The following is a 54,853-nucleotide window of genomic DNA, read 5'->3' on the forward strand; positions in this document are numbered from 1 at the left end:
ACCTTGATCGCTCCCCCGGCGGCCGACCCAGCCGAGCGGCGGGGGCGCGCCCCCCCCCCCCCCCCCCCCCCCCCCCCCCCCCCCCCCCCCCCCCCCCCCCCCCCCCCCCCCCCCCCCCAGCACGATCAGCTGACCCGATCGTGCTCACGCGGCGACGGCGGCCTCGGCGCGGCGGCGCTGCACCATCCGCGCCCCGACGACGAACGCGGGGACGGCGCCGACCAGCGCGAAGCCGGCGTACAGCAGCGGGGTGAAGGTGAGCGCCGCCGACGCGACCAGGCAGGCCACGGCCGGGACCAGCAGCCACCAGCTGATCACGCCGGCCCGCGCGAGGCCGGCGTAGCCGACCAGCGGGCCGAGCAGGCCGAACAGCGTCACGGTGCCGACGACGCCCACGGCCGCCTGACCCTGCACCGACTCGAACAGCGCGAGCGCGGTGTCGGCGGGCAGCTCCTGGCCGATGCCGCCGGTCCAGAAGTCGTAGAGCACCATGCCCGTCACGGTGACCAGGCCGATCGCGGACAGCAGGGCGCCGACGATCGTCGGGATCCGGCCGCGGCGGCCGCGGACCAGCGCCGGGGCGGCCAGCCAGGCCAGTGCGAGGGCCATGTTGCCGTAGTGCAGCAGCAGCGCCGACAGCGCCGTCTGCCCCTCGTCGGCGGCCAGGGAGGCGATGTAGTCGGCGTCGGCCGGGGAGGCCTGCGGCGGGGAGGTGGCCAGGCCGGCGACGTAGAGCAGCGAGCCGCCGACCAGGGCGGCGCCGGCGATCGGCAGCATCAGCGAGCCGGCGCTGCGGGCCGGGCGCGCCTCGGAGGCGGTGGGGGTGCGGGTGGGGAGCGCGGAGGTGGTCATCGGTCCTCGTCGGTCGGGGCACCGCTCGCTGCGGTGCGTCGGCGAGGACTCTCCGGCCGGGCGACCCTCCGGCACGTCCGTCCCGGCGGACCGACCGTCCTCCGCCGCGCGGGGGAGGGGCGGCGGCTGTCCATCGGCCGCGCGGGGGATCCCGGGCACCCCCGCGGGCCCCTACCGTGCTCGCCGTGCCCCGCTGGTCCGCCTCCCCGTCCCTCCGCCGCCTGGTCTGGCCGGCCCTCGGGCTGCTGCTCGCGGTGCTGGCGGTCGTGGAGACGGCGATCGACGAGACCCACCGCTTCCCGCTGGTCACCGCGGTGCCCGGCGTCGTCGTCGGCGCGGTGGTGGCCCTGGGCACCCGGTGGCCCGAGGCGGCCGCGGTGGCCGGCGGGCTCAGCGTGCTCGGCAACTACGCGCTCGGGACGCCCGGTCCCGGCGGCGCCCAGCTGATCGCCATGGCGGTGCTCGTCGGGCACGCCGCCGCGGTGCTGCCGGTGCGGCGGGGGCTGCGCGCGGCCGCCGTCGCGACGCTGGTCGTGGTGGTCAGCGGGATCGTGTTCGGCCCGTCGACCTGGGAGAGCGTCTTCTACCTCGTCGTCACCGGGACCGCCTGGGGGGTGGGCGTGCTGGTGCGCCAGTCGCGCGAGCGGGCCAGCGAGCTGCAGGTCCTCGCCGCGCGGCTGGCCGAGCAGCAGGAGGCGGTGGCCGGCGCCGCGGTGGTCGCCGAGCGGGCGCGCATCGCCCGCGAGGTGCACGACTCGGTGGCGCACGCGGTGAGCGTGATGGTGCTGCAGATGGGCGGCCTGCGCCGGCTGCTGCCCGACCACCCCGAGGCGCAGGAGGTGCTGCTCGGCCTCGAGCGGCTCGGCCGCGAGTCGGTCGACGAGATGCGCCGGGTGGTCGGCATCCTCCGCGAGTCCGGCAGCGGGGACCCGGCGACGCAGCCGTCGCTGTCCCGGCTCGACGCCGTGCTCGCCGAGCTGCGCGCCGGCGGGATGCCGGTGCAGCACGTCGTCACCGGTGAGCCGGCCGAGCTGCCGCCGCTGGTCGACGTCGCGGCCGTCCGCGTGGTCCAGGAGGCGCTGTCCAACGTCGTCCGGCACGCCGGTGCCGCGGCCACGCGGGTCGAGGTCGCCTGGACGCCGGGCCGGGTCACCGTGACCGTCACCGACGACGGCCGGCCGCGGGTCCCCGTGCCGCCGCCGGCCCCCGGCACCGGCGGCCACGGCCAGGTGCACATGCGCGAGCGGGTGGCCGTGGCCGGCGGCGACCTCTCGGTGGGGCCGGTCCGCGGCGGCTACCGGGTCCGGGCCGGCTTCCCGGTGCCCGCACCGGCGAGCGCGCCCGCGGCGGTGGGCGCGTGACGATCCGGGTGGTGCTGGTCGACGACCAGTCGATGATCCGCACCGGCCTGCGGATGGTCCTCGCCGCCGAGCCCGACATCGAGGTGGTCGGGGAGGCCGGCGACGGCGCCGGCGGCGTCCGGGTGGTCACCGAGCTCGCGCCCGACGTGGTGCTGCTCGACGTCCGGATGCCCGGCATGGACGGGCTGGAGGCCGCGCGGCGGATCGCCGAGGCCGGCCTGCCCACGCGCGTCGTCGTCCTCACCACCTTCGACGAGGACGAGTACGTGGCCGCCGCGCTGCGCGCCGGGGTCAGCGGGTTCCTGCTCAAGGTGGCCCCGCCCGAGGACCTGGTCGCCGCGGTGCGCACCGTGGCCGCCGGGCAGGGGCTGCTCGACCCGGCGGTGACGCTGCGGGTGATCCGGTCCTTCGCCGCCGCGCCCGCGCCCGACCCCGGCCGCGCCGCCGAGCTCGCCCGGCTGACCGAGCGGGAGACCGACGTCCTGGCGCTGGTCGCGGCCGGGCTGTCCAACGCCGAGATCGCCGCGCGGCTGTACCTCGGCGAGGCGACGGTGAAGACGCACGTCAGCCGGGTGCTGCTGAAGCTGGGCCTGCGCGACCGGGTGCAGGCGGTGGCCTTCGCCTACGAGTCGGGGCTGGTGACGCCGGGTAGGTGACCCGGTCCTCCCCGCCGTCGGTTTCCCGGCGCGGGAGCGGCGGTACCCCCACGAGGGGGCGACGCCGCCGCACCGCCGTCGTCGCGTGCTCCCCTCCGCCGCCGACCCGGGAGCCCCGTGATCGCACTGCTGCTCGCGCACCTGGTGGCCGCCCTGGCGGCGCCGGTGCTGGTGCGGTGGTGGGGACGCAACGCCTTCCTCGCCCTCGCGCTGGTGCCCGCGGCCGGGCTGGCCTGGACGCTCGCGCAGCTGTCGGCGGTCGCGTCCGGCGGCGACGTCCGCGAGACCGTGCCCTGGGTGCCGGAGCTCGACCTGTCGGTCGCGCTGCGGCTGGACCCGCTCGCCCTCGTGTTCGCCGGGCTGGTCACCGGCGTCGGGGCGCTGGTGCTCCTCTACTGCAGCCGCTACGTGGAGCCGGACGACGAGGGCACCGGTCGGCTGGCCGGCTGCCTGACCGCCTTCGCCGGCTCCATGCTGGCGCTGGTCCTCGCCGACGACGTCTACCTGCTGTACGGCGCCTGGGAGCTGACGACGGTCTTCTCCTTCCTGCTCATCGGCGGGTCGGGGAGGTCGCTGGCGGCGCGGCGGGCGGCCAGCCAGGCGCTGGTGCTCACCACCGCCGGCGGCCTGGCGATGCTGGCCGGGCTGGTCGTGCTGGCGCACGCCGCGGGCACGTCGCGGCTGTCGGCGATCGTCGCCGACCCCGGCAGCGGGCCGGCCGTCGTCGCCGGGGTGCTGCTCGTGCTGGCCGGCGCGGTGACCAAGTCCGCGCTGGTGCCGTTCCACTTCTGGCTGCCGGCGGCCATGGAGGCGCCGACGCCGGTGAGCGCCTACCTGCACGCGGCGGCCATGGTGAAGGCCGGCGTCTACCTGGTCGCGCGCCTGGCGCCCGGCGTCGCGGACCTGCCCGGCTGGCGGCCGCTGGTGCTCGGCCTGGGTGTGGCCACGATGCTGGTCGGCGGCTACCGGGCGCTGCGCCAGTCCGACCTCAAGCTGCTGCTCGCCTTCGGCACGGTCAGCCAGCTCGGGTTCCTCACCACGCTGGTCGGCGCCGGCAGCGCTGAGCTCGCCCGCGCCGGGCTGGCCATGGTGCTCGCCCACGGGCTGTTCAAGTCCACGCTGTTCCTCACCGTCGGCGTCGTCGACCACGCCACCGGCACCCGCGACCTGCGGGAGTTGTCCGGCCTCGGCCGCCGGATGCCGGTGGTCGCCGCCGTCGCCGGCCTGGCCGCGGCGTCGATGGCCGGGCTGCCGCCGCTGCTCGGCTTCGTCGGCAAGGAGGCGGCGTTCACCGCGCTGCTCGACGGCGGCCTGCCCGGCCGCACCGCCGCGCTGCTGGTCCTCGCCGGTCTGGTGCTCGGGTCGGTGCTCACCGTCGGCTACACGCTGCGCTTCCTGTGGGGCGCGTTCGCGGCGAAGCCCGGCCGCCCGGCCACCGAGGTGGCGCACCCGCCGGGGCCGCTGTTCCTCGCCGCCCCGGTCGTCCTCGCCGTCCTCGGCCTCGCGGGTGGCGTCCTCGCCAAGGGCCTCGAGCCGGTCGTCGGCCGCTACGCCGACGAGCTGTCCACCTACGCCCCGGAGGTGGAGGAGCTCGCGCTGTGGCACGGGCTCCAGCCGGCCCTGGCCCTGTCGGCGCTCACCCTGCTCGGCGGTGCGGCGCTGTTCGTGGGGCGCGCGGCGGTGGCCCGGGTGCAGCGGCGGCTCACGGTCCGGGCGTCGGCCGACGAGGGTTACTGGAACGTGCTGCAGGGCGTCGACCGGCTCGCCGTCCTCGTCACCGGGACGACGCAGCGCGGGTCGCTGCCGGCCTACCTCGGCACCATCCTCACCGCGGTCGTCCTGCTGCCGGGCGCGTTGCTCACCACCGTCGCGGAGCGGCCGGCGCAGTGGCGGGCCTGGGACACCCCCGTCCAGGTGCTGGTCGGCGTCGTCGTGCTGCTCGCCGCGGCGATGGCGGTGCGGGTGCGCCAGCGGCTCTCGGCGGCGCTGGTCGTCGGCGTCACCGGCTACGGGCTGGCGGTGTTCTTCGTGATCGCCGGTGCGCCGGACCTCGCGCTCACCCAGTTCCTCGTCGAGACGGTCACGATCGTGGTGTTCGTCCTGGTGCTGCGGAAGCTGCCCAAGGACGTGTCCGAGCGGCACCGCCGCCGGGAGCGCACCGGCCGCGGCCTGCTCGCCGTCGGCGTCGGCCTGCTGATGGGCGCGGTCTCCGCCGTGGCGCTGGCCGCCCGCGACGCGCCGCCGGTGTCCGACGAGTACGCCCGGCTCGCCGAGGAGGCGGAGGGGGACAACGTCGTCAACGTGACCCTGGTCGACATCCGCGCCTGGGACACCTTCGGGGAGATCTCGGTGCTCATCGTCGCCGCCACCGGCGTGGCCAGCCTGGTCTTCCTGCGGCGGCGCAGCGGGGCGATCGAGCGGGCCGAGCGCGAGGACCAGGCCGCCGGGCCGTCCCGGCGGGCGCCGGTCGGGGAGTGGCTGGCCGCCGGCGCCACGCTCGACCCGCGGCGCCGGTCGGTGGTGCTCGAGGTCGTCGTCCGGATGCTGTTCCACACCGTCCTGGTCTTCTCGCTGTACCTGCTGTTCGCCGGCCACAACCAGCCCGGCGGAGGGTTCGCCGGCGGCCTGGTCGCGGGGCTCGCGCTGGTGCTGCGCTACCTGGCCGGCGGCCGCTACGAGCTCGGCGAGGCGGCTCCCCTGGACCCCGGCCGGCTGCTCGGCGCGGGCCTGCTGCTGGCCGGCGGCACCGGCGTCGCCGCGCTCCTGCTGGGCGGGCAGGAGCTGGAGTCCACCTACTGGGAGTGGACGCTGCCCGTCCTCGGCGACGTCAAGCTCGTCTCGCCCCTGTTCTTCGACGTCGGCGTCTACCTGGTCGTCGTCGGCCTGGTGCTCGACGTGCTGCGCAGCCTCGGCGCCGAGCTCGACCGCCAGGAGGACGAGGACGACCCGGTCGAGATCGCGCCGGGGGAGGTGGTGGCGCGGTGACGCCGACCGTCGTCCTGCCCGTGGTCATCGGCGGCCTGTACGCCGCCGGGGTCTTCCTGCTGCTCGACCGCAGCCTCACCCGGGTGCTGCTCGGCTTCCTGCTGCTGGGCAACGCCACCAACCTGCTGCTGATCAGCGCCGCGGGCCCGGCCGGGAGCGCGCCGCTGCTCGGCCGCGGCGACGGCGACACCGCCGACCCGCTGCCGCAGGCGTTCGTGCTCACCTCGATCGTCATCACCTTCGGCGTCTCGGCGTTCCTGCTCGCGGTGATCCACCGCTCGTGGCGGCTGGCCCGCCAGGAGGCGGTGGAGGCCGACGAGGAGGACCGCCGGCTGGCCACCCGCGAGGGCCGTCGCTCCGGCCGCGAGGACCCCGACGAGATGGACCCGGACCGGCTCGCCGCCGAGGACCGGCGGCCCTTCCACGCCGAGCCGCCCCGGCGCCGCGTGCAGCCGCCGCCGGGCACCCCCGCGGACGACGTCGACCTGCCCCCGGCGCGACGGCGGTCGCGGTGATCCGGGTCCTCGCGCCGCTGCCGGTGGTCCTGCCGCTGCTGGGCGCCGCCGTCTCGCTGCTGCTCAGCCGCCACACGCGGACCCAGCGGACGCTCAGCGTCGCGGTGCTCGCCGCGGTCCTGGGCGTGTCCGCGACCCTGCTGGTCCTCGCCGACCGGTCGGGGGCGGTCGCGGTGGCGGTCGGCGACTGGCCGGTGCCGCAGGCGATCTCTCTGGTCGTCGACCGGCTGTCGGCGCTGATGCTGGTGGTGGCGCACACCGTGGGCCTCGGGGTGCTGCTGTTCGCCGTCGGCCAGGGCGCCGCCGACGGCGGGGAGCAGGCGCCGGTGTCGATCTTCCACCCGACGTTCCTGGTGCTCATGGCCGGCGTCGGGTTCGCGTTCCTCTCCGGCGACCTGTTCAACCTCTACGTCGGCTTCGAGGTGCTGCTGACCGCCAGCTACGTGCTCATCACCCTCGGCGGGTCCGCGCCGCGGGTGCGCGGCGGGATCACCTACGTCGTGGTCAGCCTGGTCGGGTCGCTGCTGTTCCTCGCCGCGATCGGCCTGGTGTACGCGGCCACCGGCACCGTGGACATGGCCGACCTGTCGGTGCGGCTGGCCGAGGTCCCCGAGGGCACCCGCACGCTGCTGCACGCGCTGCTGCTCATCGCCTTCGGCATCAAGGCCGCCGTCTTCCCGCTCTCGGCGTGGCTGCCCGACAGCTACCCGACCGCTCCGGCGCCGGTGACCGCGGTGTTCGCCGGGCTGCTCACCAAGGTCGGCGTCTACGCGATCATCCGCACGCAGACGCTGCTGTTCCCCGACGGCGCGCTGGACACCCTGCTGATGGCGGCGGCGCTGGCCACGCTGGTCGTCGGCATCCTCGGTGCGGTCGCGCAGACCGACCTGCGCCGGATCCTGTCCTTCACGCTGGTCAGCCACATCGGCTACCTGGTGTTCGGCATCGCGCTGGGCAGCGTCGCCGGGCTGACCGCCGCGGTCTTCTACGTCGTCCACCACATCGTCGTCCAGACCACGCTGTTCCTCGTCGCCGGGCTGGTCGAGCGCACCGGCGGGTCGACGTCGATCCGCCGGCTCGGCGGCCTGGCCGCCGCCTCCCCGCTGCTCGCGGTGCTGTACCTGCTGCCGGCGCTGAACCTGGCCGGCATCCCGCCGCTGTCGGGGTTCCTCGGCAAGCTGGGGCTGGTGCAGGCGGGGGTCGCCGACGGCCGCCCCCTGGCGCTGGTGCTGGTCGGCGCCGGGCTGGTGACCAGCCTGCTCACCCTGCTGGCGGTGGCCCGGGTGTGGACCCGCGCCTTCTGGCGGCCGCGGGCGCAGGAGCCCGGCGCCGACACCGCGACCGCCGCGGCGGCGGACGCGGGGCCGCGCCCGGCCGGGGCCCGCCCCTCGGGGAACGGCGTCGCCCGGCCGTCGTCGGCATGGCAGCGCCAGGTGGCCGTGGCGACGGCGTCCGAGGGGCCCGAGGAGCCCGACGAGCACCCGGGCGAGCCCGCGGAGCGGCTGCCGCGCCTGCTGGTCGGCGCGACGACGGCGCTGGTGGCGCTGACCGTCGCCCTCACCGTGCTGGCCGGCCCGCTCTACGGCCTGGCCGACCGCGCCGCCACCGACCTGCTCGACCGCGGGCCCTACCGCTCGGCCGTCGAGGGGGAGCGGTGACCGACCGCGCCCGCCACCTGCTGCGCCAGCTGCCCGCGCTGGTCTGGCTGGTCCTGGTCTGGGTGCTGTTGTGGGGCACCTGGTCGTGGGCGAACGTGCTGGGCGGCGTGCTGGTCGCCGTCCTGGTCACCCGGGTGGTGCCGCTGCCGGCGGTGGTGGAGAACGTCCGGATCCGTCCGCTCGCGCTGCTGCGCTTCCTCGCGGTGTTCGCCGTCGACCTCGCCGTCTCCAGCGCGCAGGTGGCCTGGCGCGCGCTGCGGCCGGGCCCGCCGCTGCGCAGTGCCGTCATCCGGGTGCAGCTGCGCACCGACTCCGACCTGCTGCTCGCGGTCACCAGCGAGGCGCTCAGCCTGGTGCCCGGGTCGGTGGTGCTCGACCTGGACCGCGAGCACCGGGTGCTCGCCGTCCACCTGCTCGAGGTCCGCGACCGCGACGACCTCGAGCGCCAGCGCGCGGGCGTGCTGGCCATGGAGGACCGGGTGGTGCGGGCGTTCGGCCGGTCCCGCGAGCGCGCCGCGCTGGACGCGGAGCCTGCGGAGGTGGCGCGGTGAGCGGGGTGGCCGTCGTGGCGTTCGCCTTCCTCGGGGCGGGGGCGCTGCTCGCGCTGGTGCGGCTGGTCCGCGGCCCGTCGCTGCTGGACCGGGTCGTGGCCGGCGACGCGATGCTGGTGATCGTGGCCGGCGGGCTCGGCGTGCACGTGGCGCTGTCCCGCGACGCGTCGGCGGTGCCGGTGCTCGTCGTCGTGGCGCTGCTGGGCTACATCGGCGCGATCGCGGTGGTCCGCTACGTCGGCGGCATGGTGCTCGACCGACCCCCGGGCGAGGACCCGGTGGGGGAGGAGCGGCCGTGAACGCCGTCCTCGACGTCGTCGCGACCGTCTGCCTGCTGCTCGGGTCGTTCCTCGCCTTCACCGCGGGACTCGGGCTGCTGCACTTCCCGGACGTGCTGACCCGCCTGCACGCGGCCACGAAGCCGCAGGTCACCGGGTTACTGCTGGTGCTGGTCGGCGGGGCGATCAGGCTGGCCGGGACGCCCGCGATGTCGGCCCTGCTGCTGGTGGCGATGCTGCAGGTGCTGACCGCGCCGCTGTCGGCGCACATGGTCAGCCGGATCGCCTACCGCCGCCGGCACGTGCGCCGGGACCTGCTGGTGGTCGACGAGGTGGCCGAGCACGCCGGCCGGGACGCGGACCCGGGGCTCCGCGGCGACTGACGCCACGGAGCCCCGGGGTCCTCAGCGCAGGGCCCGGTTGACCGCCGAGACGACGGCACGCAGCGAGGCGCTGACGATGTTCGGGTCGATGCCCACGCCCCACAGCACGCGCTCGCCGACGGCGCACTCGACGTAGGCGGCGGCGCGGGCGTCGCCACCGGCGGACAGCGCGTGCTCGGCGTAGTCCAGGACCCGGACGTCGACGTCGAGGGTCTTCAGCGCGTCGACGAACGCGGCGATCGGACCGTTGCCGCGGCCCTGCACGGTGACCGGTACGCCGTCGGCGGTCAGCTCGACCACCATCTCGTCGAGCTGCTCGCCGTGGGCGGTGTGCCGGTGGCCGGTGAGGGCGAACCGGCCCCACGGGGCGTCGGGGTCGGGCAGGTACTCGCTGGTGAACGCGGCCCACATCTGCTGGGCGGTGACCTCCCCGCCCTCGTCGTCCGTGTGCCGCTGGACGACGCCGCTGAACTCGATCTGCAGCCGCCGGGGCAGGTCGAGGTGGTTCTCGGTCTTCATGACGTAGGCCACGCCGCCCTTGCCGGACTGGCTGTTGACCCGGATGACCGCCTCGTAGCTGCGGCCGACGTCCTTGGGGTCGATCGGCAGGTACGGCACCGCCCACGGCATCTGCTCGACCGGCGTCCCGGCGGCGGCCGCGTCGGCCTCGAGGGCCTTGAAGCCCTTGTTGATGGCGTCCTGGTGGGAGCCGGAGAAGGCGGTGTAGACCAGGTCGCCGCCGTAGGGGTGCCGCTCGTGCACGCCGAGCTGGTTGCAGTACTCGACGGTGCGGCGGATGTCGTCGATGTCGGAGAAGTCGATCTGCGGGTCGATGCCCTGGCTGAACAGGTTCAGGCCCAGGGTGACCAGGTCGACGTTGCCGGTGCGCTCGCCGTTGCCGAACAGGCAGCCCTCGATGCGGTCGGCGCCGGCGCGGTAGCCCAGCTCGGCGGCGGCGACGGCGGTCCCGCGGTCGTTGTGCGGGTGCAGGCTCAGCACGACGGCGTCGCGGCGGCCCAGGTTGCGGTGCATCCACTCGACCTGGTCGGCGTAGACGGTCGGCTCGGCCATCTCGACGGTCGCCGGGAGGTTGAGGATGGTCGGCCGGTCGGGGGTCGGCTCCCAGACGTCGGTGACGGCGTTGCAGATCTCGACGGCGAAGTCCAGCTCGGTGCCGGTGAAGGACTCGGGGCTGTACTCGAACCGGATCTCGGTGTCGCCGGCCTGCTCGGCCAGCTTGCGCACCAGCTGGGCGCCGTGGACGGCGATGTCGACGATGCCGGCGCGGTCGCTGTCGAAGACGACGCGGCGCTGCAGCGTGCTGGTCGAGTTGTAGAGGTGGACGATCGCCTGCTCGGCGCCGCGCAGCGACTCGAAGGTGCGCTCGATCAGCTCGTCCCGGGCCTGCGTGAGGACCTGGATCGTGACGTCGTCGGGTACCAGGTCGTCCTCGACGAGCTGGCGGACGAAGTCGTAGTCGGTCTGGCTGGCCGCCGGGAAGCCGACCTCGATCTCCTTGTAGCCCATCCGCACCAGCAACTCGAACATCCGGCGCTTGCGGTCGGGGCTCATCGGGTCGATCAGGGCCTGGTTGCCGTCACGCAGGTCGACGGCGCACCAGCGCGGGGCCACCGTGGTGACCTTCTCCGGCCAGGTGCGGTCGGGCAGGTCGACCGGCTGGAACGGGGCGTAGCGGGAGATCGGCATCCCCGAGGGGCGCTGGGGGTTGCGGGCGTGCGGGTGCTGCGGGCTGGTCACGGTGGGATGACTCCTCTGGCGCGGGCTGGACTGTCGCTCCTGGGGGGCGGTCAGCGGGCACCGGGACGTCATCGACCACGGCAGGATCTCCGCGGCGAGGGAGCCGACCTAGGAGGAGGCCTCGCCGCGGCGGGTAAGCAGGAGGCTGCCGCGCACGGAGCCCACGGTAGCAGCGGGTCAGCCGAGGTCGCAGCCACACGCGCAGTCCGGCGCGTGCGGTGCAGGCGGCGCCGGCCGTCCCGGTGCCGGCGGGAGCTCGTCGAGCAGCAGGTCGTCGCAGGCCGGAGGGCAGACGCAGCGGAACTCCGGCGGGGGCGGCGGGAGCAGCCCGGCGGCCCGCCGGCGTTCCAGGTCCTCCGCGCGGGCCCTCTCCGCGGCCGCCCGCCGGGCTGCGGCCCGGTCGGCCAGGCCGTCCCCGGGCCGGGGGAGCTGGTGGTCCTCCGGCGTCCCGCATCTCCGGCGGCGTTCGTCCCTGCTCCACCGGTCGCGGGTGAACGTGTAGGTGACCGGCGTGCGGTCGTACCGGTGCGGCCCGTGCCACCAGCCGTCGTCGCCGTGCCGGGTGTCGAGGTGCGCCGGGAAGTGCCGGTCGCCCTCGTCCCGGACCGCCGCGCCGTCCATCGGCGCCACCTCCCGCCCCTCGGCGTCCAGCAGCGCCAGCCGCAGCCCCGCGACGGCCGCCAGCCGGGCCAGCACGCGGGCGTCGAGCCCGCGCGTCCCGGCCTCGATCGCCGCGATGGTCGACTTGGACAGCCCGACCGTCCCCGCCAGCTCACGCTGCGACAGGTCCGCGGTCCTGCGGATGCGTCGCAGGACGCCGGTGAGGTCGAAGTCGGCCACGCGCCGAGCTTGGGCCCGTGCGTCAGACGCGGGGGTCGGCAGGTGCACCTGGGGAAGCTCGTGCCCTGCCCACAGACGCGGGGCAGAGCACGAGCTCCTGTGGTGTACACGTGCCCGTCTCCCTTCGCGCTCTGCCCCGTGTGCGGGGGCAGAGCACGAGCTCGCTCGGGAGGAGGTGCTGCCCGGGTCGGCACGGGCGAGTGGGGTGCGCCGGGGAGCGGCCGGTCGGACTCGTGGGGCAGGGCGTGCCGGGACCGGGCGGCTGGGCCGCTGGGGCGTCCGCGTGCTCAGGACCCGGGTGCTCAGAACTCGCGGCGGCGGCGGAGGCGGAGCGGGCGGCCGTCGGGGTCGTCGACGAGGCGGTACAGCGGCGTCGCCCACAGCCGGGTGGTCAGCGAGAGCCGCTCGGGGCGGTGGTGGCGCAGCCGGCCGCGCGGGCGGGGGCCGTGGCGGCCGCCGTCGTACCAGGCGTCGAGCGCGTCGGCCGAGGCGTCGAGGGTCGCGACGCACGAGGCCGGGTCGAGCAGGTCGGCGTCCTCGCTGCCGTCCTCGGCCCGGTCGGTGTGCTCGCGGGCGAGCACCAGCCGCAGGTCGCGGGCGAAGGTCCGGGCGCCGTCGCCGGTGCCGGCCGGGTCGCGCGGCTCGCGGGGGTCGAGCGTGGTGTCGAGGACGGCCGAGGACAGCTCGCTGTCGTGGGTCCAGGAGCGGCGGTTGAAGTTGTCGCTGCCCACGCTGGCCCACACGTCGTCGACCACGCAGACCTTCGCGTGCACGTAGACCGGCGTCCCCTCGTGGTTCTCGACGTCGTACACGTGCACCCGGTCCCGGCCGGCCCGGCGGCACATCTCGATCGCCTGCCAGCGGCCCACGTACTGCGGCCGCTGGGCGATCGCGCCGTCCTGGTCGGGCACCCGCGGCACGACGACGACCAGGTGCAGGTCGGAGTGCTGGCGCAACGCGTCGGCGAACAGCTCGGCCACCTCGGCCGACCACATGTACTGGTCCTCGAGGTAGATCAGCCGCCGCGCCCGCCGGATCGCCTTGGAGTAGCCGCGGGCGACCGACCGCTCGCCGTCGGGGGCGAAGTCGTAACGCGGCCGGATCGCCGGGTAGGTCCGCAGGTTCTGCACCAGGTGCGGTCCCGTCGGCGGCGGGGCCGGCAGCTGTGGCGGCAGCGGGTCGGCGAACATGCGGCCCCGGCGGAACCGGTCGACGACGTGCGCGATCGGGTTGCCCTCGTCGGGGTCGGTGGGGTCGTCCCACCGCTCGCGGAACACCGTGTCCAGGGCCGCGACCGCCGGACCCCGGACCATCAGCTGCACGTCGTGCCAGGGCGGGGTGGGGCCGTACGCCGCGGCCATCGGCAGCGTCTGCGGGTCGCCGCGGTGGTCGGCGTCGTCGCGGCGGCTGTGGCACAGGTCGATCCCGCCGACGAAGGCGGTGTCCTTGGTCGGGTCCTGGTCGTGCCGGCAGACGACGAGCTTCTGGTGGTGGCTGCCCCCGCGGCGCACCCGCTGGTCGAGCACCACCAGGCCGCCGCCGTCCTCGACCTCGCGGTCCAGGGCCCGGTTCTCGCGGGCGCTGAACGACAGCCAGTCCACGTGCGAGCGCCAGACCAGACCGCGCACGGTCACCCCGCGGCGCACCGCCTCGGTGAACAGCTGGGCGACGGTCGGCCCACCGGGGCGCAGCTCCTCGTCGGGGTCGCCGCGCCAGTCGGTGAAGAACAGGTGGTCGCCCTCGTCGAGCCCCTCGACGCACTCGACCAGCCGGTCGAAGTAGGTGGCGCCGTGCACCAGCGGCACGGCGAGGTTGCCCTCGGTCCAGGCCGGTAGCTCCGTGGCCGTGTTACCTCGCTCCTCGGCGCTGAGCAGCCAGTCCTCGGGAGCGGTCACCCGGTGATCACATCGCCCGCGGCGGCGGGACGCAACGGGACCGCGCCGGGCTGATTCACGGGGGAGGAGGCCGGCATCGGTAGCCTGTGGACCCGTGGCCCTCGTCGTGCAGAAGTACGGTGGCTCCTCCGTGGCCTCCGCCGCCCACATCAAGCGCGTCGCGGAGCGCATCGTCGCGGAGAAGAAGGCCGGCAACGACGTCGTCGTCGTGGTCTCGGCGATGGGCGACACCACCGACGAGCTGCTCGACCAGGCCGCGCAGATCACCGACGAACCGCCCGGCCGCGAGCTGGACATGCTGCTCACCGCGGGCGAGCGCATCTCCATGGCGCTGCTGGCCATCGCGATCAGCACGCACGGCTACGAGGCCCGCTCGTTCACCGGCTCGCAGGCCGGGGTGATCACGACCTCCAGCCACGGCAAGGCGCGGATCATCGACGTCACGCCCGGCCGGCTGCGCTCCGCGCTCGACGAGGGCTCGGTCGTCATCGTCGCCGGCTTCCAGGGCGTCAGCCAGGACACCAAGGACGTCACCACGCTCGGCCGCGGCGGGTCGGACACCACCGCCGTCGCCGTCGCCGCGGCCCTGCAGGCCGACGTCTGCGAGATCTACACCGACGTCGACGGCGTGTTCACCGCCGACCCGCGGATCGTCCCCAACGCCCGCCGGCTGGAGACGGTCACCTACGAGGAGATGCTCGAGCTGGCGGCCTCCGGCGCGAAGGTGCTCATGCTCCGCTGCGTCGAGTACGCCCGCCGCTACGGCATCCCGGTGCACGTCCGCAGCTCCTACTCACAGCTCCCCGGCACCGTGGTGACCGGCTCGATGGAGGACCTCAGCGTGGAACAGGCGATCATCACCGGCGTCGCGCACGACCGCAGCGAGGGCAAGATCACCGTCTACGGCGTGCCGGACCGGCCGGGCGAGGCCGCGCAGATCTTCCGCGTGCTCGCCGACGCCGAGATCAACATCGACATGATCGTGCAGAACGTGTCGGCCGAGGCCAGCAAGCTCGCCGACATCTCCTTCACGCTGCCCAAGAGCGACGGCCCGGCCGCGATCGCCGCGCTGGAGAAGGTCAAGCACACCGTCGGCTACAGCGACGTCCGCTTCGACCAGCACATCGGCAAGGTCAGCCTGGTCGGCGCCGGCATGCGCAGCCACCCCGGCGTCTCGGCCCGCTTCTTCGGCGCCCTGGCCGACGCCGGCGTCAACCTCGAGCTCATCAGCACCTCGGAGATCCGCATCTCCGTGGTCTGCCGCGACAGCGACGTCGACCTCGCCGTCCGCGCGGTGCACGACGCCTTCGACCTCGGCTCCGACGAGGAGGAGGCCGTGGTCTACGGAGGGACCGGACGATGAGCACCTTCAAGCGCGACGGCCTGCGCGTCGGGATCGTCGGCGCCACCGGCCAGGTCGGCGCCGTCATGCGCCGGATCCTCGCCGAGCGGCAGTTCCCGCTCGCCGAGCTGCGGTACTTCGCGAGTGCCCGCAGCGCCGGCAGCACCCTGCCCTGGGGCGACGGCGAGATCACCGTCGAGGACGCCGCCACCGCCGACCCCACCGGGCTCGACGTCGCCCTGTTCTCCGCGGGCGCGAGCACCTCGCGGGCGCAGGCGCCGCGGTTCGCCGAGGCCGGCGTGACCGTCGTCGACAACAGCTCCGCGTGGCGCCGGGACCCCGACGTGCCGCTCGTCGTCGCCGAGGTCAACCCGCACGCGCTGGCCGAGATCCCCAAGGGGATCGTCGCCAACCCGAACTGCACCACGATGGCCGCGATGCCGGTGCTCAAGCCGCTGCACGACGAGGCGCAGCTGGTCCGGCTGGTCGCGAGCACCTACCAGGCGGTCTCCGGCAGCGGCCTGGCCGGCGTCGAGGAGCTCGACGGGCAGGTGCGGGCGGTCGCCGACAAGGCCGCCGAGCTCACCCACGACGGCGCGGCGGTGGCCTTCCCCGAGCCGCAGAAGTACGTGCGCCCGATCGCGTTCAACGTGCTGCCGCTGGCGGGGAGCGTCGTCGACGACGGCTCGCTGGAGACCGACGAGGAGCAGAAGCTCCGCAACGAGAGCCGCAAGATCCTCGGCATCCCCGACCTGCGGGTCTCGGGCACCTGCGTGCGCGTGCCGGTCTTCACCGGGCACTCGCTGTCGCTCAACGTCGAGTTCGCCCGGCCGCTGCCGGTCGCCCGCGCCACCGAGCTGCTCACCGGGGCGCCCGGCGTGCAGCTCACCGACGTGCCGACGCCGCTGCAGGCCGCCGGGCAGGACCCCAGCTACGTCGGGCGCATCCGGCAGGACCGGAGCGTCGACGACGACCGCGGTCTGGTGCTGTTCGTCAGCAACGACAACCTGCGCAAGGGCGCGGCGCTCAACACCGTCCAGATCGCCGAGCTGCTGCTCCGGCGCTGAGCGGGCCGCGCTGAGGGACGTGGCACCCGTCGGCCGTCCGGGGGCCGGGTGGCGGGTCGCCGCGCAGGTCGCCGTCGTCCTCGCGCTGGCGGTGCTGGCCGGGCTGGCCTCGGCGCTGGGTCCCAACGACCCCTGGCACAACTGGTTCGACCTGCGGGTCTACGACGGCGCGGTCGAGTGGTGGCGCTCGGGCCGGCCGCTCTACGACTACGCGTTCGGCCGCACCGACTACGGCTTCACCTACCCGCCGTTCGCGGCGCTGGCGGTGCTGCCGATGACGCTGCTGTCGATCGAGGCGGTCGCGGCGGTGCACGCCGGGCTCAACCTGCTGGTGCTGGCCGGGATCACCGCGTGGCTGGTCGCACCCCTGGCCCGCCGGCACGGGTGGCCGGTCGCGTTCACCGTCGCCGCCGCCCTGCCGGTGGTGTTCGTGCTCGAACCGGTGCGGGAGACGATCGGCTTCGGCCAGGTCAACCTGCTGCTGCTCGCGCTGGTGCTGGCCGACGTCACCGCGCTGCGCCGCGGGTGGCGGTGGGCCGGCGTCGGCATCGGGCTGGCCGCGGCCTTCAAGATCACGCCCGGGCTGTTCGTCGTGTACCTGCTGCTGACGCGGCGCTGGCGCGCGGCGGCGGTCGCGACCGGCACCGCGGCCGTCGCGACCGGCCTGGCGTTCGCCCTCGCCCCGGCGACCTCGTGGCGGTTCTTCACCGAGACGCTGTGGCAGACCGAGCGGGTCGGCCGGCTGGACAAGACGTCCAACCAGTCGCTGCTCGGCGCGCTGGCGCGGCTCACCGACCCGGCGCAGCCGCCGCGGCTGCTGTGGCTGGTGCTCGCGGTCGCCGTCCTCGCGCTGGTGCTCACCCGCGCGGTGCGGGCCGCCCGCGCCGGTGACGACCTGGCCGGCGTCGCCCTCACCGGCCTGGCCGCCTGCCTGGTCAGCCCGATCGCCTGGTCGCACCACTTCGTCTGGCTGGTGCCGGCGCTGCTCGTCCTCGTGGACGTCGCCGCGGGCCGCCCGGCGGCCCCGGAACAGCTGACCGGGCGCCGGGCGGCCGCGGTGCTCGCCGTCGTCACCGGGCTGGTGCTGGCGTCGTCGTCGATCTGGTTCGCGGAGGCCGACCCGGGCCACCACCACGACCTCGGCGTCCCGGGGATCCTGGTCGAGGACCTCTACCTGCTGACGACCCTCGCCGTCGTCGCCCTGCTCCCGGCCAGGGCGACGACACCGTCGGCCTACCGGCCGACACCGCGGCCACGTGCCGTCCCCGACCGCCGTTGAGCCGCTCCGTGGTCCCGGTCGGGGAGCCTCCGGCCCCCGCTCCCGAGACCACACGTCACGGTGTGACGTGCCTGAGGGCGAACGACAGCGCCGTCTCGACCTGCCGGATCGTCTCCTCGATGACCAGCGAGCCGTGCCCGGCGTCGAAGCGGTACACCTCGTGCGGGCGGCCCAGCCGGTCCAGCTCGGCGAGGTAGTTCTCGATCTGCCGGATCGGGCAGCGCGGGTCGTTGGCCCCGGCGACGACGAGCACCGGCGCCCGCACCTGCTCGACGTAGGTGATCGGCGAGGACCGCACGTACCGCTCGTGCACCTCGTCGGGGGAGCCGCCGAACAGCGCCCGGTCGTAGGCCCGCAGGCCCTCCATCTCGTCCTCGTAGGCGGCCAGGTAGTCGGCCACCGGGACCTCGGCGATGCCGGCGGCCCAGCGCTCGGGCTGCGTGCCCAGGCCCAGCAGGGTGAGGAAGCCGCCCCACGAGCCGCCGGTCAGCACCGCGCGCGCCGGGTCGAGGAAGCCCTCGGCGACCAGCGCGTCGTAGACGGCGGCGACGTCCTCGAGCTCGGTGAGCCCGGGCCGGCCGGTGAGCGCGTCCCGCCAGGCGCTGCCGTAGCCGGTGGAGCCGCGGTAGTTGACGTGCACGACCGCGTAGCCGGCGTCGACGTAGGCGGCGCGGCGGGCGCGGTAGGAGTCGTCGTCGGCGGACTCGGGGCCGCCGTGCACCAGGAACGCGGTCGCGTACGGCGGCTCCCCGGCCGGCCGGACGACGAGCGCGTGCACGTCCCCGCCCGGGCCGGGCACCCAGCGGTCCTCGACCGGGTGCGCCGCCGGCGGTTCCTCGCCGGGGGCGGCGAGCACCACCGGCCCGTCGGCGCGGCGGATCACCGGCGGGCGCTCCGAGGACGACCAGGCCAGCTCTACGGTGCCGTCCGGGCGCGCGGTGGCCCCGCGGACGACGCCGGACGGGGTGTCCAGCCGCTCCAGCGCGCCCGTGGCCAGGTCGTAGCGGTACAGCTCGCTGCGGGCGGCGTGGTCGTGGCCGACCAGCAGCGCCGACCCGTCCGCGTACCAGCCGGCGGTCACGTCGCCGGGCAGGTCGAGCACGATCTCGGTCTCGGTGTCGGCCACGACGTCCCAGACCAGCAGCTCCTCCCGGCCGCGCCGCTCGTGGCCGACCAGCAGCCGCCGGTCGCCGGGCAGCGGGGCGAACTCCAGCGCGTGCAGGCCGCGGCCCTCGCCGTCCCACTTCTCGGCCACGACGGAGTCGTCGGCGGTCCGCAGCACCCGCAGCGCGGGGTAGCGCGGGTCGCCGTGCTCGGAGTGCGAGATGACCAGCAGCTCGTCGTCGAGGGTGAGGGCGTCGACCGAGGCGGGGTCCTCGTGCCGGTAGACCACCCGCGGCGTCCCGCCGGCGGGCGCCAGCCACAGCTCGCTGCCGTCGTCGGTGGAGCGGCCGATCGCCACGAGCGAGGAGCCGATCTCCAGGCCGGCGGGGTAGGCCGGCCCGACCTCCGGGACGGCGACCCGGTCCTCGCCGCCCGCGAACGGCTGCACCATCCAGACGCCGAACTCGTCGCCGTCGGTGTCGGCGAACCACCAGATCGTCTCGCCGTCGGGGGACAGCGTGCCGATCAGCGTGCCGTTGGGCCGGTCGGTGGCCTGGCGGTGCGCGTCGGTGGTGCGATCCCAGGCGTACTGCTCGACGACGCCGCTGACGTCCGAGGCGTACAGGCAGCGCTGCGGCGCGCGCAGCGCCCAGTCGGGCAGGCTGACGCGGGGCGCGCGGAAGCGGGCCTGCCAGCGGGCGGTGACCTCCGGGGACAGGACGGGGGCGCTCACCCGCTCATCTTCCCCCGGCGCCCGCCCCGGCCCACCGGCCGCCCCGGGCGGCGATCGCCCGGGCCTGTTCGGCCGCGGCGTCGGCGGCGGCGTCGCGGACGTCGCCGATGAGCAGCTCGAGCACGTCCTCCAGCGCCACCAGGCCGACGGTGCGCCGCTCCGCGCCGCGGGTGTCCACCACGCCGCCGAGGTGGGCGCCCTGCGCGCGCATCTCCGACAGCACCTCGGGCAGCCCCGTGCCGGGCGCGATCGGCACCAGCCGGTTGACGTGCTCCTCCGGGATCGGCCGGTCCCGGCCCTCGGCCCCGATGCCCAGCACGTCCTTGACGTGCACGAAGCCGGTCAGCGACCCGTCCTCGTCCTGCAGCGGGTAGCGGCTGAAGCCGTGCTCGGCGACGACGGCCTCCAGCTGCCGGGGCGTCGTCCCGCGCGGCACCGTGACGACGGTGTCCATCGGCAGCAGCACGTCCTCGACGGTGTGCTGCTCGAAGGTGAGCGCGCCCGCCGCCAGCTCGCTGACCTCGGTGCCCAGCAGCCCCTCGCGGCGCGACTGGGTGATCATCGAGCGGATCTCGGTCTCGTCGAAGCTGGCCGCCACCTCGTCGGTGGGCGTGGCGCCGAACGCCCGCACGAACGCGTTGGCCGTGGTGTTGAAGAACCAGATGACCGGCTTGAGCAGCCGGGTGAAGGTGGCCAGCGGCGGGCCGAGCACGATCGCCGCGCGGTCCGGCCCGGCGATGGTGATGTTCTTGGGCACCATCTCGCCGAGCACCATGTGCAGCACGGTCACCAGTGCCAGCGCGATGACCAGGGCGATCGGGTGCAGCAGCCCGTCGGGGACGCCGACGGCGTGCAGCGGCGCCTCGATGAGGTGGGCGACGGCGGGCTCGCCCACGGCGCCCAGGCCCAGCGAGCACAGCGTGATCCCCAGCTGGGCGCCCGCCATGTTCTGCGACACGTTGCGCATCGCGGCCAGCGTCCTGGCCGCCCGCGCGGAGCCCTCCGCGACACGCGGCTCGATCTGGTCGACCCGCGCGGACACCAGCGCGAACTCGGCGGCCACGAAGAAGGCGTTGCCCAGCAGCAGGGCGACCAGGACCAGCAGGCTGACGACGTCGCTCACGCCGCCGCCTCCTGCCGCGCCCGTGCCCGCGAGGCCGTGGCGCCCGGCGGCAGCACCACCGTCCGCTCGGCCAGGATCCGCGCGACCCGGCGGCCGTCGAGGCCCTGCACGGTCAGCCGCGCGCCGTCGAACTCGACGCAGTCGCCGACCTCGGGCAGCCGCTGCAGCCGCTCGGCGAGGAACCCGGCCAGCGTCTCGTACCGCCCCTCGGGCACCGCGATGCCGGTCCGCTCCAGCACCTCGTCGGGGCGCAGCAGCCCGGACAGCGCCCAGCGCACGTCGTCGACCCGGCGCATGGTGCGCAGCGGCCGGTCGGTCTCGTCGGTGATCTCCCCGACCAGCTCCTCCACGATGTCCTCCAGCGTCACCACGCCGTGCGTGGCGCCCTACTCGTCGACCACCAGCGCGATCTGCAGGCCCTGCTCGCGCAGCAGGTCCAGCAGCCGCTCCAGCCGCAGGGACGAGGGGACGGCGAGCACCGGGTCGGCCAGCTCGCCGGCGGTGCGGCGGCCCCGCTCGGCCTCCGGGACGGCGACCGCGCGCTTGACGTGCACGACCCCGGTGACCTCGTCGAGGTCGGAGCCGTAGACGGGGAAGCGGGAGTTGCCCGACTCGGTGGCCGCGGTGATGACGTCGGCGGCGGTGGCGCTGGCCCGCAGCGTCCACAGCCGGGTCCGCGGCGTCATGACGTCGGTGGCGTACTTGGCGCGCAGGCCCAGCGAGCGCTCGAGCAGGCGGGCGGCGACGGGGGAGAGGTCGCCCTCGGCCGCCGACCGGCGGGCCACCGCGGCCAGTTCCTCGGCGCCGCGGGCGGAGTCCAGCTCCTCGCGGGGCTCGAAGCCCAGCCGGCGCACGATCGCGTTGGCCAGCCGCTGCAGCGCGTTGACGACGACGCCCGCGACCGCGGTGAACGCGCGCATCCCCGGCGCGACGACCTTCGCGATGCCCAGCGGGTCGGCGATGGCCAGGTTCTTCGGCCCGAGCTCGCCGAGGAGCATCTGCAGCGTCGTCGCCAGGGCCAGCGCGAGGCCGTAGGAGACGCCCGTGGCCACGGCCCGGGACAGGCCGAGCGCCTCGAGCGGGCCGTGCAGCAGCTGGCCGATCGCGGGCTCGGCCAGGTAGCCGACCACCAGCGTCGTCAGCGTGATCCCGAGCTGGGCCGCCGACAGCTGGGTCGACAGGGTCCGCAGCGCGGTCACCACGCCGCCGGCCCGGGAGTCCCCGGCGCGGGCGGCCTCCTCGACGCGGCCGCGGTCGACCGTGGTGAGGGAGAACTCGGCCGCGACGAAGAAGCCGGTCAGTGCCGTGAGCAGCACGGCGGCGAGGAGGAGCAGCCACTCGGTCATCGGGTCCCCGGTGCCCGCATCGGCGCCCGGCCAACCCCCGGGAACGACTCAGGGGCCGCCCGCAGGCGGCCCCTGAGCTGGAGTCGGGGTGACAGGATTTGAACCTGCGGCCTCGTCGTCCCGAACGACGCGCGCTACCAAGCTGCGCCACACCCCGGTGCCTCGACCACTGTAGCCGAGCGGTGCCAGCCGCCCGGCGGCGGGTCAGGCGGGCCGCGCCGTCAGCGTGAGCAGCGTCGCCTCGGGCGGGCAGGCGAACCGGACGGGCGCGTAGGGGCTGGTGCCCAGGCCTGCCGAGACGTGCAGCCAGGTGCCGTTCGGCCGCCCCGGCGCGGGCTCGGCCCAGCGGTGCAGCCAGCGGACCCGGTCCCGGTCGATGCCGCAGTTGGTGACCAGCGCGCCGTAGAACGGCACCCGCAGCTGCCCGCCGTGGGTGTGGCCGCACAGCAGGAGGTCGTAGCCGTCGGCGGCGAAGCGGTCGAGCACCCGCGGCTCGGGGGAGTGGACGACGCCGATGCGCAGGTCCGCCGTCGGGTCGGCCGGGCCGGCGACGGCGTCGTGGTCGTCCCGGCCGATGTGCGGGTCGTCGCACCCGGCGAACACGATCCGCCGGCCGGCGACGGTCAGTTCCCCGCGGGCGTTGGTGAGGTCCAGCCAGCCGCGGCCGGTCAGCCCGTCGCGCAGGTCGCGCCAGGGCAGCTCGGTGCCGTGCACCCGCTTGTCGGGCCGGGTGAGGTAGCTGAACGGGTTCTTCGGCCGCGGCGCGAAGTAGTCGTTGGACGAGGTGACGAAGGCCCCGGGCCGGTCCAGCAGCGGGTCCAGCGCCTGCAGCACCGTCGGGACGGCGTCGGTCCCGGCCAGGTTGTCCCCGGTGTCGACGACGAGGTCGGGCTCGAGGCCGTCCAGCGCCGCCACCCAGTCGCGCTTGGACCGCTGCCCGGCGGTCATGTGCAGATCCGACAGGTGCAGCACGGTCAGCGGCGCCGAGCCGGGGGCCAGCACGGGGACGTCGAAGCGGCGCAGCGTCCAGCGGTTGCGCTCGTACAGCGACGCGTAGGCGACGGTGGAGGCGCCCGCGGCGACGGTGGCCGTGGGCAGGGCGGTGTACCAGCGCACGGGCCCGAGCGTACGGGCCGCCCCCGGACCCGGGACGAGCCGACGGGGACCCTCCGCCGGCGTCGTGCCAGGCTGGACGGCGTGTCTGACCTCAAGGACCGGCTGCGCGCCGACCTCACCACCGCCATGAAGGCCCGCGACGAGCTGCGCACCGCGACGCTGCGGATGGTGCTCGCGGCGGTCAGCGCGGAGGAGGTCGCCGGCAAGGAGGCCCGGGAGCTGTCCGACGACGAGGTGCTCGCCGTGCTGCGGCGCGAGGCCAAGCGGCGCCGGGAGGCGGCCGAGGCGTTCGACACCGCCGGCCGCGCCGAGCAGGCCGGCCGCGAGCGCGCGGAGGGCGAGGTGGTGGCCGCCTACCTGCCCGCCCAGCTCGACGACGCCGACCTCGCCGCGATCGTGGCCGACGCGATCACCCGCACCGGCGCGAGCGGCATGAAGGACATGGGCCGGGTCATGGGCGCCGCCAACGCGGCCGTCGCCGGCCGGGCCGAGGGCGCCCGGGTGGCCGCGGAGGTCCGCCGCCAGCTGGGCTGACCGGGGCCGGGGCCGGGTCAGTTGTCGCCCCGGCCCCCGTCGCCGCCGCCCCAGTTCCCGTTGCCGGGCCGGCCGTTCGCGTCGCCCTGGCCGGCGTCGCCCTGGCCGGCGCCGCCCTGGTCCGGCGTCGCGGTCCCCTGGTCCGGCGTGGGCACGGGGGCGCTCGGCGCCGGCGGGGCGGGCTGCCCCTGCAGCAGGACCGGGTCGGCCGGCGGGAACGCCGAGGTGGGCTTGTCGGCGAGGAAGGGGGCGAAGGCGTTGTGCCAGATGGTGGCCGGCATGTTGCCGCCGTAGCCGCCGACGTCCTGCTGCTCCTTGGGGTTGAACACCATGACGCTGGCCGCGTACTCGGGCATGACCCCGACGAAGGCCACCGAGTCCCGGCCCTGCGCGGTACCGGTCTTGCCGGCGATCGCGTGACCCGGGATGGCGGCCCGGGTGCCCGTGCCCTCGGGGAGGGCGGTGTCGCCGACCAGGATGTTGGCCAGCGTGTTGGCGATGTTCGGCGGGATCGCGTTCGGGGTGCACTGGTTGCCGCGGGCCACGGGCTGCCCGTCGTCGCCGGTGAGCGGCCGGCCGTCGCGGTCCAGCACCTGGGTGACCGGGATCGGGTCGCACTGGGTGCCCTGGGCGCCGAGCGTGGCGTACGCGTTGGCCAGGTCCAGCGGGCTGGTGGCCTCGGCGCCGAGCGTGAACGAGCCGAAGTTGCCGTCGATGATCTCGTCGGCGGAGTTCTGGGTGGGCTGGTCGAAGCCCATGCCCATCCGCTCGGCCATCCGCACCGGGCCCTCGACGCTGCCCAGCCGGTCCTCCAGCGCGAGGAAGTAGGTGTTCGACGAGCGGACCAGCGCGCCGACCATGTCGAGGGTGTCGGGGTAGTTGCCGGCGTTCTCGACGCAGTACATGCCGGTCGACTGGGACCGGTCGCCGCCGCAGGAGGGGCCGCGGAACACCCGCGAGGTGTACTGGTTGCCCGGCGTGCTGATCACGGTGCTGGCCGGGATGCCCGCCTCCAGCGCCGCGGCGGCGGTGAACACCTTGTAGGTCGAGCCGGAGCCCTTGCTGGCCGCCGTGTGCAGGACGACGGACTCGCACTGCGGGTCGGCGCAGCCGTACTGCCGGTTGACGCTCATCGCCAGGACGGCGCCGGTGCCCGGCTGCACGGCGGTGAACATGCCGGCGAGCCGGTCGCCCATCGGCAGGGTGGTGAGGACGGCCTGGTCGCCGAGGGTCTGCAGCTGCGGGTTCAGCGTCGTCTGGATGGTCAGGCCGCCGTTGTCCAGCAGTTCCTGGCTGATGCCGAGGGTCTGGGTCAGGTACTGCTGCATGAAGGCGCAGAAGAACCCGCCGACGGCGGCGTCGATGCAGCCGTTGGGCGGGCTGATGCCCGGCGCCACCTGCACCGGCTCGGCCATGAGCGCGGCGAGCTGCTCCTCGGTCGTCCCCTCGAGGTGGCCGAGGTCGAACATCCGCTGCAGCACCTGGTTGCGGCGGGTCTGGCCGTTCCCCGGCTGGGTGATCGGGTCGTCGTTGGTCGGGCTCTGCACCAGCCCGGCGAGCATCGCCGCCTGCGGGAGGGTGAGGTCGGCGGCGTTGACGCTGAAGTACTTCTGGGCGGCGGCCTGGATGCCGTAGGCGCCCTGCCCGAAGTACACGATGTTGAGGTAGCGGGTGAGGATCTCGTCCTTGGAGTAGGTCTCCTCCAGCGCCAGGGCCAGCCGGGCCTCGCGCAGCTTGCGGGACAGGCCCTCGACGCCGTCCTGCTCGATGGCCTCCTGCCGCTCCTCGGCGCTGTCGGCGGTCTCCAGCAGGGTCTGCTTGACCAGCTGCTGGGTGATCGTCGAGCCGCCCTCCTGCACCGAGCCCGCGGCCACGTTGGTCACCGCGGCGCGCAGCGTGCCCTGCACGTCCAGGCCGTTGTGCTCGTAGAAGCGCGAGTCCTCGATGTCGACCAGCGCCTGCTTCATCACGTCGGCGATCTGGTCGGACGCCACCACCGTGCGGTTGTGGGAGTAGAAGTTCGTGATCAGCGAGCCGTCGGCGGCGAGCACGCGGGAGTTGCCCGCGGGCGTGGCGTCGGTGAGCTCGACCGGCAGCGCGTCGAGCAGGGACGCCGAGTTGCGCGCCACCAGCCCGCTCCCGCCGACGAGGGGGAAGAGCATGCCGGCGACGAGCGCGCCGGCCACGACGATCATCGCGAGGAGCTTGCCCAGGACTCGGGCGCGGGAGGCAGCAGACATCACCGCCAATGTACGGGGCCGGGGTGGCCCGGACGGGTGATCAGGCGCGGCGCGCGGGCAGCACCCGGGTGCGCGGCACGCCCGTCGGCGTGTCGGCGTCGGGACCGGTCAGCGCGTCGGCCATGGTGCGCAGCCCGTCGAGGTCGTGGACGTCGCCGGCGGCCGCCGGGACCGTCCGCATCGCCACCTCCGGGTGGGCGCTGGTGAACCGGTCGGCCAGCCGCTGCTCGCGGGCGGCCACGGTCATCCGCTCGGCGTGCACCCGCAGGGCGCCGGCGGCCAGCGCCGCGGCGGGGTCGCCGTCCCCGTTCTCGGCGGCGGCCTCGGCGGCCGCCTCGGCGCGGGTGGCCGACAGCCGGGTGCTCGCCGGCGGGTGGGTGCGGTTGAGCACCAGCCCGGCCAGCGGCATGCCCTCGGCCGAGAGCCGGTCGACGAAGTAGGAGGCCTCGCGCAGCGCGTCCGGCTCCGGCGTCGCGACGACGACGAACCAGGTGCCCGGGCGCCGCAGCAGCTCGTAGGTGGCGGTGGCCCGCTCGCGGAAGCCGCCGAACATCGTGTCCAGCGCGGTGACGAACGCGGAGATGTCGCGCAGCAGCTGGCCGCCGAGGACCTTGCTGATGATCCGGCTGAAGAACATCAGCCCCGCGCCGGCGACGCGCAACCCGGCCCGGCCGCCGGCGCGGGCCGGCGCGGTGAGCAGCCGGATCATCGTGCCGTCGAGGAACCGGCTCATCCTGTTGGGCGCGTCGAGGAAGTCCAGCGCCGACCGGGACGGGGGCGTGTCGACGACGATCAGGTCCCAGGTGTCGGCCGCCCGCAGCTGGCTCAGCTTCTCCATCGCCATGTACTCCTGCGTCCCGGAGAACGACGAGGACAGGGTCTGGTAGAAGGGGTTGGCCAGGATCTGCTCGGCGCGCTCGGGCGTCGAGTGAGCGGACACGATGTCGTCGAACGTCCGCTTCATGTCCAGCATCATCGCGTGGAGCTCGCCCGCCGCCCCCGGGACGTCGACCCGCCGCGGCTCGTTGTCCAGCTCCCGCAGGCCCAGCGACTGCGCCAGCCGGCGGGCCGGGTCGATGGTCAGCACGACGACGCGGCGGCCGGCCTCCGCGGCGGCGAGGGCGAGCGCGGCCGACGTCGTCGTCTTGCCGACCCCGCCCGAGCCGCAGCAGACGACGATCCGGGTGCCGCGGTCCTCGATCAGGGAGGCGAGGTCCATCGGCGGGGCGTGCCGGTCGGCCGCCGGGGAGGCGGCGCGGGCCGCGCTCACGCCGGCACCTCCGCGCCGAGGTGCTCCTCGAGCCGGTCGGCCAGCTCGAACAGGCAGCCGAGGTCCACGGGGCCGGGCAGCAGCGGCAGCTCCACCGTCGGCCGGTCGAAGGACTCCACCCGGGCGCGCAGCGCGTCCTGCGCCGCCCACCGCTGCGCGTGCTCGACCGCCTCCGCGGCCAGCGCGTCGGCCAGCGCCGGGTCGGCCGGCAGGCCCGCGGCGGTCAGCCCGGGCACGAGGTCGGCCCCGGTCACCTCGCCCTCGGCGGCCCGCACCAGCGCCGGCTCGGGCAGCACCGGCTCGGTGGCCATGTTCACGATCACCGAGCCGACGGGCAGCTTGGCCTCGGTGAGCTCGGCGATGGCGTCGGCGGTCTCCTGCACCGGCATGTCCTCGAGGAGGGTGACCAGGTGCACCGCCGTCTGGGGGGAGCGCAGCACCGCCATCACGCCGTCGCTCTGCGTCTTGATCGGGCCGGAGCGTGCCAGGCCGGCCATCTCGCTGGTGACGTTGAGGAACCTGGTGATCCGCCCGGTCGGCGGGGCGTCGACGACGACCGCGTCGTAGACCCGGTGGCCGTCCTTGCGCCGGGTCACCGCCTCCTTGATCTTCCCGGTGATCAGGACGTCGCGCAGGCCCGGGGCGATCGTCGTCGCGAAGTCGACGGCGCCCATCCTGCGCAGCGCCCGGCCGGCGCGGCGGAGGTTGTAGAACATCTCGAGGTACTCGAGCAGGGCCTCCTCGACGTCGATCGCCAGCGCCCGCACCTCCCCGCCGTGGCGGGTGACCGCGACCCGGCGCTCCTCGTAGGGCAGCGGCGGGGTGTCGAAGAGCTGGGCGATGCCCTGCCGGCCCTCGCACTCGACGAGCAGGACGGTGCGGCCCTCCGACGCCAGGGCCAGGGCCAGGGCGGCGGCGACCGTGGTCTTGCCGGTCCCGCCCTTCCCGGTGACGACGTGGCAGCGCACGGGGAAGTCGGGGCTCACCCTGACCAGCCTAGGAGCACTCCGGGGACCACGGCCCGTCGCGGCCGCAGCGCACCCCCGGCTGGGCTCCCGGCGCTGCGCTAGCGTCGTCCCCCATGAGCGATCCGGCCCGCCGCAGGTGGGAGTACGCCACCATCCCGCTGCTGATCCACAACACCAAGGCGATCCTCGACTCGTGGGGGACCGACGGGTGGGAGCTGGTGACGGTGCTGCCCGGCCCGACCGGCCCCGAGCAGCCGGTCGCCTACCTCAAGCGCCCGCTGGACTGAGGCGGCGGCGATGACGCAGGGGATGCAGGCCCCGAGCTGGCACGCGCGGCTGGCCGAACTCGGCATCCGGCTGCCCCCGGTGGCCGCGCCGGTCGCCTCCTACGTGCCGGCCGTGCGCACCGGGACCTTGGTGTTCACCTCCGGCCAGCTGCCGTTCGTCGACGGCGGGCTGCGGCGCACCGGCAAGGTGGGCGGCTCCGTCGACCCCGAGGACGCCGCCGCCGACGCCAAGCTGTGCGCCCTCAACGCGCTGGCCGCCGTGGACGACCTGGTCGGCCTGGACCAGGTGGCCCGGATCGTGCGCGTCGTCGGCTACGTGGCCAGCGCGGAGGGCTTCAGCGGCCAGCCGCGGGTGGTCAACGGCGCCAGCGAGCTGCTCGGCAAGGTCTTCGGCGACGCCGGCCGGCACGCCCGCAGCGCGATCGGCGTGGCCGAGCTGCCGCTGGGCGCGCCGGTGGAGATCGAGCTCACCGTCGAACTGCGCGCATGACGGAGATCCGCCCGGCGGCGACGGTCCTGCTGCTCCGCGACGGCGCGGGAGGGCTGGAGGTGCACCTGCTGCGCCGCACGCGCGGCATGCCCTTCGCCGGGGGGATGACCGCCTACCCCGGCGGCGGGGTGGACCCGCGCGACGGGGACACCGCGGTCGCCTGGGCCGGGCCGCCGCCCGCCGAGTGGGCGCAGGCGCTGGGCTGCGACGAGCGGGTGGCCCGGGAGCTGGTGTGCGCCGCCGTCCGCGAGACCTTCGAGGAGGCCGGCGTCCTGCTGGCCGGCTCGCCCGACGGCGGCGACGTCGTGCCGGACGTGTCCGGGGACGACTGGGAGGCGCAGCGGCAGGCGCTGCTCACCCGCGAGCTGTCGCTGGCCGAGCTGCTGGCCGCCCGCGGCCTGGCGCTGCGGGCGGACCTGCTGCGGCCGTTTGCGCACTGGATCACGCCGCCGCAGGAGACCCGCCGCTACGACACCCGCTTCTTCGTCGCGGCGCTGCCGGTGGGGCAGGAGGCCCGCGACGTCTCCGGGGAGGCCGACGAGGCCAGCTGGCTGACGCCGGAGGCCGCGCTGACCGAGATGTCGGCCGGCGCCCGGCCGATGCTGCCGCCCACGATCCACACGCTGCGCCAGCTGTCGGCCTTCCCCGACGCGGCGGCCGCGCTGGCGGGATCCCCGCCGGAGCCGCTGCACCCGATCGTGCCGGAGCTGCGGACCACGCCCGAGGGACGCTTCGCCGAGCTCCCCGACGGCACCCGCATCGGCCTCGTGGTGCCCCTTCCTTCCTGAGGGGGTGGACACGAGAGGCCCAGGACCCGGCGGGTCCTGGGCCTCTCGTGTTCAGACGATCAGCGCGCGCGGCGGCGGAGGCGGTCCTCGTCGAGGACGACGACCGACTTGCCCTGCAGCTGGATCCAGCCGCGGTGCACGAAGTCGGCCAGCGCCTTGTTGACCGTCTCGCGGGAGGCGCCGACCAGCTGGGCCAGCTCCTCCTGCGTGAGGTCGTGCTTGACCCGCAGGCCGTCGGCCTCGCGGCTGCCGAACCGGTCGGCCATCTGCAGCAGCGCCTTGGCCACCCGGCCGGGGACGTCGGTGAAGATCAGGTCGGCCACCGAGTCGTTGGTGCGCCGCAGCCGGCGGGCGAGCACGTGCAGCAGCCGCTCGCCGACCTCGGGGTGCGCCTCGATCCACGGGCGCAGCACCGACTGCGGCATCTTGGCCAGCTTGACGTCGGTGACCGCGGTGGCCGTGGCCGTGCGCGGGCCGGGGTCGAACACCGACAGCTCACCGAACTGGTCGGAGGGGCCCATGACGGCCAGCACGTTCTCGCGGCCGTCGGGGGAGCGCCGCGACAGCTTGATCTTGCCGCTCAGCACGATGTAGAGGCTGTCGCCCGGCTCGCCCTCGTTGAACACGACCCGACCGCGGGGCAGGGTGATCGTCTCCAGACGGCTGGCGACCGGGTCGACGGCGTCCTCCGAGAGTCCCTGGAAGAGCCCCGACTGGGCCAGCACCTCGTCCACCACGATTTCTCTCCACCCCACCGTTCCGCGTTCGACCTGCGGGGCGTCGGCCCCGCATCCAGACGGGAGTCTAGGCGGCTGTGCGCACGGTCACCCGTTCGGAGACACGGGGGGTGACCCGCGGGGGTGAGGACCGGCCCCCGGGGAGCGACGCGGTGTGAGGGACTAGACCAGCGGTTCGGCGCCCTGGCGGACCCGCGACCGGCGACGGCGGCGCCAGCGGGCCATCGCCCGGCGGATGCCCGAGGCGGCGAGGGTGTCCACGTCGCCCGGGGTCGCCGACTCGAGGAACTCGGCCACCTCGCGCGGCGACGTCGGACGGCGCAGGGGCTCCTCGACGCGCTCCATGACCAGCAGGAACGCGATGACCATCGGGGGGAAGAGGATGACGATGAGCGCGACCACGTCACCTCCATGGTCCGGTCGCTGCTGAGCGGGCCTGTACCGCCATGGTGGCACGGCCCGGAGGGTGTCGCCGGTGACGCCTACCCTCGACCGCGTGTCCACGCCGGCCTACGCGCGCCCCGCTGCGCGCCGTGCTCCCGACCGCCGTCCGGCCGCCGTGCCCTTCGACCCGGACGAGACGCCGCTGGCCCGCACCCGCCGCGCCCGCCGGATGGCCCGTGAGCTGGCCGTCATCCACCCCGACGCGCACTGCGAGCTCGACTTCACCGACGCCTTCGAGCTCCTCGTGGCCACCGTGCTCTCGGCGCAGACCACCGACAAGACGGTGAACAAGGTCACGCCGGCGCTGTTCGCGAGGTACCCCGACCCGGTGGCGCTCGCCGGGGCCGACCGGGCCGACCTCGAGGAGATCCTCAAGCCCACCGGCTTCTTCCGCGCCAAGGCCACCTCGGTGCTGGGCCTGGCGCAGGCGCTGGTCGAGCGCTTCGACGGCGAGGTGCCGGGCCGGATGGCCGACCTGGTCACGCTGCCCGGGGTCGGCCGCAAGACGGCGAACGTCGTGCTCGGCAACGCCTTCGGCGTCCCGGGGCTGACCGTCGACACCCACTTCGGCCGGCTGGTCCGCCGCTTCGGCTGGACCGCCGAGGAGGACCCGGTCAAGGTCGAGGCCGAGGTCGCCGGGCTGGTCCCCAAGCGCGACTGGACCATGTTCAGCCACCGCGTGATCTTCCACGGCCGCCGCGTCTGCCACGCCAAGAAGGCGGCCTGCGGGGCGTGCGGGCTGGCCCGCTGGTGCCCGTCCTACGGCATCGGGCCCACCGACCCCGAGGCCGCCACGAAGCTGGTCAAGACGCCCGCGGCGTCGGACACCGAGTGAGCGCCCGGCGCGCGGCGGCGCTGCTGCTCGGCCTCGGGCTGCTGGTGTCGTCCTGCACCGCCGAGGCCGACGAGCCCGAGGCGCCCGAGCGGGCCACCGTCGCCTCCACCCGGACGGACCTGGCGGCCTGTCCGGAGCAGCCGGACGCGCCGGCCGCCGGCAGCGACCTGTCGGGCGTCGCGCCGATCGAGTGCTTCAGCGGCGGCACGCTCGACCTCGGCCGCGCCCCGGGCGTGCCCACCGTGCTCAACCTGTGGGCCAGCTGGTGCGGCCCGTGCCGCGAGGAGCTGCCGCTGGTGCAGCAGCTCGCCGACGCCGCCGGCGACCGGGTCCGCGTCGTGGGCGTGATCAGCCAGGACGGCGTCCCGCAGGCGGCGTCCTTCGCGGCGGACGCCGGGGTGACGGTCCCCGGCGCGTTCGACGGGCACGGCGACGTCGCCGCGGCGCTGGGGCTGCGCGGCCTCCCGCACACGGTCCTCCTGGCCGCCGACGGCTCGGTGGCCTTCGTGCGGACCGGCGCGGTCGAGTCGCTCGACGAGCTGCGCGCCCTGGTCGCCGAGCACCTCGGGGTGCAGCTGTGACCGGGCTCCTGCCCGGCGCCGACACCACCGGCCTGCCGGGCTACCTGCTGCGGCTGGTGGCCGCCGCAGCCGACCTCCCGCTGCGGCACCGGGTGCAGGCGGCCACCGACACCGCACGCCGCTCGGCGGTGCTCGTCCTCTTCGGTGAGGGTCCGCGCGGCGCCGACGTCCTGCTCATCGAGAAGTCCGCGCGGCTGCGCACGCACGCCGGGCAGCCGGCCTTCCCCGGCGGCGGCGCCGACCCGGGGGAGGACTACCCGGTGGGCACCGCGCTGCGCGAGGCGCAGGAGGAGGCCGGCGTCGACCCGGCGGGGGTCCGGGTGCTGGCCACGCTGCCCGAGCTGTTCCTCGGGCCGTCGGACAACCTCGTCGTCCCGGTGGTGGCCTGGTGGGACGACCCGGGCGACGTCGCGGTCGGCGACCCGGCGGAGGTGGCGCGGGTGGCCCGGGTGCCGCTGGCCGACCTCACCGACCCGGTCAACCGGTTCCGCGTGCGCCACCCGGCGGGGTACGTCGGGCCGGCGTTCGGCGTCGCCGGGATGGTCGTGTGGGGCTTCACCGCGGCGCTGCTCGACGCCGTCCTCGAGGCCGCGGGCCTGGCGCGGCCCTGGGACGCCCGGGACGTGCGCCCGCTGGCGCCGGTGCGGCCCGCGACCGCCCCGGGTTCGCTGGGGGAGGGCGGCACCGAGGACGCCGCCGCGCCGACGGTGGCCGACGGCGCGACCGGGGACGCCGCGGCCAGTACGGTTCCGCGGCGATGAGCGGGATCTGGACGCGCCGCCTCCCCGCGGCGCTGGCCGGCGCGGTGCTGGCGGCCGGGGTGCTGGCCGGTTGTGGCTCCGGCGGCGACGACGGCGGTACCGCGGCGCAGCCGAGCGCCGGTGCGGCGCCCGGCACGGTCACCACGGCCGAGGACGGCGTCCAGGAGGTCACCATCCAGACGCCGGACGACTACGTGTTCGTCCCCGACACCTTCACCGTGGCGCCCGGCCGGGTCCGGCTGACCGTGCAGAGCACCGCCACGCAGGCCACCCACAACTTCCGCTTCACGCCCGGCGCCGGCGTGGAGGAGATCCCCGAGGAGATCCCGCTGCTGGCCGCCGGTGCGACGGAGACGATCGAGTTCGAGGTCACCGCGCCCGGGGACCACCCGTTCGAGTGCAGCTTCCACGTCCAGCTCGGCCAGACCGGCGTCATGACGGTGCGCGGCTGACCCATGTCGCTGGTCGACCTCGTCCTCATCGCGCTGGCCCTGGGCTTCGCCTTCTCCGGCTTCCGGCAGGGGCTGGTGGTGTCGGCGACCTCGTTCCTCGGCTTCCTCGGCGGCGCGGTGCTCGGCGCCCAGCTGTCCGGGCCCGTCGCCGACCGGCTCGACGGCTCCCCGGTCACCCGGGTGTTCGCCGCGCTCGTCGTCGTCCTGGCGGGGGCGCTGCTCGGGCAGCTGCTGGCCGGCGCGATCGGGCGGGCGGTGCGTCGCCGGGTCACCTGGGAGCCGGCCGAGGTGCTCGACTCGGTCGCCGGCGCCGTGGTGTCGGCGATCGCGGTGCTGCTCGTGGCGTGGATGGTCGCCACCCCGCTGGCCACCGCGCCGTTCCCCGGGCTCGCCGGGCAGGTGCGCACGTCGGCGCTGGTGCAGGCGGTGGACCGGGCCGTGCCCGACAGCGTCCGGGCGGTGTACGACTCGCTGCGCGAGGCGATCGACCGGCGCGGGCTGCCCGACGTCCTGGACCCGCTCACGCCCACCCAGGCCCGCGAGGTCGAGGCGCCGGACGCGGCGCTGGCCGCCAGCCCGGTCGTCGGGCAGGTGCAGGGGTCGGTCGTGAAGATCAGCGGCATCGCGCCGTCGTGCTCGCGGCAGATCGACGGCTCCGGGTTCGTCTACGCGCCCGGCCGGGTCATGACCAACGCGCACGTGCTCGCCGGCGTGGACGACCCGGTCGTGGAGGCCGAGGGCGGGGAGTACGAGGCGACGCCGGTGTACGTCGACGAGGAGGTCGACGTCGCGGTGCTCGCCGTCCCGGACCTCCCGCAGGTGCCGCTGGCCTTCGCCCCCGAGGTCGCCGGCACCGGCGACGACGCGATCATCATGGGCTACCCCGGCGGCGGCGGGCTGTTCATCGGCCCGGCCCGCGTCCGCGACGAGGGCCCGATCAGCGGGCCGGACTTCCGCAACACCCGCACCGTCCAGCGCGACGTCTACGCGCTCTACGGCGAGGTGCGGGCCGGCAACTCCGGCGGGCCGCTGTTCGACCCGGCCGGGCAGGTCCTCGGCGTCGTGTTCGCCTCGGCGATCGACGACCCCACCACCGGCTACGCGCTCACCGCCCAGCAGGTCGCGCCCGCCGCCCAGGCCGGCGCCACCGCCACCGCCGAGGTCGACACCGGCCCGTGTGAGTAGAAGGACCCCCTTGCCCCCCACGGCTCGCAGGCTCGCCGCGGGACCCTGCAAGGGGGCCGTTCCAGCACGTCACCTATCCCGCGGCCCAGTCGGCGACGGCGCTGCCGACCGCGGCGGCGGCCTCCTCGGGCGGGAAGTGGCCGATGCCGGGGAGCTCGCGCCACTCGTAGGCGCCGGCCACGTAGCGGCCCGAGCCGCGGGCGGTCCGCGGCAGCACCAGCGGGTCGCCGTCGCCGTGCAGCTGCAGGGTCGGCGCGGTGACCGGCGCGGCCATCCGGCGGGCGTAGCGCAGCCCGTCGGGCCGCAGCTGGGAGCGCCCGGCCCAGCGGAAGTACTCCATCGAGCCGTAGGCCGCCTGCGGGATCCGCGCGGCGGACCGGTAGCGCTCGACGGCCTCGGCGAAGTCGGCGGTGTGCGTCCAGTCCCGCCCCGCCCAGTTGCGCAGGAACTCCGCGACCGGGTCGTCGTCGGTGCGGGTCAGCCGCCGCTCGGGCAGCCGGGGGACCTGGAAGCCCAGGACGTGCCGCAGCGCCCGCCGCTGCGCGGGGTCGCGCAGACCGGCGCGCAGCAGCCGCGGGTGGGCCATCGAGACGACGACCAGGCGGCGCACGCTGCGCGGGTGCAGCGCGGCCATCGTCCAGGCGACCAGCCCGCCCCAGTCGTGCCCGACGACGACGGCGTCCCGCTCGCCGAGGGCGCGGACCAGCGCCGCGACGTCGCCGGCCGCCGTCGGCAGGTCGTAGCCGCGCGGGGGCTTGTCGCTGGCGCCGTAGCCTCGCAGGTCCGGCGCGACCGCCCGGAAGCCGGCCGCGGCGAGCACCGGCAGCTGGGCGCGCCAGGTCCACCAGAACTGGGGGAAGCCGTGCAGCAGGAGCACCAGCGGGCCCTCGCCGGCCTCGGCCAGGTGCAGCCGGACGCCGTTGGCCGAGGCGTCGCGGTGGATCCAGGGACCGGGCAGCAGGACGCTGGTGGCGTCGGGGCGCTCGTCGGCGGGGGCGCCCCCGGTCTTCGCGGCGCTCAGACCAGGTAGCTGTCGGGGGAGCGCCGCTCGACGCGCCCGTTGCTCACCGTCGGCAGCGCGCGGCGCCGCTGGCCCGGCTGCTCGCGGTGCATGACCTCGGGCAGCTCGCGCAGCGACTCCAGGGTCCGCTCCGGCTTGTCGATCCGCTTGATCATGCGCACGCCCACCAGCGCGGCGAGGCCGGCGATCAGCAGCAGGCCCGCGGTGACGATGAGGTAGGAGACCCAGCGGGGCAGGCCCAGCCAGGTGAAGAGCTCGGCGAGCATGATGAACAGGAAGATGCCGGCGAAGGCCACGAGCACGCCGGCGGCGGCGAACAGCCCGCCGCTGATGCCGGCCTTCTTCGCCGAGCGGCCGATCTCGGACTTGGCCAGCTCGATCTCCCCGCGGATCAGCGTGGAGACGTCGGCCATGGCGCTCTGCACCAGCACGCCCACGGAGGGGTCGGCGCTGACGGCATGCCGCCCGGCGGGCTGGGTGGTCGACGCGCTGTGGGCCACGGGGGCTCCTCCCTGGTCGGACTGCTCGGACGGCCGCGGACGGCCTGGGGAGGATCTTGCCCCGTGACCGCCCGGATCACGCACCCGGAACCCGATCGGGCGGCCGGCGCAGGCACAGGAGGCTCTCCGCACGTCCCGGGCGTCAGGACGTGCGGAGAGCCTCCAGTACCTCAGTCCTCGGAGCCGCTGCTGGCGGGCAGCTTGTCCTTGATCAGGTTCATGACCGAGGAGTCGGTCAGCGTGGTGACGTCGCCGAGCTCGCGGTTCTCGGCCACGTCGCGCAGCAGCCGCCGCATGATCTTGCCCGAGCGGGTCTTGGGCAGCTCCTGGACGACCATGATCTGGCGCGGCTTGGCGATCGGGCCGATGTCCTTGGACACGTGGGCGCGCAGCTGCTGCACGAGGTCCTCGCCGGAGTCCTCGGCCGACCCGCGCAGGATCACGAACGCGACGATGCCCTGGCCGGTGGTCGGGTCCGACGCGCCGACGACCGCGGCCTCGGCGACGGCGGGGTGGGCGACCAGCGAGGACTCGACCTCGGTGGTCGAGATCCGGTGGCCCGACACGTTCATGACGTCGTCGACCCGGCCCAGCAGCCAGATGTCGCCGTCGGCGTCCTTCTTGGCCCCGTCGCCGGCGAAGTAGACCTCCTTGCCGAACCGCGACCAGTAGGTGTCGACGTAGCGGTCGTCGTCGCCCCAGATGGTGCGCAGCATCGACGGCCAGGGCTGCGTGAGGACCAGCAGGCCGGTGGTGTCGTCGCCGAGCTCGTTGCCCTCGTCGTCGACGACCTTGGCCGAAATGCCGGGGAACGGCGTCTGCGCCGAGCCGGGCTTCAGGTCGGTGACGCCGGGCAGCGGCGTGATCATGTGCGCGCCGGTCTCGGTCTGCCACCAGGTGTCGACGATCGGGCACCGGCCGCCGCCGATGTTCTGGTGGTACCAGAGCCACGCCTCGGGGTTGATCGGCTCGCCGACCGAGCCGAGCACCCGCAGCGAGGTGAGGTCGAAGCCGGCGGGGATGTCCTCGCCCCACTTCATGAACGTCCGGATCACCGTCGGGGCGGTGTAGAGGATCGAGACGCGGTACTTCTCGATCAGCTCGAACCAGCGGCCGCGGTGCGGGGTCTCCGGGGTGCCCTCGTACACCACCGACGTCGCCCGGTTGGCCAGCGGCCCGTAGACGATGTAGCTGTGGCCGGTGACCCAGCCGACGTCGGCGGCGGTCCAGTAGACGTCGGTGTCCGGCTTGAGGTCGAACGTCGCCCAGTGCGTGTAGGCGACCTGGGTGAGGTAGCCGCCGGAGGTGTGCAGGATCCCCTTCGGCTTCGCCGTCGTCCCGGACGTGTACATGATGTAGAGCGGGTGCTCGGCGTCGAAGGCCTCGGGCGTGTGCTCGGGCGACTGCCGGTCGACGACGTCGTGCCACCACAGGTCGCGGCCCTCGGTCCACTCGACGTCCTGCTCGGTCCGCTTCACCACCAGCACGTTGCGGACGCCCTCGGTGCGGCTCACGGCGTCGTCGACGGCGGGCTTGAGCGCGCTGGGCGCCCCCCGCCGGTAGCCGCCGTCGGCGGTGATCACCAGGACGGCGCCGGCGTCGGTGATCCGGCTGGCCAGCGCGTCGGCGGAGAAGCCGCCGAAGACGACCATGTGGACCGCGCCGATGCGGGCGCAGGCGAGCATCGCGACGATCGTCTCGGGGATCATCGGCATGTAGATCGCGACCCGGTCGCCGGCCTGCACGCCGAGCTCGAGCAGCGCGTTGGCCGCGCGGCAGACGTCCTCGGTGAGCTGGGCGTAGGTGATCGTGCGGGTGTCGCCCGGCTCGCCCTCCCAGTGGTAGGCGACCCGGTCGCCGTGGCCGGCCTCGACGTGCCGGTCCAGGCAGTTGTAGGCGACGTTGAGCTTCCCGCCGACGAACCACTTCGCGAACGGTGGGTTCGTCCAGTCGAGGACCTCGTCCCACTCCTGGGCCCAGGTCAGCCGGCGGGCGGCCTCCTCCCAGAACGCCAGCCGGTCGCGCTCGGCCTGCTCGTACACGTCCGGGCCCACGTTGGCGGACGCGGCCAGCTGCTCCGGCGCCGGGAACCGGCGGCCCTCCGACCCGGTCGACTCGCTCACGTGTGCTCCCTCCGTCTCGTCGCTGCGCACGCCGGGCTGGCGGCGTGTCCCAGCACACACCGTAGGGGCCCCGGCGGCCCGCGGGGCCGGGGACCGCAACGTCGTTGCAGCAGACTGGGGCCGTGGACGGCGGGCCGCAGGCGGTCGTGGCGGCCCGGGTGCCCGGGGCCGCCGGCCTCGGCCTGCTCGCCCCGCCGTCGGCGCGCCCGTTCCCGGCCACCCTGCTGGCCGACCCGGACTGGACGGCGGATCGGGTCACCGCGCTGGGCCACCGCTACCGCAGCACCGACCGGCGGGCGCTGGCGACCGTGTGGTGGTACTCGGCCTCGGCGGTGCTGCTGACGCCGGTCGCCGCCGGGCTGGCCGCCGGCCGGCCGCTGTCGGCGCGGCTGGCCGACACCACGCTGTACGAGATCGCCGGCGGCACGGTGCTGGCCGGGGTCTCGCGGGCGCCCGCGGGCCCGGACCCGGTGGGGGAGCTGCGGGAGGCCCTGGGGTCGGCGGTCGCGGCTGTCGCCGCGGCCGGCGGGGTCCGCGAGCGGCCGCTGTGGGCCGTGGCCACCGACTCGCTGGCCGGCCGGCTGCTCGCCGTCGGCCGGGCGCTCGGCGACGTGGGGACGGTCACCGCGCTGGCCGCGCCGCTCGCCGCGGCCGTCGGCGAGCCGATGCCCGTCCCCCGGTACACCGACGTCGGCGGCGTCCGGTTCGTCCGCCGCGCCTCCTGCTGCCTGCTGGTCCGCGTGCCGGGCCAGCCGATGTGCACCGCCTGCCCGGCGCGCCCGCCGGCGGACCGGCAGGTGCTGCTGGAGGCCGCCGCCGGGCTCTGGTGAGGAGCCCGGGTCAGGGGAGGAAGAGCATCGAGTCGCCGAACTCGTGCCACAGGTAGGCGCCGGCCGCGGCCGCCTCGTAGGCGCGCGCGACCAGGTCCCGGCCGGCCACCGCCTCGAGCAGCAGCAGGTGGCTGGCCTCGGGCTCGTGCAGGCCGGTGACCAGCCCGGTCACCGCGCGGGCCGGGCGCTCCGGCCCCAGCACCAGGTCGGTCCAGCCCTCGCCGGGCCGGGTGACGCCGTCCTCGCCGGTCACCGTCTCCAGCGCCCGGGTGACGGTGGTGCCGACCGCGACCACCCGCCGCCCGGCCGCCCGCGTCGCGGTGACCAGCCGCGCGGTGACCTCCGGCACCCGGTAGCGCTCCGGCGCCGGTGGCTCGTGCAGCTCGGGGCTGGAGACGCCGGCGTGCAGCACGAGCGGCACCACCGGGACGCCGCGGGCCATCAGGCGGACCAGCAGGCGGTCGGTGAACGGCCGGCCGGCGCTGGCGTTCTCGGCGCTGCCCGGCTCGGTGGCGTAGACGTTGCGGACGTCGTCGAGGGCGGGCGGCCCGTGCAGGTGGCGGTAGCGGACCGGCTCGCCGTGCCGGGCCAGGTAGGCGGGGACGGCGACGGCCGGCTCGGCGACCGCCCGCCACAGCCGGCCGGGGCGCGCGGGGTCGGGGAAGCCGGCGCGCAGGACCAGCCGCACGCCGCCGGGCAGGGCGAGCGCGGCGCCGGGCTCCAGCCCGGTCTCGGGGCCGTCGTCGGCCGGGCGGCGGACCTCGACCACCCAGGTCCCGTCGTCGAGCGTGGTCGAGACGTGCACCGGCGTGCGGGAGCCGTCGGCCCGGCGGGCGGTCAGGCGGGCCGGCAGCGTCGCCGAGGTGTTGACCACGACGAGGTCGCCGGGCTCCAGCAGGCCGGGCAGGTCGCGGAACCGGGCGTGGGTGAGGCTGCCCGGGCGGACGGCCATCAGCCGCACGCCGTCGCGGGTCAGGCCGCGGTGCTCCGGCGGCTCGGCGGCCTCCGCCCCCATCGGCACGGCGACGGCGGTCACCGGCGCACCGCCGCCGTCAGGTCGGCCACGCGCACCCGCGGGCCGGGCAGGTCGCCCTCGAGCAGCGTCAGCAGCGCCGGGGCGACGTCGGCGGGGTCGGCCAGGTCGGCCGGGTCGGCGCCGGGGTCGGCGGCGGCGTGCATGTCGGTGGCCATGTCGCCGGGGTCGACGGCGACCACGCGCAGCGCCGGGTGCTCGACGGCCAGCACCGCGGTGAGCAGGTCGAGCGCCGCCTTGCCCGCCCCGTAGCCGCCCCAGCCGGGGTAGGGCTCGACGGCGGCGTCGCTGCTGATCGACACGACCGTCCCGCCGGCGCGCCCGAGGGCCGGCAGCACGGCCTGCACCAACGCGAGCGGGGCGACGGCGTTGGTCCGCAGCAGGTCCTCCAGCACCGCCGGCGGGAGGTCGGCCAGCCGGGGCAGCGGGGTGGGGCCGAGCGCGGAGGCGTTGTTGACCAGCAGGTCGAGGCGGTCGCCGGCGGCGGCGGCCAGCGCGGCGCGGTGGGCGGGGTCGGCGACGTCGCCCGGCACGGCGGTGACCAGGTCGGGGCGGGGGAGCCCGGCGACGGCGGCGGCCAGCCGGCCGGCGTCCCGGGCGTCGACGACGAGCCGCCAGCCGCGGCGGGACAGCTCGGTGGCGAGGGCCAGCCCGAGGCCGCGGGAGGCGCCGGTGACCACTGCGGTGGATGTCATGCGGCTACCGTGGGACCTCAAGTCGACTTGAGGTCAAGGGGGCGCCGTGGAGCTGCTCGCGATCGGGGAGGTCGCCGCCCGGTCCGGCCTCGCGCCGTCGGCCCTGCGCCACTACGAGGCCGAGGGGCTCATCGCGGCGAGCCGCACCCCCGGCGGCGCGCGGCGCTACCCCCGCTCGGTGCTGCGCCGGCTGGCGTTCGTCCGCGCGGCGCAGAACGTGGGGCTGTCGCTGCCGGAGATCCGCGAGGCGCTGGCCACGCTGCCCGACGGCCGCACCCCCTCGGCGCGCGACTGGGCGCGGCTGTCCCGCGGCTGGCGCGACCGGCTCGACGCGCAGATCGCCGCGCTCGAGCAGCTGCGCGACGGCCTCACCTCCTGCATCGGCTGCGGGTGCCTGTCGCTGACGGCGTGCGCGCTGTCCAACCCGGGCGACGCCGCGGCGGCCGAGGGGCCCGGCGCCCGGCGGCTGTCCCCGCTGCTGCGCCGGGTGCCGCCGGCCGGCCGCGCGGGCTGAGCGCACCTCGCGGGGCCGGTCGGAGGCGGGCATGATCCGGACGGGACCGGGCCGCCGGACGCCGTCACCCCCGGGGGAGGACAGTCGCATGACCCTCATGCCCGCCGCCTTCATCGGCCACGGCAACCCGCTGAACGCGCTGGAGCGCAACCGCTACACCGACGCCTGGCGCGCCTTCGGCCGCGCGGTGCCCCGGCCGCGGGCGATCCTCGTCGTCTCCGCGCACTGGTACGTGCACGCCACCGCGGTGACGGCGATGCCGCGCCCGCGCACCATCCACGACTTCTTCGGTTTCCCCGACCAGCTGTTCGACGTCTCCTACGAGGCGCCGGGGCTGCCCGAGCTGCACGAGCAGGTGTCCGACGTCGTGTCCCCGACCTGGGTGGGGGCCGACCTCGACAGCTGGGGGATCGACCACGGCGCCTGGTCGGTGCTGGTGCACGCCTTCCCCGACGCGGACGTCCCGGTGGTGCAGCTGTCGATCAACGCGCTCAAGGGCCCGGACTACCACCTGCAGATGGGCGCGGCCCTGGCGCCGCTGCGCGAGGACGGCGTCCTGGTGATCGGCAGCGGCAACGTGGTGCACAACCTCGGCGGGGTCAGCCGCGCGATGCCCGACGCCGGCTTCGACTGGGCGCAGCGCTTCGACCAGGCCGCGCGCGAGGCCATGCTCACCGACCCCGGCGCGGTGGGCCGCCTCGACGGGCACCGGGACTTCGACCTCGCCGTCCCCACGCCCGACCACTTCCTGCCGCTGCTGTACGTCGCCGGCATGGCCGGGGCCACCGGGACGACGGCGGAGGTGCTGGTCGACGGCTACGCCTACGGGTCGCTGTCGATGACCTCCTACACGGTCGGCATGCCCGCGCCCGGCAACGAGGGCGGCGGCTTCGCCGCCCCGCTGCCCGAGGGACCCCCACCGGACGGCGCCAACATCTAGCCGCTGCCGCAATGGTGACCGGTCCACTCCGGAGCGTGACGGCGGGCCGCCCGGGCGGAGGGGTCCGTCACCGATCACTGTCACGGTCGTTCCCCCCGGACAGTGACGCAGCTCGCGTCCTGACATCCCCGGGGGGTCCCGTTGTCGTCCGCTCGCCGTTCCCCGTCCCGCAGGCCACGCGGCCGCCGGGCGCTCCTCGTCGCCGGCCTGGTCGCCGCGGCGGTCGCGACGCCCGGCGTCGCCGCGGCCGCGCCGGGCGACGCCCCCGCCGATCCGCTGGGCGAGGTCGTCACGACGCTCGGGCAGACCGTGACCGGGCAGGGCGACGTCCCCGCCGATCCCCCGGTGCTGCCCGGCACCGATGCGGTCCCGCCACCGGGCGTCGACCAGGAGGGCCCCTCCGAGCCTGCCCCCGCGGAGGAGGGCCCGGTCCCGCCGCTGCCGGAGGCGCTCGTGCAGGGCCTGCAGTCCGCGCTCACCCCGCTCGGCGTGCCGGAGCACTGCGTCCAGGGGGTGGCCGACCGCGTGCAGGACCTGCTCGACGGCGTGCTGGCCCAGGACCCCGCGGCGGCCGTGCAGGAGCTGGCCACCGGGCTGCAGCGGGCACTGACCGGCCTGGCCGCCGGGCAGCCGCCGGCACTGGACCCGGCCGTGCTCGGGGCCGGCGCCGCTGACGTGGCAGCCGACGTCGAGGCGCTGATCGCGGCGTTCCAGGCCTGCCTGCCCGCCCCGCCGGAGGCCCCCGAGCCGCCGGCGCCGGGGCCCGCTCCGGAGGCCCCGCACGCCGCGCCGGCCGCCGCGCCCGCGGCCCAGCAGCCCGTGCAGTACCTCGGCTACGCGCCGACCGGCGGGGACGAGGGCGTCGAGACCGAGGGGCCCGGCGCGGCGGTCCCGCTGGCCGCGCTGGGCGGTGCCCTCCTGGTCGCGGGCGGCGCAGGTGCCGCCGTCTCCCGGGCGCGGTCCCGTGCGGTCGGTCGCTAGGGAGCTGTCGGGCCAGCGCCTGCCGCTGCTGGTCTTCCTCGTCGTCCTCCTCGCCGGGGCCGGCGTGTTCGTCTGGACGGGGCGCCCGGCGGCCGACGCCGCCGCGGCGCCCCCGGCCGCCTCGCTGGTGGCGGTGCCGGCGACCGGGGAGGTGCCCGCCCTGCCGGCCGCCGCCACCCCGGCCGGGGGCCCGGTCGTGCCGGCGCGGATCGCGGTCCCGGCCCTCGGCGTCGACACCGCGGTCGAGTCCCGCGGGACGGTGCGGTACGAGAACCCGTTCACCGGCGAGCCCGTCGACGGCTACGGCGTGCCGCAGTCGATGCGCACGACGTCGTGGTGGTCCGACGGGCCGGCGCCCGGGTCCGGGCAGATGGCCGTCGTGCTCGGCCACGCCGGGGCCGCGGGCGGCGCGGTGTTCGACCGGCTGCCGGAGCTGTCCCCGGGCGACGAGGTGGTCCTGGTCGACGCCGGCGGCGCCTGGCTGCGGCTCGAGGTGCTGGGTGACCCCGTGACCGGGCTGGACAAGGCGACCTCCGCGCTGGCCGACACGCTGAACGGGCACCCGGCCGGCGCCGACCTCGCGCTGGTCACCTGCGGCGGCGAGTTCGACGAGTCCGCCGGCGCCAGCGAGGAGAACACCGTCGTCTTCGCCCGGGTCGTCTAGCCGGCCGCCGCAGGCGGGTCGCCGGGCGCCGGGCGGGCGACGTCGCTGATCCGCGGGAACGGCCGGGTGGAGAAGACCACCTCGACCGGGAGCCCGAAGAACTCCGCGATGCGCAGCGCCAGGTGCAGGCTGGGGTTGTACTCGCCGCGCTCCAGGTAGCCGACCGTCTGGTAGTGGACGCCGAGGGCGTCGGCCAGCTCCCGCCGGGTCACGCCCTGCTCGGCCCGCAGCAGGGCGATCCGGTTGTAGACCGCGTCCTGGCCCCGGTCCGCGGTCACCGCACCCACTGCAGCGAGGCCTCGCGGGCCGCCTCGACCTGCGACCCCGACTGCCGGCGGGCCATCCGGCGCAACACCCGCGGGGTGACCAGCGCCCCGGACACCGCCCAGGCGGCGAGCACCAGCACCGTCGTGCCGGTGCGCCAGGAGTCGCCCACCTCGAGGGTCACCGCGGCGTCGGGCAGGAAGGCCGACCGGAGGCCGAGGCCGATCCAGTACACGGGGAACACCTGGGCGACCCCCTGCACCCAGCCCCACAGCGACTGCAGCGGGAAGAAGATCCCCGAGATCGCGGTGAGGACGAGGACGGGCAGCATCCCCCAGGTGCCCACCTTCTGGGTGCTGGGGACGACCGAGCCCAGCAGCATCCCGAGCGGCAGCGTCGCCAGCAGGCCGAGGACGACGACCCAGGCCACCGTGAGCCAGCCTGCGCCGCCGCCGTGCATGAGCCCGTCGAAGAGCAGGAAGCTCGGCACCAGGATCGTGAGCAGCGACGGCACCAGGTTCAGCGACTGGTAGGTGAGCTGCCCGGTGACGTAGCCCTGCATGCCGTGGGGCAGCGCCTTGTGCCGCAGGAGCGTGCCGTCCTCCCGCTGCATGGCCAGGTCGAACGCGGGGCCGATCACCAGACCGAAGGCCAGCAGCCCGCCGAGGATGCTCGGCAGCGCGTACGTCGGGTACGTCAGCCCGCTGTCCCCGATCTCGTTGTCCCGGTTGAACCACAGCAGGAGCAGCGTGCCCACGGCGGTGAACAGGTAGAACCCCTGGTCCTGCGGGCTGCGCACGCTCTGCAGGAACTCCCGCCAGCCCCGGCGCAGGCCCAGGGCGATCGCGTTCCGGGTCGGGTTCACCGCGCGGCCTCCTCCAGCACCGGCTCGGTCCGGGCGCCGGACTCGAGCCGCTGCACCATCGCCAGGTAGGTGTCCTCGAGGCTCGCCCGCCGGACCTCCAGGTCGGTCAGCTCGTCGCCGTGCTGCTCGAACAGGCGGCGGACGAAGGCGACGACGTCGGTGGTGGGGTGCACGAACCGCTCGGGGCCGCACGCCCAGCGCACCTCCGCGGTGCCGGCGACCTGGCGGCCGAGCTCCTCCGCGCTGCCGTCGGCGACGATCCGGCCGCCGGCCAGGATCAGGATGCGGTCGGCCAGCTTCTCCGCCTCCGCGAGGTCGTGCGTCGTCAGCAGGATGCTGGTGCCCTCGAGGTCGGACAGCCGGTGCACCAGCTCGTGGAAGTCGCGGCGGGCCTGCGGGTCGAACCCGGCGGTCGGCTCGTCGAGGAAGAGCAGCTCGGGACGGCCGATGATGCCGACCGCGACGTCCAGCCGCCGCCGCTGCCCGCCGGAGAGGGTGACGATCTTGCGGTCGGCGTGCTCGGTCAGCCCGACGGTGTCCAGGAGCCGGTCGACGTCGTACGGGCGCGGGCGGTCGGGCGTCGAGTACGGCGCGTAGTAGCCGCCGAGCTGGGTCAGCAGGCGGCGGGGCGTCCACCGGGCGTGGTCGCGCCAGGACTGCAGGACCACGCCCACCCGCGCCCGCCACGCGTCGCCGGCGCGCGCCGGGTCCTCCCCGAGCACCCGGACCTCCCCGGCCGAGCGGACCCGGAAGCCCTCCAGGATCTCGATCGTCGTCGTCTTCCCGGCGCCGTTGGGGCCGAGCAGGCAGACCACCTCGCCGGCCGAGACGGTGAGGTCGACGCCGGTCAGCACCTCGTGGGTGCCGTAGGTCATGCGCAGGCCGCGCACCTCGACGACGGGGTCGGACACCGGAGGGGACACGGGCATCAGGGCCTCCGCGCAGGGGAGCCGGTGGTGTCCCGCGATAGTAGGACTGCTACATCGGCAGCGGAAGTGCTGTGGCGGCCAGCGCCTCGGCCCAGAGTGCGCAGGCCGCGGCGCCCGGGTGGAAGCCGTCCGCGGCGAACAGCCCGGGCCCGTCCAGCGGCGGCGCCGGCGCGTGCCGGACGCCCGGGCGAGCCAGGCGCCCCAGCTCGGCGTCGAGCGCCCGGGCCTGGCGGCCGAGCACCCCGCGCAGCGGCTGCGGCAGGGTGGGGAAGCGGCCGAGGTCCGGCAGCCCGGCCAGCACGACGACGCCGCCGGGCGCGGTCAGCGGCGCCAGGGCGGCGAGCAGCGCGGTCACGTCGCGGCGCCAGGCGCCCGGCGAGCGCAGCCGCAGCGTGTCGTTGACGCCGAACGCGACCAGGACGACGTCGGCGGGCGGGCCGGCCAGCCCGGGGACCAGCAGCCCGAGGGCCCGAGCGACCGTGGTCCCGGTGCGCGCCGCCAGCCGCCAGTGCACCTCCCGGCCGCTGCGCCCGGCCAGCGCGGCGGCGAACCGGGCGGCGAGCCCGTCCTCCTGCGTGGCGACCCCGACGCCCGCGGCCGGCGACTCCCCGACGACCGCCACGGTCAGCGGCGGCCCGCCCCCGGGGACGACGCCGGCGCGCGGCCCGGGCGCCTCCGGCAGCACCGGCGTGCGGCGGCAGACACCCGCGCCCTGGACCAGCAGCACCGGGGCCAGGGCGACCGCGAGCGCGCGCACGGGTTACAGCCGCGTCCCCAGGGCGACGACCTCGCCCACGACCCAGACGGCCGGCGGGCGGATGCCCTCGTCGGCCAGCGTCCCCGCCAGGCCGGCCAGCGTGGTCCGGACCGCGCGCTGGGTGGCCGTGGACCCGTCGGCGACGACGGCGACCGGCGTGTCCGGCGCCCGGCCGTGCTCGACCAGCGCCGCGGCGATCGCCCCGGCGGTGTCCACGCCCATGAGCACGACGACCGTCCCGCGCAGCCGCCCGAGCGCCGCCCAGTCCACCAGCGACTGCGGGTGCCCGGGCGGCACGTGCCCGGAGACGACGACGAACTCGTGGGTCAGCCCGCGGTGGGTGACCGGGATGCCGGCGAGCGCCGGCACCGCGATGGCGCTGGTCACGCCGGGCACCACCTCGACCGGCACGCCCGCGGCGACGCACGCCTCGAGCTCCTCCATGCCGCGGCCGAAGACGAACGGGTCGCCGCCCTTGAGCCGCACCACCCGCCGGCCGGCCAGCGCGTGCTCGACCAGCAGCGCGTTGATCTGCTCCTGCGCCATCGACCGGCCGCGCGGCAGCTTCGAGGCGTCGATGACCTCGACCTCCGGCGGCAGCGAGGCCAGCAGCGACTGCGGTGCCAGGTGGTCGGCCAGCACCACGTCGGCCTGCGCGACCGCCTGCTGCCCGCGCACGGTGATCAGCCCGGGATCGCCCGGCCCGCCGCCGACGAGCACCACGCTGCCGGCCCGGCCGCCCTGCGGCTCGCGGGCGGCGCGGTCGCGGATGCTGCCGTCGGCCAGCCCCGCGACGACGGCGTCGCGCACGCCGACCGCCCGCTGCGGGTCCCCGCCGCCGTGCACGCCGATCACCAGGTCGCCCTGCCGGCCGACGGCGGGGGTCCAGACGGTGGAGGCCGACCGGTCGTCGGCGCGGGCGCAGAACACCCGCAGCCGCTCGGCCTCCTCGGCGACCGCGGCGTTGACGGCGGGGTCGTCGGTGGCGGCCACCGCGTACCAGGCGCCGTCGAGGTCGCCGGGCTGCCAGCCGCGGCGCACCCAGGTCAGCGAGCCGGGCACGACCAGCGCCTCCAGCGCCGGGGTGACCTCCGGGCTGACGACGGTCACCCGCGCGCGGGCCTCGAGCAGCCCGGCCACCCGGCGGTGCGCGACCTGCCCGCCGCCGACCACCACGACGCGGCGGTCGAGCAGGCGCAGGCCGACGGGGTAGACGACCCCGGACCCGGGGTCGACGGGCGTCGCGTTCACGGGACCGGTCCGCGGCCCGCGGACGGGGTCGGGTGGGTGTTCAGCGGTGCTCCTCCGGGACGGCGGCCGGTCGCGACGACGTCGTCGGCGTCGGGGATCTCGGTTCCAAGGATCGCAGCGAGGTCCGCGGCGAACGCACGCGAGGTGGCGGGGTCGCGGACGGCGACGCGGAGGTGGTCGCCGTCCAGCCCGGGGAAGGTGTCGCCGCGGCGCACCGCCCACCCGCGCTCGCGCAGCGCCGCGCGCACCCGCCCACCGCCGGGCACCCGCAGCAGCACGAACGACGACCGCGGCTCCCCGAGGACGGTCACGCCGGCCGGCAGCGCGGCCAGCAGGGCGGCGCGGTGACCGGCCAGCGCGCGGGCGGCGGCGTCGGCCTCGGCCCGGGCGGCCGGCGTGGTGCAGGCGACCGCCGCGGCCAGCGCGGGCGTGGACAGCGGCCAGTGCGGCTGGGCGGCGGCCATCGCGGCGACCAGGTCCGCGGGGCCGAGCGCGTAGCCGACCCGCAACCCGGCCAGCCCCCAGGTCTTGGTCAGGCTGCGCACGACGAGCAGGCCGGGCAGGTCGGGACGGCCGGCCAGGGACGCCGGCTCGCCGGGCACGGTGTCGGCGAAGGCCTCGTCGACCAGCAGCACCCGCCCGGGGCGGGCGAGCGCGGCGACGGCGGCGGCCGGGTGCAGCACCGACGTCGGGTTGGTCGGGTTGCCCAGGACCACGAGGTCGGCGTCGTCGGGCACGTCCCGCAGGCGGTAGGACGGCGGCTCCAGCAGCAGCCGTTCGACCGGGTGCCCGGCCGCGCGCAGCGCCGCCTCCGGCTCGGTGAACGACGGGTGCACCACCACCGCCCGCCGCGGCCGGACCGCGCGGGCGAGCAGCACGAACGCCTCGGCGGCGCCGGCGGTGAGCAGCACCTCGGCGGGGTCGCGGCCGTGCGCGGCGGCCACCGCGGCGCGGGCCGGGCGGGCGTCGGGGTAGGCGGCGACGTCGTCGAGGGCCCGCCGCAGCACCGCCCGCAGCCACGGCGGAGGCGTGCCGGCGCGCACGTTGACCGCGAGGTCGGTGAGGCCGGGGGCCAGCTCGAGGTCGCCGTGGTGGTCCAGGTCGATGCCGTCTGCCGCCCTCCGGGCTCCGACCGCGGCCACCTACCGTCCCCCGGTCGCGTGGAGCCGGTCCGTCTCCGCCGTCCGGAGGGCCTCCGGCCCCCCACCCGGCGAGGACACCGCCACCGCGGCGGTCACGCGGCCGTGCACCGTCTTGCCCACCACCAGCCGGGCGCCGCCGAGCAGGGCCGCGGCCTCGGCCACCGACGCGGTGCCCACCGCCGCGGCCACCCGCGCCGAGGGCGAGGGCACGGCGACCCGGGCGAGCTCCGCGGCGGGGTGGCCGGTGAGCGGCCAGCCACGGGCGGCCGCGGCGGCGACCAGGCCGGGCTCGGCGGCGCGCGCGTCGAGGGTGGCCAGCCGGGCCACCCGGGCGCCCGGCGGCAGGACGGCGTCGACGGCGGCGAGCACCTCGTGCGCGGCCACCCCGGGGACCGCGCCGACGCCGACGGTCACGTCCACCGGGTCACGCCCGGCCGGTCGGGGAGGGCGGCGAGCAGCGCGGCGGCGTCGCGGGGGAGCGGGCCGGCGGGCAGCAGGCCGAGCTCGCGCAGCCGGGCGCCGACGGTGAGCGCCCAGGGCCGGTCGAGGCGGGCGCGGGCGAGCAGGCCGTCGTCGGCGAGGAGCTCCTCGGGCGGGCCCTGCACGACCCGCCGGTCGACGACGACGGCGACCTCGTCGGCCCAGGCCAGCGCGAGGTCGACGTCGTGCGTGCTCATCACGACGGTGGAGCCGGAGGCCTGCAGCCGGTCGAGCGCGGCCAGCGCCTCGACGACGGCGGAGGGGTCGAGGCCGGCGGTGGGCTCGTCGAGCAGCAGCACGCAGGGGCGCATGGCCACCGCGCCGGCGATCGCCACCCGCTTGCGCTCGCCGTAGGACAGCTGGTGGGTGGGCCGCCCGGCCAGGCCGTCGACGGCGAGCAGCGCCAGCGCCTCGGCCACCCGGGTGCGCACCTCGTCCTCGGGCAGGCCGAGGTTGAGCGGGCCGAAGGAGACGTCCTGGGCCACCGAGGCGCTGAACAGCTGGTCGTCGGGGTCCTGCAGGACCAGCTGGACCTCTTGCCGGTGCGCGCGCAGGCCGCGGCGGGTGTGGTGCAGCAGCGCGCCGTCGACGGCCACCCCGCCGGCGTCCGGGCGCAGCGCGCCGGACAGGCAGCGCAGCAGCGTCGTCTTGCCCGAGCCGTTGGCGCCCAGCACCGCCAGCCGGCGCCCGGCCGGGACGGTGAGCGAGGCGCCCTCCAGCACCCGGCGGCCGCGCGCGTAGCCGACGACGAGGCCCTCGGCGGTCAGCGTCCGGTGGCTCACGCCAGCACGCCGACGGCGACGAGCGCGGCGAGCCCCGCGGCGGTGGCGGCGAGGAAGCCGCGGGACGAGGGCCGGGACTCCGGCAGCACCCGCAGCCCGGTCTCCATCCCGCGGCCGGCCAGGCCCTCCTGCAGCCGGCGGGCGCGGTCGAAGGACCGGGTGAGCACCGCGGCCGCCAGCGCACCGGAGGAGCGGTACGAGCGGCGCCAGGTCGAGTGGCCCATCCGCGCGGTCTGCGCCTCGCGGATCGTGCGCAGGCTCTCCAGCAGCACGAACAGCAGCCGGTAGGTCACCCCGGCCACCTCGACGACGGCCGCCGGGACGCGCAGCCGGCGCAGCGCGGCCAGCAGGTCGGTCATCGGCGTGGTGGTGGCCAGCAGCAGCACCGCGGCGCCGCCGGCGACCGAGTGCCCGACCAGCGCGCCGGCCCGCTCCGCGGCGTCCGGCGCCCAGCCGGGGTCGCCGTCGCCCACGGAGACGACGGCGGTCAGCGCACCGACGGCGACGAAGGCCAGCGGCCAGCGCACCGCGCGGCCGAAGGTGCGCGCCGGCACCCGCGCCGGGCCCAGCGCGAGGACCACGGCGGTGGCCGCGACCAGCACGCTGCCCGGCCACACCGGCAGCACCAGCGCGCAGACGACCAGGCCGCCGGTGAGCAGCAGCTTGTCCACCGGCGAGCGGGTCCGCCAGGCGCTGGCCCAGGCGGCGTCGTCGACCGCCAGCCCCGTCACGGCGCCTCGCGGGGCGGGGCGGCCTGCTGCTCCCGCGCCTGCCGCCGGCCGCGCAGCCGGCCCAGCACGTAGCCGAGCACGCCGCCGCCGAGGGCGGCCTGCAGCGCGAACAGCCCCGACTCGACCTCGGCCGACGACGGCGAGAACACCGACTCGAACCACGGCGTGTAGCCGGACTCCTCGATCGCCTCGGTGGCCCGGCTGTCGGAGCCGGCGTAGTCGGAGGCGCCGCCGTGGAGGGCGAGCGGGAGGGCGAACAGGGCCACCACCGCGAGCACCAGCAGGGCGGTGACCAGACGGCGGCGGGTCACCGGACCTCCTCCGCGGCGGCCGGGCGCAGCAGGCCCAGGCGCTCGAGCTCCGGCCGGGCGTTGACGGTGAGCACCCGGAACAGCAGCACGCCCAGCAGGCCCTCGCCGACCGCCAGCGGGACCTGGGTGACCGCGAAGACGCCGAGGAACTTCACCGCCGCGGCGAGGAAGCCGCCGTCGGCGTCGGGGAAGGCCAGCGCGAGCTGCAGCGACGTCGTCACGTAGGTGGCGAGGTCGGCCAGCGCGAGGGCGACGAAGACGCCGGGCAGCAGCCCGGCACCCAGCGCCCGCGCCAGCCGGTAGGCGCCGTACCCGGCCCACGGCCCGACGACGGCGAAGGAGAAGGCGTTGGCGCCGAGCGTGGTGAGCCCGCCGTGGGCCAGCAGCAGCGCCTGGAACAGCAGGACGACCGTGCCGAGCAGCGCCATCACCGGCGGCCGGAACAGCACCGCCCCGGCGCCGGTGCCGGTCGGGTGGCTCGAGCTGCCGGTGACCGAGGGCAGCTTGATCGCGCTGAGCACGAAGGTGAACGCCCCGGCCGCGCCGAGCAGCAGCGTGGACTCGGGGTGCTCGCGCACCTCGCGCACCACCGCCCGGGCCCCGTGTACGACGAACGGCGCGGCGGCGACGGTCCAGCCGAGCGCGTGCGGCACCGGCAGGAAGCCCTCAGCGACGTGCATGGCGCGCCCCCTCCGGGACGGCCGCCGCGCAGGCGGCCACGAACCGTTCGGCCAGGGCCGGCGAGCCGGCCCAGTGCAGGTGCAGGTAGGAGGCGTGCACGGAGCCGGCGACGAACCCCTCGGGCCCGCCCCCGGGCCACCGCCAGGCCGGGGTGGGGCCGGCGCCGGGGAGCGCGTGCGTGCGGTGGAACTCGTGCCCGCGCACCCGGGTGCCGGCCGGCGCCAGGACGCTGTCGGACAGGGCCACCGCGGCGCGGTAGCCGAGGGTCAGCCGCGGCGTCATCGCCGTCGCGACGTCGAGGACGCCGCACATCGGCGCGCCGTCGAGCTCGCGCGAGAGGTAGAGCAGCCCGGCGCACTCGGCGGCCACCGGGCCGCCGCGGGCGGCCAGGGCCGCGATGGCGTCCCGCAGCGGCGTGTTGGCCGACAGCTGGTCGGCGTAGACCTCGGGGAACCCGCCGCCCACGACCAGCCCCGCGGTCCCGGCGGGGAGCGCCTCGTCACGCAGCGGGTCGACGGTCACCACCTCGGCGCCGGCCGCGGCGAGCAGCTCGGCGTTCTCCGCGTAGCCGAAGGTGAACGCCGGCCCGCCCGCGACGGCGATCCGCGGCCGCCCGGCGACGGGGGTGACCTCGGCGGCCGGGTCCCACGGGGTGTCCGCGAGGTCGGGTGCGGACCGGGCCAGCCGCAGGACGGCGTCGAGGTCGACCCCGGCGCCGACCACCTCGCCGAGGCGGCGGACCGTGGCCAGCGCCTCGGCCGAGCGCTCGGCGGCCGGCACCAGCCCGAGGTGCCGGGACGGCGTGCCGAGGGCGTCCAGCCGGCGGACCGCGCCGAGCACCGGCACCCCGGCCGCGTCCAGCGCCTCGCGCAGGATCGCCTCGTGCCGGTCGCTGCCCACGCGGTTGAGCACCACGCCGCCCAGGCGGACCCGCGGGTCGAAGGTGGCGAACCCGTGCACCAGCGCGGCCACGCTCTGCGCCTGTGCGCTCGCGTCGACGACCAGCACCACCGGCGCCCGCAGCAGCCGCGCGACGTGCGCCGTCGAGGCGAAGCCGGGCTCGACGTCGGGGGAGGTGGCGCCGTCGAACAGGCCCATCACGCCCTCGACGACGGCGACGTCGGCTCCGCGCGCGCCGTGCAGGAACAGCGGGACGACGCGCTCCCCGCCCTGCAGCACCGGGTCGAGGTTGCGGCCCGGGCGGCCGGCGGCCAGGCCGGTGTAGCCGGGGTCGATGTAGTCGGGGCCGACCTTGTGCGGGGACACGGCCAGCCCCCGGCCGGTCAGCGCGGCGACCAGCCCGGTGGCGATCGACGTCTTGCCCGCGTTGCTGCTCGGAGCGGCGACCACGAGCCTCGGGACCCGGCCCACCCCGCTCACCACTCGATCCCCCGCTGGCCCTTCTGGCCGGCGTCCATCGGGTGCTTGACCTTGGTCATCTCGACCACCAGGTCGGCGGCGTCGACCAGCGCCTGCGGCGAGTCCCGCCCGGTGACCACCACGTGCTGGGTGCCGGGCCGGTGCGTGAGGGTCCCGACGACGTCGTCGACGTCCACCCAGCCCCACTTCAGCGGGTAGGTGAACTCGTCGAGGACGTAGAAGCGGTGCGCCTCGGCGGCGAGGTCGCGCTTGATCTGCGCCCAGCCCTCGGCGGCGTCGGCGGCGTGGTCGACCTCGGTGCCCTGCCGGCGCGACCAGCTCCAGCCCGAGCCCATCTTGTGCCAGACCACCGGCCCGCCCTCGCCGGTCTGCTCGTGCAGCCGGCCCAGCGCGGTCAGCGCGTTCTCCTCGCCGACCCGCCACTTCGCGCTCTTGACGAACTGGTAGACCGCGACGGACCAGCCCTGGTTCCACGCGCGCATCGCCATGCCGAAGGCGGCGGTGGACTTGCCCTTCATCTCGCCGGTGTGCACGACGAGCAGCGGCCGGTTGCGGCGCTGCCGCGTCGTCAGCCCGTCCTGCGGGACGACGGCGACCTGTCCCTTCGGCACGGTCAGGCCGCCTCTCGCACGGAGCGGACGGTGGCCGCGAGCGACTCGGCGGCGAGCTCCTCCAGCCGGAGGGTCTGCGCGCCGAGGTGGGTGCCGAGGACGCCGGCGAGGCCCAGCCGCACCGGCCCGGACTCGCAGTCGACGACGACCGCCGCCGTGCCCGCCTCGCCCAGCCGCCGGGCGGCCGTGTGCGCGGCGCCGAGCGCGTCGGAGCCGCGAGCGCCGGTGGCCCGCCCGTCGGTGACGACGACCAGCAGCGGACGTCGCCGGGGGTCGCGGACCCGCTCCACCCGCAGCGTCTCCTCCGCGCGCAGCAGCCCCGCGGCCAGCGGCGTGCGCCCGCCGGTGGGCAGCTCGCGCAGCCGGGCCGCGGCGGCCTCGACCGACCAGGTGGGCGGCAGCGCGAGCTCGGCGTCGGCGCCGCGGAAGGTGACCAGGCCGACCTTGTCGCGGCGCTGGTAGGCGTCGAGCAGCAGGGACAGCACCGCACCCTTGACCGCGCCCATCCGCGCCCGCGAGCCCATCGAGCCGCTGGCGTCGACGACGAACAGCACGAGGTTGCCCTCGCGGCCCTCGAGCGTGGCCTGGCGCAGGTCCTCGCGCGCCACCCGCAGCCCCGGGCCGGTGCGCCCGCGGGTCCGCTGGTGCGGCGCGGCGGCGAGCACGGTGTCGACCAGGTGCAGCCGGGTCACCGGCCCGGACGGGCGGGTGGAGCCGACGACCCGCCCGCGCTCGGCGCGCGCCTTGGACCGCCGCCCGGCCGCGCCCGCGCCGACGCCGGGCACCTCGAGCCGCCGGGTGCGGAACGGGTCCGCCGGCGCGACCGCGGCCCGCTCGCGCGCGGGCGCGTCGCCCGCTCCCCCGGGGGGGGGGGGGGGGGGGGGGGGCGGGCGCGGGGGGGGGGGCGGGGGGGGGGGGGGGGGGGGGGGGGGGGGGGGGGGGGGGGGGGCGGGG

At 76.3% G+C, this 54,853-nt stretch carries 58 protein-coding genes and 1 tRNA gene; 25 read left to right on the forward strand and 34 right to left on the reverse strand.

Annotated elements, in window-relative coordinates:
* Window positions 1-144 precede the first annotated feature (144 nt).
* Complete coding sequence (locus ACI798_RS18755; protein ID WP_457048634.1) at window positions 145-852, reverse strand: hypothetical protein; 708 nt, start codon at window positions 850-852, stop codon at window positions 145-147.
* Between the two features lie 185 nt (window positions 853-1,037).
* Between ACI798_RS18755 and ACI798_RS18760 the strand changes: the two genes are divergently transcribed.
* The 8 genes from ACI798_RS18760 (at window position 1,038) to mnhG (ending at window position 9,239) form a co-directional block, all read left to right on the forward strand.
* Window positions 1,038-2,213, forward strand: coding sequence for a sensor histidine kinase (locus ACI798_RS18760; RefSeq protein WP_457048635.1), 1,176 nt, complete (start codon window positions 1,038-1,040; stop codon window positions 2,211-2,213).
* A complete protein-coding gene (locus ACI798_RS18765) occupies window positions 2,210-2,869 on the forward strand; it encodes a response regulator (RefSeq protein WP_456942919.1) in 660 nt (219 codons plus the stop codon). The genes ACI798_RS18760 and ACI798_RS18765 overlap by 4 nt, the downstream gene beginning before the upstream one ends.
* A gap of 117 nt (window positions 2,870-2,986) precedes the next feature.
* Complete coding sequence (locus ACI798_RS18770) at window positions 2,987-5,854, forward strand: Na+/H+ antiporter subunit A (protein ID WP_457048636.1); 2,868 nt, start codon at window positions 2,987-2,989, stop codon at window positions 5,852-5,854.
* Window positions 5,851-6,369: a Na(+)/H(+) antiporter subunit C gene (locus ACI798_RS18775; RefSeq protein WP_457048637.1), complete on the forward strand. Its 519-nt coding sequence runs from the start codon at window positions 5,851-5,853 to the stop codon at window positions 6,367-6,369. The genes ACI798_RS18770 and ACI798_RS18775 overlap by 4 nt, the downstream gene beginning before the upstream one ends.
* Window positions 6,366-8,027: a Na+/H+ antiporter subunit D gene (locus ACI798_RS18780; RefSeq protein ID WP_457048638.1), complete on the forward strand. Its 1,662-nt coding sequence runs from the start codon at window positions 6,366-6,368 to the stop codon at window positions 8,025-8,027. The genes ACI798_RS18775 and ACI798_RS18780 overlap by 4 nt, the downstream gene beginning before the upstream one ends.
* On the forward strand, window positions 8,024-8,578 hold the full coding sequence (locus ACI798_RS18785) for a Na+/H+ antiporter subunit E (protein WP_456942923.1): 555 nt from the start codon (window positions 8,024-8,026) through the stop codon (window positions 8,576-8,578). The genes ACI798_RS18780 and ACI798_RS18785 overlap by 4 nt, the downstream gene beginning before the upstream one ends.
* Window positions 8,575-8,877, forward strand: coding sequence for a monovalent cation/H+ antiporter complex subunit F (locus ACI798_RS18790; protein ID WP_457048639.1), 303 nt, complete (start codon window positions 8,575-8,577; stop codon window positions 8,875-8,877). The genes ACI798_RS18785 and ACI798_RS18790 overlap by 4 nt, the downstream gene beginning before the upstream one ends.
* Window positions 8,874-9,239, forward strand: coding sequence for a monovalent cation/H(+) antiporter subunit G (mnhG, locus tag ACI798_RS18795; RefSeq protein WP_457048640.1), 366 nt, complete (start codon window positions 8,874-8,876; stop codon window positions 9,237-9,239). The genes ACI798_RS18790 and mnhG overlap by 4 nt, the downstream gene beginning before the upstream one ends.
* A 21-nt stretch (window positions 9,240-9,260) precedes the next feature.
* Here the strand turns inward: mnhG and leuA are convergent, their stop codons facing one another.
* The 3 genes from leuA to ACI798_RS18810 form a co-directional block, all read right to left on the reverse strand.
* A complete protein-coding gene (leuA, locus tag ACI798_RS18800) occupies window positions 9,261-10,997 on the reverse strand; it encodes a 2-isopropylmalate synthase (protein ID WP_457048641.1) in 1,737 nt (578 codons plus the stop codon).
* 177 nt (window positions 10,998-11,174) lie between these two features.
* Entirely contained in the window at window positions 11,175-11,837 is a 663-nt protein-coding gene (locus ACI798_RS18805; protein ID WP_457048642.1) for a helix-turn-helix domain-containing protein, read from the reverse strand.
* 302 nt (window positions 11,838-12,139) lie between these two features.
* Window positions 12,140-13,732: a phospholipase D family protein gene (locus ACI798_RS18810; protein ID WP_457048643.1), complete on the reverse strand. Its 1,593-nt coding sequence runs from the start codon at window positions 13,730-13,732 to the stop codon at window positions 12,140-12,142.
* A gap of 94 nt (window positions 13,733-13,826) precedes the next feature.
* On the opposite strand from ACI798_RS18810, the gene ACI798_RS18815 reads away from it, so the two are divergent.
* From ACI798_RS18815 to ACI798_RS18825, 3 genes are read left to right on the forward strand one after another with little or no spacing between them, the layout of a single operon-like run.
* Complete coding sequence (locus ACI798_RS18815) at window positions 13,827-15,095, forward strand: aspartate kinase (protein WP_456942929.1); 1,269 nt, start codon at window positions 13,827-13,829, stop codon at window positions 15,093-15,095.
* Window positions 15,092-16,141, forward strand: a complete 1,050-nt coding sequence (locus ACI798_RS18820; protein WP_457048644.1) for an aspartate-semialdehyde dehydrogenase — start codon at window positions 15,092-15,094, stop codon at window positions 16,139-16,141. The genes ACI798_RS18815 and ACI798_RS18820 overlap by 4 nt, the downstream gene beginning before the upstream one ends.
* A gap of 19 nt (window positions 16,142-16,160) precedes the next feature.
* Window positions 16,161-17,420, forward strand: coding sequence for a glycosyltransferase 87 family protein (locus ACI798_RS18825; protein ID WP_456942931.1), 1,260 nt, complete (start codon window positions 16,161-16,163; stop codon window positions 17,418-17,420).
* Window positions 17,421-17,475: 55 nt separating this feature from the next.
* On the opposite strand, the gene ACI798_RS18830 is transcribed toward ACI798_RS18825, so the two are convergent.
* The 6 genes from ACI798_RS18830 to ACI798_RS18855 form a co-directional block, all read right to left on the reverse strand.
* Window positions 17,476-19,257 (reverse strand): prolyl oligopeptidase family serine peptidase, encoded by a 1,782-nt coding sequence (locus ACI798_RS18830; RefSeq protein ID WP_456942932.1) that lies wholly within the window; start codon window positions 19,255-19,257, stop codon window positions 17,476-17,478.
* Window positions 19,258-19,261: 4 nt separating this feature from the next.
* A complete protein-coding gene (locus ACI798_RS18835; protein WP_457048645.1) occupies window positions 19,262-20,380 on the reverse strand; it encodes a hemolysin family protein in 1,119 nt (372 codons plus the stop codon).
* Window positions 20,377-20,748: a transporter associated domain-containing protein gene (locus ACI798_RS18840; RefSeq protein WP_457048646.1), complete on the reverse strand. Its 372-nt coding sequence runs from the start codon at window positions 20,746-20,748 to the stop codon at window positions 20,377-20,379. The genes ACI798_RS18835 and ACI798_RS18840 overlap by 4 nt, the downstream gene beginning before the upstream one ends.
* A gap of 18 nt (window positions 20,749-20,766) precedes the next feature.
* Complete coding sequence (locus tag ACI798_RS18845) at window positions 20,767-21,726, reverse strand: hemolysin family protein (protein ID WP_457048647.1); 960 nt, start codon at window positions 21,724-21,726, stop codon at window positions 20,767-20,769.
* Between the two features lie 83 nt (window positions 21,727-21,809).
* Window positions 21,810-21,883: transfer RNA gene (locus tag ACI798_RS18850), tRNA-Pro, on the reverse strand.
* Between the two features lie 47 nt (window positions 21,884-21,930).
* Window positions 21,931-22,842: a metallophosphoesterase gene (locus ACI798_RS18855; protein ID WP_456942935.1), complete on the reverse strand. Its 912-nt coding sequence runs from the start codon at window positions 22,840-22,842 to the stop codon at window positions 21,931-21,933.
* 81 nt (window positions 22,843-22,923) lie between these two features.
* Between ACI798_RS18855 and ACI798_RS18860 the strand changes: the two genes are divergently transcribed.
* On the forward strand, window positions 22,924-23,376 hold the full coding sequence (locus tag ACI798_RS18860; RefSeq protein ID WP_456942936.1) for a GatB/YqeY domain-containing protein: 453 nt from the start codon (window positions 22,924-22,926) through the stop codon (window positions 23,374-23,376).
* Between the two features lie 17 nt (window positions 23,377-23,393).
* On the opposite strand, the gene ACI798_RS18865 is transcribed toward ACI798_RS18860, so the two are convergent.
* The 3 genes from ACI798_RS18865 to ACI798_RS18875 are packed head-to-tail and all read right to left on the reverse strand — an operon-like array spanning window position 23,394 to window position 27,872.
* Window positions 23,394-25,616 carry a transglycosylase domain-containing protein gene (locus tag ACI798_RS18865; RefSeq protein WP_457048648.1) on the reverse strand — a complete coding sequence of 741 codons (2,223 nt, stop codon included), beginning with the start codon at window positions 25,614-25,616 and terminating at the stop codon, window positions 23,394-23,396.
* A 40-nt stretch (window positions 25,617-25,656) separates the two neighbouring features.
* Complete coding sequence (locus ACI798_RS18870; protein WP_457048649.1) at window positions 25,657-26,886, reverse strand: ArsA family ATPase; 1,230 nt, start codon at window positions 26,884-26,886, stop codon at window positions 25,657-25,659.
* Window positions 26,883-27,872: an ArsA-related P-loop ATPase gene (locus tag ACI798_RS18875; protein ID WP_456942939.1), complete on the reverse strand. Its 990-nt coding sequence runs from the start codon at window positions 27,870-27,872 to the stop codon at window positions 26,883-26,885. Before ACI798_RS18875 ends, ACI798_RS18870 begins: the two co-directional genes overlap by 4 nt.
* A gap of 95 nt (window positions 27,873-27,967) precedes the next feature.
* On the opposite strand from ACI798_RS18875, the gene ACI798_RS18880 reads away from it, so the two are divergent.
* Genes ACI798_RS18880 through ACI798_RS18890 form a run of 3 tightly spaced genes read left to right on the forward strand, consistent with a single transcriptional unit; the run spans window position 27,968 to window position 29,419 of the window.
* Window positions 27,968-28,141, forward strand: coding sequence for a hypothetical protein (locus ACI798_RS18880; RefSeq protein ID WP_456942940.1), 174 nt, complete (start codon window positions 27,968-27,970; stop codon window positions 28,139-28,141).
* 10 nt (window positions 28,142-28,151) lie between these two features.
* The gene (locus tag ACI798_RS18885; RefSeq protein WP_456942941.1) at window positions 28,152-28,631 is read left to right on the forward strand and encodes a RidA family protein; all 480 of its coding nucleotides are present in this window, start codon (window positions 28,152-28,154) and stop codon (window positions 28,629-28,631) included.
* Entirely contained in the window at window positions 28,628-29,419 is a 792-nt protein-coding gene (locus ACI798_RS18890) for an NUDIX hydrolase (protein ID WP_456942942.1), read from the forward strand. Before ACI798_RS18885 ends, ACI798_RS18890 begins: the two co-directional genes overlap by 4 nt.
* Before the next feature lie 59 nt (window positions 29,420-29,478).
* On the opposite strand, the gene ACI798_RS18895 is transcribed toward ACI798_RS18890, so the two are convergent.
* Both ACI798_RS18895 and ACI798_RS18900 read right to left on the reverse strand, forming a co-directional pair.
* Window positions 29,479-30,156, reverse strand: a complete 678-nt coding sequence (locus tag ACI798_RS18895) for a Crp/Fnr family transcriptional regulator (RefSeq protein WP_456903448.1) — start codon at window positions 30,154-30,156, stop codon at window positions 29,479-29,481.
* Window positions 30,157-30,318: 162 nt separating this feature from the next.
* A complete protein-coding gene (locus tag ACI798_RS18900) occupies window positions 30,319-30,558 on the reverse strand; it encodes a hypothetical protein (RefSeq protein ID WP_456942943.1) in 240 nt (79 codons plus the stop codon).
* A 94-nt stretch (window positions 30,559-30,652) separates the two neighbouring features.
* Here ACI798_RS18900 and nth point away from each other — a divergent pair, with 94 nt between their 5' ends.
* Genes nth through ACI798_RS18925 form a run of 5 tightly spaced genes read left to right on the forward strand, consistent with a single transcriptional unit; the run spans window position 30,653 to window position 34,414 of the window.
* Window positions 30,653-31,435 (forward strand): endonuclease III, encoded by a 783-nt coding sequence (gene nth / locus ACI798_RS18905; RefSeq protein ID WP_456942944.1) that lies wholly within the window; start codon window positions 30,653-30,655, stop codon window positions 31,433-31,435.
* Window positions 31,432-32,016 carry a TlpA family protein disulfide reductase gene (locus ACI798_RS18910; RefSeq protein WP_456942945.1) on the forward strand — a complete coding sequence of 195 codons (585 nt, stop codon included), beginning with the start codon at window positions 31,432-31,434 and terminating at the stop codon, window positions 32,014-32,016. The genes nth and ACI798_RS18910 overlap by 4 nt, the downstream gene beginning before the upstream one ends.
* The gene (locus tag ACI798_RS18915) at window positions 32,013-32,777 is read left to right on the forward strand and encodes an NUDIX hydrolase (RefSeq protein WP_456942946.1); all 765 of its coding nucleotides are present in this window, start codon (window positions 32,013-32,015) and stop codon (window positions 32,775-32,777) included. Before ACI798_RS18910 ends, ACI798_RS18915 begins: the two co-directional genes overlap by 4 nt.
* A complete protein-coding gene (locus ACI798_RS18920; RefSeq protein ID WP_456942947.1) occupies window positions 32,774-33,229 on the forward strand; it encodes a cupredoxin domain-containing protein in 456 nt (151 codons plus the stop codon). Before ACI798_RS18915 ends, ACI798_RS18920 begins: the two co-directional genes overlap by 4 nt.
* Window positions 33,230-33,232: 3 nt before the next feature.
* On the forward strand, window positions 33,233-34,414 hold the full coding sequence (locus ACI798_RS18925) for a MarP family serine protease (protein ID WP_456942948.1): 1,182 nt from the start codon (window positions 33,233-33,235) through the stop codon (window positions 34,412-34,414).
* Window positions 34,415-34,487: 73 nt separating this feature from the next.
* On the opposite strand, the gene ACI798_RS18930 is transcribed toward ACI798_RS18925, so the two are convergent.
* From ACI798_RS18930 to acs, 3 genes are all read right to left on the reverse strand, one after another.
* Window positions 34,488-35,291 carry an alpha/beta fold hydrolase gene (locus ACI798_RS18930; RefSeq protein WP_456942949.1) on the reverse strand — a complete coding sequence of 268 codons (804 nt, stop codon included), beginning with the start codon at window positions 35,289-35,291 and terminating at the stop codon, window positions 34,488-34,490.
* Between the two features lie 140 nt (window positions 35,292-35,431).
* Complete coding sequence (locus tag ACI798_RS18935) at window positions 35,432-35,935, reverse strand: phage holin family protein (RefSeq protein WP_456942950.1); 504 nt, start codon at window positions 35,933-35,935, stop codon at window positions 35,432-35,434.
* A 170-nt stretch (window positions 35,936-36,105) separates the two neighbouring features.
* A complete protein-coding gene (acs, locus tag ACI798_RS18940) occupies window positions 36,106-38,058 on the reverse strand; it encodes an acetate--CoA ligase (RefSeq protein WP_457048650.1) in 1,953 nt (650 codons plus the stop codon).
* 122 nt (window positions 38,059-38,180) lie between these two features.
* On the opposite strand from acs, the gene ACI798_RS18945 reads away from it, so the two are divergent.
* Window positions 38,181-38,888: a (2Fe-2S)-binding protein gene (locus ACI798_RS18945; protein WP_457048651.1), complete on the forward strand. Its 708-nt coding sequence runs from the start codon at window positions 38,181-38,183 to the stop codon at window positions 38,886-38,888.
* Window positions 38,889-38,898: 10 nt separating this feature from the next.
* On the opposite strand, the gene ACI798_RS18950 is transcribed toward ACI798_RS18945, so the two are convergent.
* Together ACI798_RS18950 and ACI798_RS18955 are read right to left on the reverse strand one after the other, a co-directional pair.
* Window positions 38,899-39,924 carry an S-adenosylmethionine:tRNA ribosyltransferase-isomerase gene (locus ACI798_RS18950; RefSeq protein WP_456942953.1) on the reverse strand — a complete coding sequence of 342 codons (1,026 nt, stop codon included), beginning with the start codon at window positions 39,922-39,924 and terminating at the stop codon, window positions 38,899-38,901.
* Window positions 39,921-40,616, reverse strand: a complete 696-nt coding sequence (locus ACI798_RS18955; RefSeq protein ID WP_456942954.1) for an SDR family NAD(P)-dependent oxidoreductase — start codon at window positions 40,614-40,616, stop codon at window positions 39,921-39,923. The genes ACI798_RS18950 and ACI798_RS18955 overlap by 4 nt, the downstream gene beginning before the upstream one ends.
* A gap of 46 nt (window positions 40,617-40,662) precedes the next feature.
* Between ACI798_RS18955 and soxR the strand changes: the two genes are divergently transcribed.
* The 4 genes from soxR to ACI798_RS18975 all read left to right on the forward strand — a co-directional run bounded on the left by soxR (window position 40,663) and on the right by ACI798_RS18975 (window position 43,715).
* Window positions 40,663-41,130 (forward strand): redox-sensitive transcriptional activator SoxR, encoded by a 468-nt coding sequence (gene soxR / locus ACI798_RS18960; RefSeq protein WP_456942955.1) that lies wholly within the window; start codon window positions 40,663-40,665, stop codon window positions 41,128-41,130.
* Window positions 41,131-41,218: 88 nt separating this feature from the next.
* On the forward strand, window positions 41,219-42,070 hold the full coding sequence (ygiD, locus tag ACI798_RS18965) for a 4,5-DOPA-extradiol-dioxygenase (protein WP_456942956.1): 852 nt from the start codon (window positions 41,219-41,221) through the stop codon (window positions 42,068-42,070).
* 141 nt (window positions 42,071-42,211) lie between these two features.
* Window positions 42,212-43,051, forward strand: coding sequence for a hypothetical protein (locus ACI798_RS18970; RefSeq protein ID WP_457048652.1), 840 nt, complete (start codon window positions 42,212-42,214; stop codon window positions 43,049-43,051).
* Window positions 43,035-43,715, forward strand: coding sequence for a class F sortase (locus ACI798_RS18975; RefSeq protein ID WP_457048653.1), 681 nt, complete (start codon window positions 43,035-43,037; stop codon window positions 43,713-43,715). Before ACI798_RS18970 ends, ACI798_RS18975 begins: the two co-directional genes overlap by 17 nt.
* Here ACI798_RS18975 and ACI798_RS18980 read toward each other — a convergent pair.
* The 14 genes from ACI798_RS18980 to ACI798_RS19045 are packed head-to-tail and all read right to left on the reverse strand — an operon-like array spanning window position 43,712 to window position 54,684.
* Window positions 43,712-43,993, reverse strand: coding sequence for a helix-turn-helix transcriptional regulator (locus ACI798_RS18980; RefSeq protein ID WP_457048654.1), 282 nt, complete (start codon window positions 43,991-43,993; stop codon window positions 43,712-43,714). The two genes, ACI798_RS18975 and ACI798_RS18980, sit on opposite strands and share 4 nt — an antisense overlap.
* A complete protein-coding gene (locus ACI798_RS18985; protein ID WP_456942960.1) occupies window positions 43,990-44,844 on the reverse strand; it encodes an ABC transporter permease in 855 nt (284 codons plus the stop codon). The genes ACI798_RS18980 and ACI798_RS18985 overlap by 4 nt, the downstream gene beginning before the upstream one ends.
* Complete coding sequence (locus ACI798_RS18990; protein ID WP_457048655.1) at window positions 44,841-45,773, reverse strand: ABC transporter ATP-binding protein; 933 nt, start codon at window positions 45,771-45,773, stop codon at window positions 44,841-44,843. The genes ACI798_RS18985 and ACI798_RS18990 overlap by 4 nt, the downstream gene beginning before the upstream one ends.
* A gap of 49 nt (window positions 45,774-45,822) precedes the next feature.
* Window positions 45,823-46,530 carry an SGNH/GDSL hydrolase family protein gene (locus tag ACI798_RS18995; RefSeq protein WP_457048656.1) on the reverse strand — a complete coding sequence of 236 codons (708 nt, stop codon included), beginning with the start codon at window positions 46,528-46,530 and terminating at the stop codon, window positions 45,823-45,825.
* Between the two features lie 3 nt (window positions 46,531-46,533).
* On the reverse strand, window positions 46,534-47,781 hold the full coding sequence (gene cobA, locus ACI798_RS19000; RefSeq protein ID WP_456942963.1) for a uroporphyrinogen-III C-methyltransferase: 1,248 nt from the start codon (window positions 47,779-47,781) through the stop codon (window positions 46,534-46,536).
* The gene (cobC, locus tag ACI798_RS19005) at window positions 47,778-48,923 is read right to left on the reverse strand and encodes an Rv2231c family pyridoxal phosphate-dependent protein CobC (RefSeq protein WP_456942964.1); all 1,146 of its coding nucleotides are present in this window, start codon (window positions 48,921-48,923) and stop codon (window positions 47,778-47,780) included. The genes cobA and cobC overlap by 4 nt, the downstream gene beginning before the upstream one ends.
* Window positions 48,924-49,343 carry a cobalamin biosynthesis protein gene (locus tag ACI798_RS19010; RefSeq protein ID WP_457048657.1) on the reverse strand — a complete coding sequence of 140 codons (420 nt, stop codon included), beginning with the start codon at window positions 49,341-49,343 and terminating at the stop codon, window positions 48,924-48,926.
* On the reverse strand, window positions 49,334-50,185 hold the full coding sequence (locus tag ACI798_RS19015; RefSeq protein WP_457048658.1) for an energy-coupling factor ABC transporter ATP-binding protein: 852 nt from the start codon (window positions 50,183-50,185) through the stop codon (window positions 49,334-49,336). Before ACI798_RS19015 ends, ACI798_RS19010 begins: the two co-directional genes overlap by 10 nt.
* Window positions 50,182-50,916 (reverse strand): cobalt ECF transporter T component CbiQ, encoded by a 735-nt coding sequence (gene cbiQ / locus ACI798_RS19020; protein WP_457048659.1) that lies wholly within the window; start codon window positions 50,914-50,916, stop codon window positions 50,182-50,184. The genes ACI798_RS19015 and cbiQ overlap by 4 nt, the downstream gene beginning before the upstream one ends.
* Window positions 50,913-51,227: an energy-coupling factor ABC transporter substrate-binding protein gene (locus tag ACI798_RS19025; RefSeq protein WP_457048660.1), complete on the reverse strand. Its 315-nt coding sequence runs from the start codon at window positions 51,225-51,227 to the stop codon at window positions 50,913-50,915. Before ACI798_RS19025 ends, cbiQ begins: the two co-directional genes overlap by 4 nt.
* Window positions 51,224-51,907: an energy-coupling factor ABC transporter permease gene (locus tag ACI798_RS19030; RefSeq protein ID WP_456942969.1), complete on the reverse strand. Its 684-nt coding sequence runs from the start codon at window positions 51,905-51,907 to the stop codon at window positions 51,224-51,226. The genes ACI798_RS19025 and ACI798_RS19030 overlap by 4 nt, the downstream gene beginning before the upstream one ends.
* Window positions 51,894-53,288 (reverse strand): cobyrinate a,c-diamide synthase, encoded by a 1,395-nt coding sequence (locus tag ACI798_RS19035; RefSeq protein WP_457048661.1) that lies wholly within the window; start codon window positions 53,286-53,288, stop codon window positions 51,894-51,896. The genes ACI798_RS19030 and ACI798_RS19035 overlap by 14 nt, the downstream gene beginning before the upstream one ends.
* On the reverse strand, window positions 53,285-53,899 hold the full coding sequence (gene cobO / locus ACI798_RS19040) for a cob(I)yrinic acid a,c-diamide adenosyltransferase (protein ID WP_457048662.1): 615 nt from the start codon (window positions 53,897-53,899) through the stop codon (window positions 53,285-53,287). Before cobO ends, ACI798_RS19035 begins: the two co-directional genes overlap by 4 nt.
* A gap of 2 nt (window positions 53,900-53,901) precedes the next feature.
* Window positions 53,902-54,684 carry a vWA domain-containing protein gene (locus tag ACI798_RS19045; RefSeq protein ID WP_456942972.1) on the reverse strand — a complete coding sequence of 261 codons (783 nt, stop codon included), beginning with the start codon at window positions 54,682-54,684 and terminating at the stop codon, window positions 53,902-53,904.
* Window positions 54,685-54,853 lie beyond the last annotated feature (169 nt).

Source organism: Geodermatophilus sp. SYSU D01045 (assembly GCF_054050295.1).

Coding starts and splice junctions, on each gene's coding strand:
- ACI798_RS18920 (WP_456942947.1), top strand. CDS start 32,774: ATGAGCGGGATCTGGACGCGCCGCCTCCCCGCGGCGCTGGCCGGCGCG.
- ACI798_RS18990 (WP_457048655.1), bottom strand. CDS start 45,773: ATGCCCGTGTCCCCTCCGGTGTCCGACCCCGTCGTCGAGGTGCGCGGC.
- ACI798_RS18925 (WP_456942948.1), top strand. CDS start 33,233: ATGTCGCTGGTCGACCTCGTCCTCATCGCGCTGGCCCTGGGCTTCGCC.
- ACI798_RS18755 (WP_457048634.1), bottom strand. CDS start 852: ATGACCACCTCCGCGCTCCCCACCCGCACCCCCACCGCCTCCGAGGCG.
- ACI798_RS18845 (WP_457048647.1), bottom strand. CDS start 21,726: ATGACCGAGTGGCTGCTCCTCCTCGCCGCCGTGCTGCTCACGGCACTG.
- ACI798_RS18880 (WP_456942940.1), top strand. CDS start 27,968: ATGAGCGATCCGGCCCGCCGCAGGTGGGAGTACGCCACCATCCCGCTG.
- ACI798_RS19030 (WP_456942969.1), bottom strand. CDS start 51,907: ATGCACGTCGCTGAGGGCTTCCTGCCGGTGCCGCACGCGCTCGGCTGG.
- ACI798_RS18955 (WP_456942954.1), bottom strand. CDS start 40,616: ATGACATCCACCGCAGTGGTCACCGGCGCCTCCCGCGGCCTCGGGCTG.
- ACI798_RS18865 (WP_457048648.1), bottom strand. CDS start 25,616: ATGTCTGCTGCCTCCCGCGCCCGAGTCCTGGGCAAGCTCCTCGCGATG.
- ACI798_RS18820 (WP_457048644.1), top strand. CDS start 15,092: ATGAGCACCTTCAAGCGCGACGGCCTGCGCGTCGGGATCGTCGGCGCC.
- ACI798_RS18890 (WP_456942942.1), top strand. CDS start 28,628: ATGACGGAGATCCGCCCGGCGGCGACGGTCCTGCTGCTCCGCGACGGC.
- ACI798_RS18885 (WP_456942941.1), top strand. CDS start 28,152: ATGACGCAGGGGATGCAGGCCCCGAGCTGGCACGCGCGGCTGGCCGAA.
- ygiD (WP_456942956.1), top strand. CDS start 41,219: ATGACCCTCATGCCCGCCGCCTTCATCGGCCACGGCAACCCGCTGAAC.